Here is a 56,476-nt window from a genome sequence, read left to right as displayed (position 1 = left end):
AAGGAAGTCCTTTCTTTTAATGATTTAGACGAATCATTAACGTATAGCTACGCCAACTATCTTACCTGGCTGTTTGATGAACGTGTTGAACTGATTAAAGGGAAGATATTTAAGATGAGTCCCGAGCCTTCGAGGCTTCATCAGCAGGTTTCCATTTATATTTCTTCATCGCTCTTTAATTATTTAGGAAATAAACCCTGTAAAGTTTATACCGCTCCCTTTGACGTTCGTTTTCCAAAAGAGAGCAAAGATGATAAAGACATTTATACCGTATTGCAACCTGATATTTGTGTAATCTGTAATCCTGCTAAACTGGACGAACGGGGTTGTATCGGTGCTCCAGACATTGTAGTTGAAATACTATCGCCGGGAAATAATAAAAAAGAATTACTCTATAAATATCAGGTTTATGAAGAATTTGGTGTTAAAGAGTACTGGGTTGTTAGTCCTGCCGATAAGACATTCCTGAAATATACGCTCGATCAAAATGGAAGATTCAATCCTTCCAGGTTATTTACTTTAAGCGAAAAGGTGTCATCTGAAGTGCTACCCGGTTTTGAATTAAATCTGGATGAGGTTTTTGAGGATTAAGGAATAAGTGAAGACGTATTTATAGCATTAAAACTGGAGTTTCTGCTACTATCCGTTATCCTTCTTGTGCTTTTGAAGTAAGTCAATATCTCCCAAATCTTTATTTCTGCCTGTCGATTTTTTGTTTTGAATAAAATCCTGAATACTAATGAAAGGTATTTGTAACCCATCAAACTCCCCTTGTATCCTGTTTTTATAAGCCAGCTCAAATGTTACTCCTGAAATAGAATTAAGAATATCAATTCTCAGCGGAGGATAGCCTAACTGAGTTACGTAATTTTCTCTAATAAAGTCTTCTGCAATCAGCCCTAATGAACTAAAGCCAAAATCATTAATTACATTTACTACTTTTAGTGCATTGTCAGGCGCTGGCTTTATCCAGATATCTAAATCTCCCGTATGTCTTGGCCTGCCATGAAAAGCTAAGGCATGAGCGCCGACAATCAAATATTCAACCTGATGCTTATTCAATAATTCTATAAAATCAACAAAATCGGGTTCGAATATCATAATGGCCTTTTATTGGCTACTTTTTCTATTTTGGCAGGAAAGGAGCACTTGTGTGATGTGAAGTACATTTTGCGTAAACGATAAACTTCCTGAAGACGCTCAGATGCATTTTTATTCAGCCAGAATAAAAGGTCTAAATCGTCCTCTTCTTCCATCTTAACCTGGCTAACAACAATAGCAATTTTTTTTTTATTCTCCATTTTGATTATAATGTAATCAAAAATACTCAAAATTAGGGGTAAAATTGATAAGTTTCTTAATTGATATTAATAACCAATCTTATAATAGCACAAGTATATATGTATGTTCGAAAATAGTAGTGCACCGCAATATTGATACTATTTCTTTGCCTGCTCTCTTTAAATCTTCCGCCCCTATAACCTACAACACTCCAACTTTTTTTCAATTAACCGCTTGAAAATCAAAATTAAGTTTCTACTTTTGCATTCCTTTTTAGCATACACATTTTGTGTGCGAAAAAATATAGAATAAAAGCAAATAAATTAAATTAAAAAAACAGTAAATGCCTACTATTCAACAATTAGTTAGGAAAGGTAGAGTAGCTCTGGAGGATAAGAGTAAATCCCCGGCGTTGGACAGCTGTCCACAGCGAAGAGGCGTGTGTACCCGTGTATACACCACTACCCCTAAAAAACCAAACTCAGCGATGCGTAAAGTTGCCCGTGTACGTTTAACAAACGGAAAAGAGGTAAACGCTTACATTCCGGGTGAAGGACACAACTTGCAGGAGCACTCAATCGTATTGATCCGTGGTGGTCGTGTTAAGGATTTGCCAGGTGTACGTTACCACATCATTCGTGGTGCACTGGATACTTCCGGTGTTAACGGAAGAAATCAGCGTCGTTCTAAATATGGTACTAAACGCCCTAAACCAGGACAAGCGGCAGCGGCTCCTGCAAAAGGTAAAAAGAAATAAGTAAAGGAGGATAACAGAAATGAGAAAGTCGAAACCAAAAAAACGTATTATCCTGCCTGATCCGAAATTCAATGACGTGATGGTAACCCGTTTTGTAAATAACATGATGTACGACGGGAAAAAGTCTATTGCTTATTCAATTTTTTACGATGCAGTTGAGCTTGTAGAAAAAAGAACCAACGAAAGTGGGTTAGAAGCATGGAAAAAAGCGTTAAACAATGTTATGCCTGCTGTTGAGGTTAAATCTCGCCGTGTAGGTGGTGCTAACTTCCAGGTTCCAACAGAAGTTCGTCCTGAACGTAAAATTGCGCTGGGAATGAAATGGTTGATTTTATATGCCCGTCGTCGCGGAGAAAAAACCATGATGGAAAAGCTGGCTGGTGAAATTATCTCTGCTTCTAAAGGTGAAGGTGCAGCAGTGAAAAAGAAAGAAGATACCCACAAGATGGCAGAAGCTAACAAAGCCTTCTCGCACTTTAGATTTTAAACAATGACTGAATGATAGAATGACTGAATGAGTGAATATCAATCTTTCAATAATTCAATCTTTCAATAATTAAAAACATGGCAAGAGATTTAAAATATACAAGAAATATCGGGATTGCTGCTCACATTGATGCTGGTAAAACTACCACTACCGAGCGTATCCTGTATTATGCAGGTGTAAATCATAAAATTGGTGAGGTGCATGAAGGAGCTTCTACTATGGACTGGATGGTTCAGGAAGCAGAACGCGGAATCACCATCACTTCTGCAGCAACAACTGTATTCTGGAATTACAGAAATAACAAATACCAGGTAAACGTTATTGATACTCCCGGACACGTGGATTTTACCGTTGAGGTAAACCGTTCCCTTCGTGTGTTAGACGGACTGGTATTCTTATTTTCTGCGGTTGATGGTGTTGAGCCACAATCAGAAACTAACTGGCGCCTGGCTAACAATTACAATGTGCCTCGTATCGGTTTCGTTAATAAAATGGACCGATCTGGTGCTGACTTCCTAAAGGTTGTTAAGCAAGTTAGAGAAATGTTAGGCAGCCACGCTGTACCTCTTCAAATTCCTATCGGTGCTGAAGATCAGTTTAAAGGGGTTGTTGATTTAATTAACTTCCGCGGAATCGTATGGAATGAGCACGATAAAGGAATGACCTTTACAGAAGTTCCTATTCCTGATGATTTGATTGATGAAGCAAACGAATGGAGAGAAAAACTTCTTGAAGCTGTAGCAGAATACGATGAAACATTGATGGAGAAATTCTTTGATGATCCATCTACCATTACTGAGCGTGAAGTTCTTGACGCATTGCGCCAGGCTACTTTAGCTGGTAAAATCGTTCCGATGACCTGCGGTTCATCTTTCAAGAATAAAGGTGTGCAAACGATGCTTGATTATGTGATGGAATTACTTCCTTCACCGCTTGATCAGGAGGCGATCACAGGAACTAATCCTAACACTGGAGAAGAAGTTTCACGTAAACCAGATGTAAAAGAGCCTTTTGCAGCATTGGCATTCAAAATTGCTACCGATCCGTTTGTAGGTCGTCTTTGCTTTATTCGTGTTTACTCAGGTAATCTCGAAGCTGGTTCTTACGTTTACAATGCCCGTTCTGAAAATAAGGAGCGTATTTCACGTATTTTCCAGATGCATGCCAACAAGCAAAACCCTATCCCTAATGTAGGTGCGGGAGATATTGCTGCAGTAGTTGGTTTTAAGGATATCAAAACCGGAGATACGCTATGCGATGAAAAATCGCCTATCGTTCTTGAATCTATGCAGTTCCCTGAGCCTGTAATTGGTTTAGCTATTGAGCCAAAAACTCAGGCGGATATGGACAAATTAGGCCTTGCTCTTGGTAAATTAGCTGAAGAGGATCCTACGTTCCAGGTTAAAACAGACGAAGATACCGGCCAGACTGTTATTTCAGGAATGGGTGAGCTTCACCTGGATATTATTATGGACCGTCTAAAACGCGAGTTCAAAGTAGAAGTTAACCAGGGAGCGCCGCAGGTTGCTTATAAAGAGGCAATTACCGGAACAGTTCAGCATCGTGAAACTTACAAAAAACAAACTGGTGGTCGTGGTAAATTCGCGGATATTCAGGTAATCATCTCACCGGTGGATGAAGGAAAAACCGGACTTCAGTTTGTTAATGAGATTGTAGGTGGTGCTATCCCTCGTGAGTATATCCCTTCAGTTGAAAAAGGATTTGCAGCTTCTATGAGCAATGGTGTGTTAGCAGGTTTCCCTGTAACAGACATGAAGGTTCGTTTAGTTGACGGATCGTTCCACGCTGTCGATTCAGATTCACTGTCTTTCGAAATTGCGGCTCGTTCTGCATTCCGTGAAGCATTGCCAAAATGTAAGCCGGTATTGATGGAGCCCATCATGAAAATTGAGGTTCTTACTCCGGAAGAAAACATGGGGGATGTAATGGGAGACTTAAACCGTCGCCGGGGACAGTTACAGGGTATGGATACACGTGCCGGTTCTCAGGTGATCAAAGCTTTGGTTCCGCTTTCTGAAATGTTTGGTTATGTAACCCAGTTACGTACTATCACTTCAGGCCGTGCAACTTCAACTATGGAGTTTGACCACTACGAGCCAGCTCCTAAGAACGTTCAGGACGAAGTAATTGCTAAATCAAAAGGCAAGTCAGTTAATGCATAACGCATAATGCGAAGAACCGAGAGTATACTTTGCTCTCTGCTCTTCGCTTTTAAAATAAACACCTGTAATAATTAATAGCTCTTATTGCAGGAATAAAAAACAAAAACAAAAATGAGCCAAAGAATCAGAATTAAATTAAAGTCGTACGATTACAATCTGGTTGATAAATCAGCAGAAAAAATCGTAAAAACTGTAAAGCCTACAGGCGCCGTGGTAAGTGGTCCGATTCCGCTTCCAACTGAAAAGAAAGTTTTCACTGTTTTGCGTTCACCACACGTTAACAAAAAAGCTCGTGAGCAGTTTCAGTTATGCGCTTACAAAAGGCTTTTGGATATTTATAGCTCCAACTCTAAAACTGTAGATGCGTTGATGAAACTTGAACTTCCAAGTGGTGTTGAAGTAGAAATCAAGGTTTAATTACATACGATTTAAGAAGTAGAGACCGCTTTCGTAATTTGAAAGCGGTTTTTTTTGTTTCTGTATTTCTATAGTCATTATCGCTAATTCAAAATAACTTTATTTCCTAAACTACTATTTGTAATTATCTTAGCGGCATGATCATTGGAATCATCGGATTAGGAGATATCGGTTCACTGTGTGCTTTGCAATGGGCACAGCAGGGTTATGAGGTGTATGGTTCTGATTTACCTGAACGTTACCCAGAACTCGTAAAAAAATTTGAAAATACAACCGTTAAAATTCTTCCCGATTCTGTAAGTGTAGCCCGCCAGGCGGATTTTCTTTTATATTCTGTTGAAGCTGCTAAAATTAAAGAGGTGGTTATGGCTACCGCCGATTATGTAAAAGCAAATGCAATTGTAGGTGGTCAAACTTCTGTCAAGCATCCGGAAATAGATGCTTTTGAGAAATACCTGCCCGAAACAACTTCAATATGTACCTGCCATTCATTGCACGGGCCGGCTTTTTCTACCGCTGGGCAAAAACTGGTCGTGGTGCCTCACCGGGTTAAAAAGGAAATATATAATCAGGCTTTGGAGATTTACAAGGCGTTAGGATCTGAAATTATTGAAATTGAATCCTATCTGCTGCATGATCAAATAATGGCAGACACGCAGGCAGTAACCCACATGGGTTTCGAAAGCATGGGAACAGCCTGGAAAAATGCCGGCGTTTATCCCTGGGATCACGGAGCGTATTCAACCGGAATAGATAACGTAAAAATACTTACAACTCTTCGTATTTTCAGTTATAAAGCGCATGTTTATGCGGGTCTGGCGATTCTCAATCCGTTTGCCAAAAAGCAGGTAAGGCAGTATGCCAAATCGGAGTCTGAGCTTTTTAAGCTAATGATTTGTGAGAAGGAAGCAGAGTTCAGGAATAGAATTAAGACTGCGAGTGAGTTCGTTTTTCATGGTGAAAGGGATTTTATCACGTTAGACGATACTGTTATGGCTGATTTTCACATGAATGAAGAAATAGCCTCGCAGATCCCTAACTCGCATTTAAGTTTGCTGGCAATGGTTGATGCATGGCATCAGCTGAAGATAAATCCCTACGAAAATTTAATTTGCCAGACTCCGCCATTCCGGTTGCGTTTAGGAATAACAGAGTATCTTTTTAAAAATAACGGCCTTCTGGAAGAAACTATCCATACTGCTTTATATAATAAAAGCATTCGTGCCGACGATCTTGAATTTCATTCTGCTGTTCGCGAATGGGCTTCTATCATCGAATACGGCGACATGAATGGTTACCTGACTCACTTTAATCAGGTTCAGGACTTTTTTGCCGACAGATTACAGGAAGGAGCAAAACAAAGCTCCAGATTGATTCAGAAATTAAGTAAGTAAGCGTAGACAATAAAATTTTTCCTTAATAAAGGAATTCCATCCTTGACGAAGGAGTTTGAAATGCGCCCTGTTTACTACTGCTATCTTCTTATCAGGAAGTATATATTTTTTAAAAAATAACTTCCTAAGTATTTGAGAATTAATTAATCTTTTCTATCTTTGCCCTCCCTTTGAGGGGTTTACTATGCCTTGAACGAAGCCCTACTGCTTCGATGGGCGAAAAAGATTTAAAAGAAAATGTCAGGAATTATTGGAAAAAAAGTAGGAATGACCAGCATTTTTGATGCCGACGGAAGAAATATTCCGTGTACGGTTATCGAAGCTGGCCCTTGCGTTGTAACGCACCTTCGCACTGCTGACAAAGACGGATATGATGCCGTTCAGTTAGCGTTTGATGAAAAGAAGGAAAAAAACACCTCTGCAGCATTAAAAGGACATTTTTCAAAAGCAAACACAACTCCAAAGCGCAAGCTTGTGGAGTTTAAAACGTTTGAAGATGAAAAAAGTTTGGGCGATACTGTAACTGTAGAAATTTTTGCTGAAGGCGACTTCGTAGATGTGGTTGGTACTTCAAAAGGTAAAGGTTTTCAGGGTGTTGTTAAGCGTCATGGTTTTGGCGGGGTGGGTATGCAAACTCACGGTCAGCACAACAGGTTAAGAGCACCAGGTTCATTGGGAGCTTCATCCTGGCCATCACGCGTGTTTAAAGGAATGCGTATGGCAGGCCGTACTGGCGGAGCCCGCGTTAAAGTTCAGAACCTGCAGGTTTTGAAAATTTATCCAGAACAAAATTTATTAGTAGTTAGTGGTTCTGTTCCCGGAGCTAAAGGTTCTTATGTAATCGTGGATAAATAAGATGGAAGTTAAGGTAGTAAATATTTCAGGTAAAGAAACAGGTGCCAAGGTGCAACTTCCTGAAGCGGTTTTCGGTGTAGAGCCTAACGATCATGCAATTTACTTAGATGTGAAACAATACCTTGCAAATCAGCGTCAGGGTACTCATAAATCTAAGCAACGTAATGAAATTGCCGGGTCAACCCGTAAATTACATAAACAAAAAGGAACAGGCGGTGCACGTGCAGGTAATATCAAATCGCCGTTATTTAATGGTGGCGGTCGTGTATTTGGCCCTCAGCCGCGTGATTACAGCTTTAAGTTGAATAAGAAATTAAAGCAACTGGCTCGTAAATCAGCCTTATCATATAAAGCGAAAGATAATAATATCGTAGTTCTTGAAGATTTTACATTTGATACTGTAAAAACTAAAAACTATATAAAATTAGTAACAGATCTGAATGTTGCTACTGAAAAAACGCTTTTGGTTTTACCAGCTGCTAGTAACAACGTGTATTTATCAAGCAGAAATTTAAAGAAAGCAAAAGTAATCACTGCTGATCAGTTAAATACGTATGATGTATTGAACGCAGGCAAACTTTTGTTAACTACAGGTTCTGTTAAAACATTGGAGGAGGCACTGGCCAAGTAATATGGAAATTTTAAAGAAACCTATTTTAACAGAAAAGGCATCGATTTTAACTGAGAAGTTAAATAGGTATGCATTTAAAGTAGATCACAGAGCCAACAAATTGCAGATCAAGACGGCAATTGAGCAAATGTATGGTGTAAACGTTGAAGCGATTAACACCATCGTGGTATCTGGAAAAACAAAAAGCCGTTACACTAAAGCCGGTACAGTTACCGGTAAGGCAGCCAAATTTAAAAAGGCTATTGTAACGCTTAAAGATGGTGAAACTATTGACTTTTACAGCAATATTTAATTAGAACATGGCAGTTAGAAGATTTAAACCGGTTACCCCAGGTACTCGTTTCAGAGTAGGCGGAGACTATTCGGATGTTACAACCAACGTTCCTGAAAAATCGTTAGTTGTTGCAATCAAGAAGTCAGGTGGTAGAAATAATACCGGTAAAATGACTATGCGTTATCTCGGTGGGGGACATAAAAAGTCATACCGATTGATTGATTTTAAACGCGATAAAAAAGATATCCCCGCAACTGTTGCCACAATTGAGTACGATCCAAACCGTACCGCACGTATCGCCCTTGTAAATTATGCAGATGGCGAGAAGCGTTACATCATCGCTCCGGAAGGTTTACAAGTTGGCCAGACAATTATTTCTGGTGAGGCTGTTGCTCCGGAAGTAGGAAATGCGCTTCCATTAAAAAGTATTCCTCTTGGTTCAATCATTCATAACATTGAATTGAATCCTGGTCAGGGTGCGTCTATTGCAAGAAGTGCAGGTACATATGCCCAGCTTTCTGCAAGGGATGGTAAATATGCTATTATCAAATTGCCTTCAGGTGAAACCCGTATGATCCTTGCAACTTGTATGGCTACTATCGGTACTGTTTCTAACTCTGAAAAATCTAACGAGGTGTTAGGTAAAGCAGGTAGAAAACGCTGGTTAGGACGTCGTCCGAGAGTAAGAGGGGTTGCAATGAATCCGGTAGATCACCCTATGGGAGGTGGTGAAGGTAGAGCATCAGGAGGTCACCCTCGCTCAAGAACCGGTGTATTAGCAAAAGGCTACAAAACCCGTAATAAAAAGAAAACCTCAAATCGTTATATAATTGAAGGGAGGAAAAAATAATGGCTCGTTCGGTTAAAAAAGGCCCTTATATAGATCATAACTTAGAAGGTAAAGTACTTTCTCAGAATGAAAGCAACAAAAAATCAGTGATTAAAACATGGTCTCGCAGATCAATGATATCACCGGATTTTGTTGGACATACATTTGCTGTTCATAACGGAAATAAGTTTATCCCGGTGTATGTAACAGAAAACATGGTTGGTCACAAGTTGGGAGAATTTGCTCCAACCAGAACATTTAGAGGTCACGCTGAAAAGAAAAAATAAGCAATGGAAGCAGTAGCAAAATTAAATAATTGCCCTACCTCACCTCGTAAAATGAGACTGGTTGTTGACCTGATCCGCGGTGAGCGTGTAGAAAAAGCGTTATACATTTTAAAGTATACAAATAAAGAAGCTGCACAGAGAGTTGAGAAACTATTATTGTCGGCCATTAAAAATTGGGAAGCTAAAAACGAAGGTCAGCGCCCTGAAGACAGCGGATTGTTTGTGAAAACAGTATTCGTTGACGGCGGTCGTCAGTTAAAAAGACTCAGACCAGCACCGCAAGGCCGTGGATACAGAATACGTAAACGTTCTAACCACGTTACCCTTGTAGTAGATAGCAAGAATCTTGAAACACAAAACTAATTGAGTAGAAATGGGACAAAAAGCACATCCAATAGGTAACAGATTAGGAATCATCAAAGGTTGGGATTCTAATTGGTTCGGTGGCAACAACTACTCCGATAAATTAGTTGAAGATGAAAAGATTCGTAAATACTTATCAGTTCGTATTTCAAAAGGTGGCGTTGCAAAGTTAGTTATTGAGCGTACGTTAAAGCGTATTACCGTAACTATTCATACAGCACGTCCTGGAATCGTAATTGGTAAAGGTGGACAGGAAGTTGACAAGATCAAAGAAGAGTTAAAGAAGCTTACTAAAAAAGATGTTCAGATTAACATCTTTGAGATAAAACGTCCGGAATTAGATGCACAACTGGTGGCAGAAGGTATTGCAAAACAGTTGGAAGCTCGTATTTCTTTCCGTCGTGCAATGAAAACTGCAATCGCATCCACTATGCGTATGGGTGCAGAAGGAATTAAAGTAATGTGTTCCGGCCGTTTGGGAGGTGCAGAAATGGCACGTACCGAACAGTACAAGGAAGGAAGAATTCCATTGCATACATTCCGTGCGGATATTGATTACGCATTGGCAGAAGCACATACAACCTACGGTAAGATCGGTGTTAAAGTTTGGATTTGTAAAGGTGAGGTTTACGGAAAACGTGATCTTTCTCCAAACATCGGACAAACTTCAAACACAAGAGGAAGAGCAGAAGGTGCTGCTTCATTTGGTGGCGGTGAAAGACGTGGCGGTGGCAATGACAGACGCGGAGGTAATGACAGACGTGGTGGAGATAATCGCGGCGGACAGAATCGCGGAGGTCAGGGACAAAATCGTGGCGGGCAAAACCGTGGCGGAGGTCAGGGTGGCTTCAGAGGAAAGAAATAATTAATTAAAGACGTCGTTTCGATAAAAAAATAAGAACATGTTACAGCCAAAGAGAACGAAGTTCAGAAAGATGCAAAAAGGCAAAATGAAAGGTCTGGCCACTCGTGGGGCAGAGCTTGCATTCGGTTCTTTTGGAATAAAATCATTAGAACCAGCCTGGATAACCAGCCGTCAGATTGAAGCAGCACGTATTGCAGTTACCCGTTTTATGAAACGTGAAGGTCAGGTTTGGATACGTATTTTCCCTGACAAGCCGGTTACTAAAAAACCTGCAGAGGTACGTATGGGTAAAGGTAAAGGTGCACCTGAATATTGGGTGGCAGTTGTGCGTCCTGGAAGAATGATATTTGAAGCTGAAGGTGTGCCTTTAGAAGTAGCTAAAGAGGCATTACGTTTAGCCGCTCAAAAACTACCAGTTCAAACTAAATTTGTAATACGTAGAGATTACGTAGAAGCATAAACAAGTTATAAGATTAGGTTCTAAGTTATAAGTCAACACTTACAACCTGCAACTTAAAACTTACAACTTATAATATTATAAAAGAGATGAAAAACTCAGAAATTTTAGAGCTTTCAAGCGAAGAGATCGTTGCGAGGATCAGCGAAGAAAGAGCAAACCTTAGAAAATTAAAGTTTGCCCACGCGGTATCTGCAATTGAAAATCCTTCACGTATAGGTAAGATCAGAAAAGACATTGCTCGCTTAAACACAGAATTGACTAAACGTAAGGCGGTAACAGCTGCCGACACTCAGTCCGCTTCTGAAACTGAATAACTTTAGAGTCGAAATGGAAAGAAAATTAAGAAAAACTCGTATCGGGTTGGTGGTTAGCAACAAGATGGATAAATCTATCGTAGTTGCTGTTGAGCGGAAAGTGAAGCACCCGATTTATGGTAAGTTCGTGAAGAAAACTACCAAATTTATGGCTCATGACGAGGCTAACACATGTGGTATTGGTGATACTGTGTTAATCATGGAAACTCGTCCTCTGAGTAAGACAAAGAACTGGAGATTAGTTGAAATTTTAGAAAGGGCTAAGTAACATGGTACAACAGGAATCAAGACTGAATGTTGCTGACAACAGCGGAGCTAAAGAAGTTTTAGTGATCCGTGTTTTAGGCGGTACCGGAAAGCGTTATGCTTCTTTGGGTGACAAAATTGTTGTGACCGTAAAAAGTGCGCTTCCATCAGGTAACGTTAAAAAAGGAACTGTTTCTAAAGCAGTGGTTGTTAGAACCAAAAAAGAAGTAAGACGTAAAGACGGTTCTTACATCCGTTTCGACGATAACGCCGCAGTATTACTTAACAACCAGGACGAGCCGCGTGGAACACGTATTTTCGGTCCGGTAGCGAGAGAACTGCGTGAAAAACAATTCATGAAAATTGTATCATTAGCACCGGAGGTTTTGTAAAATGGAAAGAAAAAGTAATACACAACCTAAATTGAAAATCCGCAAAGGAGACCTGGTACAGGTTATTGCCGGAGATTCAAAAGGGAAACAGGGAAAAGTTTCGGAAGTACTGTTGAAAGAAAACAGAGCAATAGTGGAAGGTGCTAATTTGGTATCTAAACATACTAAGCCGAGTGCTGCAAATCCAAATGGCGGTATAATAAAACAAGAAGCTCCTATTCATATTTCTAACCTGATGGTTATTGACCCTAAATCAGGAAAACCAAGCCGTGTAGGTAAAAAGAAAAATGCTGAGGGTAAATCAGTTCGTATAGCAAAAAAATCTGGGGAGGAAATTAAGTAATGACTTACGTACCAAGATTAAAATCAAAATATAAAGATGAGATCCGCACCGCTCTGAAAGAGAAATTTCAGTATAAAAGCGTAATGCAGGTTCCTAAATTGCAAAAAATTGCGATTAACCAGGGCGTTGGTTCTGCCACAACTGACAAGAAGCAAATTGAAAATGCAATTAATGAGCTTAGCACCATTACAGGTCAGCAGGCTGTTTCATCAAAGTCCAAAAAGGATATTTCAAACTTCAAATTACGTAAAGGAATGCCGATCGGTGTTCGTGTAACTTTACGTGATAACCAGATGTATGAGTTTCTTGACCGTTTAATTGCAGTAGCATTGCCTCGTATCCGCGATTTTAAAGGAATCAACGATAAAGGATTTGATGGCCACGGAAATTATACTTTAGGTATATCTGAACAGATTATCTTCCCCGAAATCAATATTGATAAGATCAATAAGATAATGGGTATGGATATAACATTTGTAACTTCAGCAACTAATGATGTAGAAGCGTTGGAGTTATTAAAACAATTTGGTTTACCATTTAAAAATCAAAATACTACTACTAATGGCTAAAGAAGGTGTAAAAGCACGTGACGTTAAACGTGCACGGTTAGTTGCCAAATATGCAGAAAAACGTGCTGCTTTAAAAGCCGCAGGAGACTGGGTTGGATTAGATAAACTTCCAAAAAACTCTTCTCCGGTTCGTCAGCATAACCGTGATAAAATTACTGGCCGCCCCCGCGGATATATGCGTCAGTTTGGAATTTCCCGTGTTACTTTTCGTGACATGGCCTTAGCTGGAAAAATTCCCGGCGTAAAGAAAGCAAGCTGGTAAAAAGAGTTGTAAGTTTTTTGGTTTTAAGTTGTAAGTATTTCACTTATGCTTAAACTTATAACATACAACTTATAATATAAATATTAACCGGTAGAAGGTCCTCACTGGAAACCACTATCACAACAAATAAAAATGAATACAGATCCAATAGCAGATTATCTTACAAGAGTAAGGAATGCCATCAAGGCCAACCATCGGGTTGTAGAAATTCCTGCATCAAACCTCAAAAAAGAAATCACAAAAGTTCTTTTTGACAAAGGTTACATCGCGAACTATAAATTTGATGATAACAATACTCAGGGCATTATTAAAATAGCTTTGAAATATCATCCAATTACCAGAGTTCCTGCTATTCGCACCATTACACGTGTGAGTAAACCCGGTTTGAGAAAGTATGCAGGTGTTGGCGATATGCCACGTGTTTTAAATGGTTTAGGGATCGCTATCCTTTCCACTTCTAAAGGTGTAATGACTGATAAGGAAGCCCGGAATATGAACATCGGTGGCGAAGTTTTATGTTACGTTTATTAAATATAAGGAGCCTTAACGATGTCAAGAGTAGGAAAAGCCCCAATCGCAATCCCCGCTGGTGTAACAGTTACAGTATCTAACGATAATGTAGTAACAGTGAAGGGACCAAAAGGAGAATTAACTCAAAAAGTTGATTCAGATATAACTATCGCTCAGGAGGACGGACAGGTATTAGTACAGCGCCCTTCTGATCAGAAACGCCATAAAGCATTACATGGTTTATACCGTGCTTTAATAAATAATATGGTTAAAGGCGTTACCGAGGGATATAAACTGGAACAAGAATTAGTAGGTGTAGGTTACCGTGCAACAAATCAGGGAAATACCTTAGACTTAGTTCTTGGTTATTCTCACCATTATGTATTTGAGTTGCCAAAAGAAATTAAAGTAGCTACAACTGCAGAAAAAGGTAAAAACCCAACTATTATTTTAGAAAGTATAGATAAACAATTATTAGGACAAGTTGCTGCTAAAATACGCTCCTTACGTGCTCCTGAACCATACAAAGGAAAAGGTATTAAGTTTGTGGGTGAAGAGCTTAGAAGAAAAGCAGGTAAATCGGCATCTAAAAAATAATCATCATGGCAGGAATTAAATTATCTCGCAGAGAGCGAATTAAACAAGGCATTAGAAAGAGATTGTCCGGATCTGCTGAACGTCCACGCTTATCAGTGTACAGAAGCAATAAAGGTATTTATGCCCAAATTATTGATGATACAACAGGTAAAACTTTAGTTTCAGCGTCATCTTTATCAAAAGAATTTTCTGCTAACGGAACTAAAATTGACCAATCAAAAGCTGTTGGCAAACTGGTGGGTGAAAAGGCGGTAGCGGCTGGCATCAATCAGGTTGTTTTCGATAGAAACGGTTATTTGTATCATGGCCGTGTTAAGTCACTGGCCGAAGGTGCACGTGAAGCTGGTTTAAACTTTTAATCTCAGAAGAATGTCAACAATTAATATAAAAAGAGTAAAATCAAGCGAAATTGAATTAAAAGATCGCTTAGTAAGTATCCAGCGTGTAGCGAAAGTTACTAAGGGAGGGCGTACTTTCAGTTTTTCAGCAATTGTTGTTGTTGGAGATGAAAATGGTGTTGTAGGCTACGGTCTTGGTAAAGCAAAAGAGGTAACTGAAGCTATCGCTAAAGGTATTGATGATGCAAAAAAGAATTTGGTAAAAGTTCCCGTAATTAACGGAACAGTACCTCACGAACAATACGGAAAGTTTTCAGGCGGTTATGTTTTCATTAAACCGGCAGCAAACGGTACCGGTGTAATTGCCGGTGGTGCAATGCGTGCCGTATTGGAGAGTGCCGGTGTACATAACGTATTGGCAAAGTCAAAAGGATCATCTAACCCCCATAACGTGGTAAAAGCAACTGTTTCAGCATTATCGCAAATGCGTGATGCTTATACAGTAGCACAGCAACGTGGTGTGGATCTTAAAAAAGTTTTTAACGGATAATCATCATGGCGAAGATCAGAATAACTCAAATTAAAAGCGTTATCGACAGAAGCGAGCGCCAGAAACAAACTATGCAGGCATTGGGCTTGAAAAAGATCAACCAGGCTGTAGAAGTAGAAGCTACCCCGGCAATTATCGGGATGGTAAGGAAAGTTAATCATTTAGTAGCAGTAGAAAGTATTTAATCATGAACTTAAGTAACTTAAAACCTGCAGAAGGTTCAACCAAAAATAAAAAGCGTATAGGCCGTGGTACTGGTTCGGGCCGTGGAGGTACTTCAACACGTGGTCATAAAGGTGCGGGATCCCGTTCAGGTACTTCAACTAAAATTGGGTTTGAAGGCGGACAGATGCCTTTACAGCGCCGCTTGCCAAAGGTAGGCTTTAAAAATATCAATCGTGTGGAATACGTAGGTGTAAACCTGGATGTATTGCAGGGGTTGGCAGAAAAATTTAATTTAACTGCAATTGATTTTTCAACTTTAAGAGAGCATGGTCTTGTTTCTAAAAACGACAAAGTTAAAATCTTAGGTCGTGGAGAACTGACAAGCAAACTGGAAATTACAGCACATGCTTTTACCCAAACTGCTCAAAAAGCAATCGAGTCAGCTGGTGGAGCAATTGTAAAATTGTAGTAAATGAAAAAGTTAATCACAACTTTATCCAATATCTGGAAGATTGAAGATTTAAGAGTGCGTATTTTAAACACACTCTTATTTCTTTTAATTTATCGCATTGGTTCTTTTGTTGTACTTCCAGGAGTTGACGCCAATGTTATTCAAAATACACAGGCCAAGGAAGGACTTCTTGGGCTGCTTAACATGTTTGCGGGAGGGTCATTTTCAAGAGCATCTATATTTGCGATTGGCGTGATGCCTTACATTTCTGCCTCCATTGTTGTTCAGCTTCTCGGTATTGCTGTTCCTTACTTCCAGAAAATGCAAAAGGAGGGTGAAAGCGGACGTAAGAAAATCAATCAGATAACAAGATATTTAACTGTATTGATTGCTGCGGTACAAGCTACTGCTTATGTTCGTACCCAAATTGCACCTGAGGCTAAAATGATGGCTGAGCCTCTGTTTACTATTTCATCTATGGTTATTTTAACAGCCGGAACTATGTTTGTTATGTGGCTTGGTGAAAAAATAACTGATAAAGGAATTGGCAACGGTATCTCTCTTATCATCATGATCGGTATTATTGCCCAGTTGCCAAGCGGAATCATTCAGGAGTTTGCTTCTCGTATGGGCGGACAAGGGGGAATAATTCCTTTTCTTGTTGAGCTTGTAGCTCTTTTCTTCGTAGTGATTTTCACCATTCTTATTGTTCAGGGTACAAGAAAGGTACCTGTACAATATGCAAAGAAAATTGTTGGAAACAAGCAGTATGGTGGTGTAAGGCAGTATATTCCGTTAAAAGTAAATGCGGCAGGTGTAATGCCTATTATTTTTGCTCAGGCAATTATGTTTATTCCGGCTACAGTAGGGCAGTTCTTTCCTTCAATGCAGGGTTCGTTTTTAACTTCATTAAGCAATTATACTTCTGTTGCTTATAATGTTACTTTCGCCATCCTGATCATTGCTTTTACGTTTTTTTATACAGCAATTACAATAAATCCGGTTCAAATGTCTGACGATATGAAGAAGAACGGCGGATTTGTTCCTGGTGTTAAACCAGGTAAGGCTACGGGTGATTATATTGATGCGGTTATTTCAAAAATCACACTTCCGGGATCTATATTTTTAGCTATTATAGCGATATTGCCTGCATTTGCAACTTTATTGGGAGTAAATTCTCAATTCGCTCATTTCTATGGGGGAACTTCTTTACTGATTTTGGTAGGAGTAGTGCTGGATACATTGCAGCAGATTGAAAGCCATTTATTAATGCGTCATTATGACGGATTAATGAAAACCGGAAGAGTTAAAGGACGCACGGCGATTTCTACTGGTTCGGGTCCGGTGATATAACGTAAAGCCTCATGCCAAAGATAAATTATAAGTCTGCAGAGCAAGTAGAGGCTATAAGAAAAAGTTCTTTGCTTCTTTCTAAAACGAATGCTGAAATCGCTAAAGCAATTAAGCCTGGTGTCAAAACTATCGAACTTGATAAAATTGCCGAAGCGTATATTCGTGATAATGGTGGTATTCCGGCCTTCTTAAATCATAACGGATTCCCCGGGTCTCTTTGTATTTCTGTTAATGACCAGGTAGTTCACGGATTTCCGGGAACTTATGAGCTGAAAGACGGAGATATAATTTCTGTTGATTGTGGAGTAATCCTTGATAAGTATATATCAGATTCTGCCTATACATTTCCTGTAGGTGAAGTAACATCCGAAGTGAAAAAGCTATTACAGGTAACTCAGGAGTGTTTAAGCCTTGCCATTCAGAAAGCGGTAGTGGGGAATCGGATAGGAGATATTGGTTTTGCAGTTCAGGAGCATGCTGAGAAGAACGGATTCGGAGTTGTGAAGGAACTTGTTGGTCATGGTGTCGGATTGAAACTTCATGAGAAACCTGAAGTACCAAACTATGGTAAGCGAGGATCCGGAATAAAGCTTGAAGAAGGAATGGTGCTGGCTATAGAGCCGATGATTAATCTGGGTAGGGCAGGAGTGAAGTTCTGGAAGGATGGCTGGACAGTCAGTACCTCTGACGGAAAGCCTTCTGCACATTTTGAACATACTGTTGCTATTAAAAAGGGTAAAGCGGATGTATTAACCACATTCGAGTATATTGAAGAAGTTTTAGAACAAAAAAAGTAAAATATAAAATTTTTTATTTAATTTTGCGTCCCCGAAAGTTTGGGCTTAATTAAGTAAAAATCAATAAAATATGGCTAAACAAGCCTCTATTGAACAAGACGGTATAATAAAGGAAGCATTATCAAATGCAATGTTTCGCGTTGAACTGGAAAATGGTCATGAGATTATTGCTCATATATCCGGGAAAATGCGAATGCACTACATTAAAATTTTACCGGGTGATAAGGTAAAATTGGAAATGTCTCCTTACGACCTAACAAAAGGCAGGATAACGTATAGATATAAATAAGATGAAAGTTAGAGCATCAATAAAAAAACGCAGCGCTGATTGCAAGATTATTCGTCGTAAAGGAAAGCTTTACGTGATAAACAAGAAGAATCCTAAGTACAAACAGCGTCAGGGTTAATTATAATAGTAAACTATCAAGAAATAATAAATGGCAAGGATAGCAGGTATTGATTTACCAAGAAACAAAAGAGGAGAGATCGGACTTACTTACATTTATGGTATCGGCAGATCTACAGCTCAAAGCATTTTAGATCAGGCTGGTATTGGTTATGATGTAAAAGTACAAGAATGGACCGATGATCAATTAACAGCCATTCGTGGTATTATCAACGATCAGATAAAAGTAGAAGGTGCTTTACGCTCTGAAGTACAGTTAAATATCAAGCGTTTAATGGATATTGGCTGTTACAGAGGGTTACGCCATCGTAAAGGTTTACCTGTACGCGGACAGAGAACAAAGAATAACTCCCGTACACGTAAAGGAAAACGTAAAACAGTTGCTAACAAGAAAAAGGCTACTAAATAGAAAATAATAGATGAGAGATGGGCATCAGATGGCAACATCATGCTGTCAGATCTCTCGGAATAAAAAGATAAAAAAAGATATGGGGTACCGGAGCTGCGAGTTTAAATATTCCAGGTTTCATCATCTCAAATCTCAAATCTCAAAAAAATGGCTAAGACTAAAAAAGTAACCAAAAAGCGTATTGTTGTAGTAGAACCGGTAGGTCAGGCACACATTAACGCTACATTTAATAATATCATTGTAACCTTAACCAACAGCCAGGGCCAGGCAATTTCATGGTCATCTGCTGGTAAGATGGGTTTTAAAGGCTCTAAAAAGAATACTCCTTACGCTGCGTCACAAGCTGCTGCAGATTGTGGTAAAGTAGCGTTCGACTTAGGTTTACGCAAAGTTGAAGTTTTTGTAAAAGGCCCGGGGGCTGGTCGCGAGTCGGCTATACGTACTTTACAAACTGCGGGTATTGAAGTAACAACTATAAAGGATATTACTCCGTTGCCTCACAACGGCTGTCGTCCTCCTAAAAGAAGAAGAGTTTAATTAACAATAATTTTAAAGATAAGATTCTGCGGCTACAGGTTGCATGATACTTTAAAGAGAAAACAATGGCAAGATACACAGGTCCAAAATCCAAAATCGCCCGTAAATTCAGAGAGCCTATCTTTGGCCCTGATAAGGCATTAGAAAGAAAAAATTATCCTCCGGGAATGCATGGTGCTTCAAAGCGCAGAGGAAAACAATCCGAATATGCAATCCAGTTGATGGAGAAACAAAAAGTAAAGTATACTTATGGTGTTTTAGAGCGTCAGTTCGAAAACTTATTCCATACAGCTTCATCTAAAGAAGGGATCACAGGTGAAAATTTGTTGAAGCTTCTGGAAGCGCGTTTAGATAATACGGTTTATCGTCTTGGGATTGCACCAACTCGTTCTGCTGCCCGCCAGCTTGTAAGCCACAAACATATCACTGTAAATGGTGAAGTTGTAAACATTCCTTCATATTCTTTACGTGCAGGCGATGTAGTAGCTGTTCGCGAACGTTCTAAAGCTTTAGAAGCAGTTACAAATTCAGTAGCAGGAAGAAAAATAAATAAATACAATTGGTTAGAGTGGGATGCAACTAATTTTTCAGGTAAGTTCCTGAATTATCCAACCCGTGATGAGATTCCTGAAAATATTAAGGAAAACCTTATCGTCGAGTTATACTCTAAGTAATACAATATATCAGCTGCCTTAGAGGCAGCTTTATCCATTTTCAAACATTTAACACGAAATAAATGGCAATTTTAGCATTTCAGAAACCTGATAAAGTAATCATGCAGAAATCAACTGATTTCGACGGCACATTCGAATTTCGCCCGTTGGAACCTGGTTTCGGTGTTACTATTGGTAATGCTTTACGACGTATTTTGTTATCTTCATTAGAAGGATATGCAATTACCTCCGTTCGTTTTTCAGGTGTTTCTCATGAGTTTTCAACTATTAAAGGAGTTGTTGAAGACGTTACTGAGATCATCCTGAACTTAAAGCAAGTTCGTCTTAAAAAGACCGGCGAGTCTGGCGATTCTGAAAAAATATTTGTAATTATTAACGGCCAGGATAAATTTACTGCAGGTGATATTACTAAATTCTCTAGTAATTTCACTGTTTTAAATCCTGATCTGGTTATCTGTAACATGGAAACTTCAGTTACACTTGAAGTTGAACTTACGGTAAACAAAGGAAGAGGTTATATCCAGGCCGAAGAGAATAAGAATGCCGATGCACCTGTAGGTGTAATAGCAATTGATTCTATTTATACTCCTATTAAGAACGTTAAATATACTATTGAGAACTATCGTGTAGAGCAAAAAACTGACTACGAAAAGTTAGTTCTTGATATTAATACTGACGGTTCTATTCATCCGGAAGACGCTTTAAAAGAAGCCGCAAAAATTCTTATCCACCACTTCATGTTATTTTCTGATGAGAATATTATGCTTGAAGCGCAGGCTAAAGAAGAAACTAAGGAAGTTGATGAAGAAATCCTTCATATGCGTAAAATCCTTAAAACTGAACTGGTTGACCTTGATCTTTCTGTACGTGCGCTGAACTGTCTTAAAGCAGCAGATATTCGCACGCTTGCCGATCTTGTTTCCTACGATGTGGCAGATATGCTGAAGTTCAGAAACTTTGGTAAGAAATCGTTAACAGAAATTCAGGATTTGGTTAAGTCAAAAGGACTTTCTTTCGGAATGAATCTTTCTAAATATAAATTAGACGAAGAATAATTTAATAAAAAGCGACCTGTTGCATAATTCCTTCGCCTTTTTGCGAAACGGTATGCACGAAACACTAAGAAAATGAGACACGGAAAAAAACACAATCACTTAGGCCGCACCGATAGCCATCGTAAAGCAATGCTGGCTAACATGGCATCATCTTTAATCCTGCATAAAAGGATTCAAACAACATTGGCAAAAGCGAAAGAACTTCGCAAATACGTTGAGCCTTTAATTACTAAATCTAAGAACGATACTACACACTCTCGTCGTACTGTATTTAGTTACCTTCAAAACAAAGAGGTGGTTACTCTTCTATTTCGCGAAGTAGCTGAAAAAGTAGCTAATCGTCCCGGTGGTTATACCCGGATTTTAAAGTTAGCCAATCGTTTGGGAGATAATGCAGAAATGGCATTGATCGAACTGGTTGACTACAATGAAACGTTTAAAAATGACGGTGTTGCTCAGCCAGAGAAGAAAGCAACACGTCGTCGTAGTTCAGGTAAGGCTAAGAAATCGGATACCGCTGCAGCTGAAGCAGCTGTAGAAACTCCGGTTGTTGAAGAAGCACCTGAAGCTCCACAATCTGAAGATTCTGCAGAAGAAGCTAAATAATACTTATTACTATTATTTTAAGAGCGGCAATGAACCTAATCATTGCCGCTTTTAGTTTTATTCTGACAAGCTGTCATTTTTTAATTCGACAGCGTTTAATCTTAAATATCATTTGACTGTCACTTACCCAAATCAACTGACAATGTGAAATTGGCATAACCCTTGCTGTTTCCTTTCGGATTTACAATCTATCTGAATTAAAAATCTTAGAAAGGATATATTAAAATGTCAAAAATTATTGGTATCGACTTAGGAACAACAAACTCATGCGTAGCCGTTATGGAGGGTAATGAACCCGTTGTAATAGCTAACAGTGAGGGAAAACGCACTACGCCATCCATTGTGGCTTTTGTAGAAAACGGAGAACGTAAGGTAGGAGACCCTGCTAAACGTCAAGCTATTACTAACCCTAGAAAGACTATTTACTCAATAAAACGTTTTATGGGTAATAGTTATGATGAAGTAACAAAGGAAATACAGCGTGTGCCATATTCTGTGGTAAAGGGTGATAATAATACTCCACGTGTAGAAATAGACGACCGTAAATACACTCCTCAGGAAATTTCAGCTATGATTCTTCAGAAAATGAAGAAAACAGCAGAAGATTTTCTTGGACAGGAAGTTTCAGAAGCAGTAATTACAGTTCCTGCTTATTTTAATGATGCTCAGCGCCAGGCTACCAAGGAAGCCGGTGAAATTGCAGGCTTAAATGTTCGTCGTATAATTAATGAGCCTACTGCAGCTGCTCTTGCCTATGGGTTAGATAAAGCGCATAAGGATATGAAAATCGCGGTATTTGATTGCGGTGGTGGTACTCATGACGTTTCAGTTCTTGAATTGGGCGACGGGGTTTTTGAAGTAAAATCAACGGATGGTGATACCCATTTAGGTGGTGATGACTTTGATCAGGTAATTATCGACTGGCTGGCAGAAGAATTCCAGAATGAAAATGGAATGGATCTTCGCAAGGATGCTATGGCTTTACAACGTTTGAAAGAAGCTGCTGAAAAAGCTAAAATCGAGCTTTCAAGCTCTACTCAAACTGAAATTAATTTACCTTATATCACTGCCGATCAAACCGGGCCTAAACACCTTGTAAGAACATTGTCCCGGGCAAAATTTGAGCAGCTTGCAGATAGCCTTATTAAAAGGACTATTGAACCATGCCGTTCTGCCCTTAAGAATGCCGGATTATCAACAAGTGATATAGATGAAATTATCCTGGTTGGTGGTTCTACCCGTATTCCTGCGATTCAGGAAGCCGTGAAAAGCTTTTTTGGAAAAGAACCTTCAAAGGGTGTTAATCCCGATGAGGTGGTCGCAATCGGTGCGGCTATTCAGGGTGGTGTATTAACAGGCGAAGTTAAGGATGTGTTACTTCTTGACGTTACTCCGCTTTCTCTTGGTATTGAAACTATGGGTGGCGTAATGACTAAATTGATTGAAGCAAATACAACCATTCCAACAAAAAAATCAGAGACTTTCTCAACAGCTTCAGATAACCAGCCTTCTGTAGAAATTCATATTTTACAGGGAGAACGCCCAATGGCGAGAGATAACCGTACTATTGGCCGTTTCCATTTGGACGGAATTCCACCTGCACCTCGTGGTATCCCTCAAATTGAAGTAACATTTGATATAGATGCGAATGGTATTCTGCATGTTTCAGCAAAAGATAAAGCAACTAATAAAGAGCAGAAAATACGTATTGAAGCTTCTTCCGGCCTGACCGATGAAGAGATCAAAAAGATGCGTGAAGAAGCCGAAAGAAATGCAGAAGCAGACAGACAGGCGAAAGAAGAGGTTGATAAGTTAAATGCTGCTGATGCCTTGATATTCTCGACAGAGAAACAACTGAAAGAATATGGCGAAAAGATTTCTTCTGATAAAAAAGATCCGATAGAAAGTGCATTGAAACGCTTGAAAGATGCTCATGCTTCTAAAAACTTTGCAGAAATGGAAAGTGCACAGACCGAACTTCAAAATGCATGGAATGCAGCTTCTGAAGAGATGTATAAAGCAACTCAGGGAGCACCTGACCAGGCAGCAGGGGCAGATGCCTCAGCAAATCCTGGCGGAGCACCGGAAGATCATGTTACGGATGTAGATTTTGAAGAAGTAAAAGACGACAAAAAATAAGTCAGACCTTAAGTCGGTTATACATTAATTATGATAGGAAAGCTGCTCGTAGAGCAGCTTTTTCTGCTTTTAGATTATGTTATGTTATGTTATGTTATTAGAAGAGATAACTGTGATTTATTAGGAAATAAAAAAATCCCGCTTTGCGGGATCGGTCAAATGAATTTTTATGAGCTATTTTCTTAATCCCATAACTTTTCGGGATAAGTGCCGTTAGCCACTAAATCTGCCAAACTTTTTTGTACAATAGGCTTGTCCTCCTTATAAGTTACGCCAAACCATTTTGAAGAAGTAGGAATAACTTTAAAATTGGCAACTCCGGTTTTTACGAGTTCTTCAGCCATAAGCGGAATGAAAAATTCTGCTTTCGGATTGTTTTCATTTGCTTCAACAAAACGTTTGAATATGGCTTCAGTTTGTCCGAAAATTGCGGGTGTAAAACCCCAGAAGTTCATGGAAGCACGTGCATCTTCATCCAGAGGAGTTACTGTTCCGTCTTCGTCTTCATAAACAATCTGTCCATCTTTCATATAAACCTTGGTGCGCTCGTTAATTTGCTGCAAATTTCCTTCCGGAGAAACTTTGCAAATGCCCCGTGATACAGATCCATGCTCTGAAAGCGTTTTATCTACTTCATATCCCATAAGTGAATAAAGATCATCTCTTACTTCATTATTTAAGAAAGCAGCCATTTTCTCAAAAGCATCATATCCATAAAAATCATCTGCATTTATTACGCAGAAAGGTTCATTTATCTGGTTTCTTGCGGATAGTACTGCATGTCCTGTACCCCATGGCTTTTGTCTTTCAATAGTTTTATTGATGCCGAAAGGAGTGAGGTCGTAACTTTGAAATACATAGTCTATCTCAACACGGCCTTTTAGTTTAGGTTCGAATATAGATTTAAAGCTATCTAAAAATTCTTCACGTATAATAAAGGTAATTTTTCCAAAGCCTGCACGGATAGCGTCGTAAATAGAATAATCAATAATAGTTTCGTTATTTGGCCCAAATCCGTCGACTTGTTTCATACTTCCGTAGCGGCTGGCCATTCCGGCAGCTAAAATTAGTAAGGTTGGTTTCATTTTTTGTAGTTAAGGATTGCGATATTACTAAATATTTAAAGAAGAAAAACGTACTAATAAGCACTTTAAGCAGAAATTGTTTGACTGTATATGGAAAAAGGCAGCGAAATACCTATTTTTTCGCTGCCTTTTGGGGTTCCTATGAAATACTATAACGCATTCAGATACGGTTTATTCTGTATTAGCGGATATATCTGAAATCTTGCCCGTTTTCAATTAATAATAAAGACTCATAGATGAGGCGGATAACGTTGTCGACATCTTCTTTATGAATCATTTCAACGGTAGTGTGCATATAACGTAGCGGAAGAGATATAAGTGCAGAAACAACGCCATCGTTTGAGTAAGCAAATGCATCGGTGTCTGTTCCTGTCCAACGAGAAGATGCCTGCCTCTGGAAAGGAATTTTGTTTTCTTCAGCAGCCTTTACCAACACCTTATTTAAATTATTATGAACGGATGGTGCGTACGAAATAACCGGCCCTTTCCCACAGGCCAGGTCGCCCTGAACCACTTTATTTATCATGGGTGTTTGTGTGTCGTGCGTTACATCGGTAACTATTGCAATATTCGGTTTTATCCTGTTGGCAATCATTTCTGCACCGCGTAGTCCCACTTCTTCTTGTACAGAGTTAACTATGTATAAACCAAAAGGAAGCTGTTTATTATTTTCCTTTAATAAACGGGCTACTTCGGCAATCATAAAACCTCCTGCACGGTTATCTAATGCTCTTCCAACATAATAACGATCGTTCAGCACTGTAAATTCATCTTCGTAAGTGATCACGCAACCTACATGAATGCCCAAAGCTTCTACTTCTTCTTTAGAAGTGCAGCCGCAATCAAGAAAAATATTTTTGAGCGTAGGTGCTTCTTCTTTTTCACCACTGCGGGTATGAATTGCGGGCCAGCCGAAGACGGCTTTTACAATACCATTCTCGGTATGAATATTTACACGTTTTGACGGAGCAATCTGATGATCTGATCCGCCGTTGCGGATTACATAGATCAGTCCGTCTTTTGTAATGTAATTTACAAACCAGGAAATCTCATCGGCATGAGCTTCAATAACTACTTTGAAATCCGCTTGTGGGTTTATTACACCAACCGCTGTTCCATAATTATCAACATAATGTTCATCTATATACGGTTTTATATAGTCCAGCCATAAACGCTGCCCTTCCCACTCAAAACCGGTAGGAGACGGGTTATTGATATATTTTTCAAAAAACTTTAATGAATCGTCGTTAACAACTTTTACGTGATTGTTTTCTTCAGTTTCTTTGGCCATAGCTTTTTATTAAAAATGTAAATATACGTGCTGTAGGTTTTTAAATAGTTTTGCTAATATCATTAAAATAAAAATGATTAAGATTTGTTGCTTTAAAATTTCGTGCCTTATTTTGGCGAATGGTTAGCGCTTTTGAATCTTCGATAAATCAATTAATTGTACATTGGGTAGGAAATCCTTCTCTTGAAGAACATCTTGTAATTTCTGAGAATGAGATCCGGCTGGAAGATGAGAATCTGAAGGGATTGCTAACGTCGTATCTCCTGAAATCATTTCAGCAGGTGAATGAAGTTTACCGGTTACATCATTCGAGCGGAAATCTGGAATTGAATGAGATTTTTAATTTTGCAACTGCTGTTTTTGACGATCCTTCCGGATTTTTAACAACATCCGAATCTATTGCACGACATCTGCATCAGATAGCTAAACATCCAAAAATAAAAAGTGGTGAATTGTACATAGCGGTTTTCGAAAATCTTCAGATTGAAGGAGAGCAGCATAAGGCCATGGGCATATTCAAGTCTGAAAATAAAGAAACGTATCTAAAAGTGTTTCCTGAAAAGAATGGCTTTTCCATTGAGTACGAACCCCAGGCTATTAATATTAATAAATTGGATAAAGGTTGCCTGGTTTTTAATACTGATAAAAGTGAGGGGTATAAGGTTTGTGTTATTGATAATACCAATAAATCTACCGAAGCGCTTTACTGGACGGATGAATTCTTACAATTGAAGATCAGAGAGGATAACTTTCAGCATACGCAGAATTATTTATCCATGTATAAGCATTATGTAACCGAACAACTCGACCAGGAGTTTGATTTGAATAAAGCGGATAAAATAGACCTGCTGAATAAATCCATTAATTATTTTAAAGAGAAAGAGGCCTTTAACGAGGATGAGTTTACTGAAGTAGTTTTGGGAAATGAAGAGGCAAAGGCTTCATTTAAAAACTACAAACAACAGTTTGAAGAAAAATTTAACCTGGAACTAGCAGATAGCTTTGATATTTCTGCCCCTGCCGTAAAAAAGCAGGCGAGAGTATATAAGAGTGTTTTAAAGCTCGACAGGAACTTTCATATTTATATTCATGGTGACAGGGAATTAATAGAGAAAGGATTTGACGACGAAAAAGGAATGAATTATTACAAAGTATTTTATAAAGAGGAGAGTTAATTTTTTCTTTTTAAGATAGTAAAGAGAATCAGATTTACAACAATAAGAACAATACAGCCGGTTACTGTCCCGTGCCATTTGCCTAAATTCCATAACGCTAAACCGGCGGCAGACCCTAAAGCTGCCCCAATGAAGCTCGCCGTCATGAATACAGTATTTAAGCGGTTTCGTGATTCGGGTAAGCGGGAGTAAATACGAGTTTGGTTTGTAACGTGAACGGATTGCTGTGCAATATCAAGAATAATTATTGCCAGAATAAGAATCAGTACGGAATAATTGACAAAGTACATCAGGACAAAGCTGATAAGCTGTAAGAATAATCCGATTCTTACCACCGCCCGCGGTTCTTTTGAGTGGCTTAATTTGCCAATTAAGGGAGCAGCAAAGGCCCCGGCAACACCTGCCAGACCAAATAAACCTATCTGATCGCTTGAATATTCAAAAGGGGAGTTTGCCAGTAAAAGAACCATTATTGACCAGAAAGCACTAAAAACTGCAAACGAAAGTACATTTATAAGCGACGTTTCCCTTAGCAGAGGCTGGGTTCGGATAAGTGTTTTTAAAGAGGCCATTAGCTGCCCATAGCTTCCTTTGTATTCGGGTTTGCTTTTTGGAAAAGCGGCAGCAATAATAATAAGGATCAGGAGGCAAATTACCGAAGCAATGTAAAATACAGAGCGCCACCCTAACCAATGTGCTATAGCTCCGCTTAACGTTCGCGACAGCAGGATGCCGATTAATAATCCACCCATAATTGTTCCTACCGTTTGCCCGCGTTTTTCATCGCTTGTTAAATGGGCAGCTAATGGAAGGATAAGTTGGGGAACAATGGAACTGAAGCCGATTAGAAAAGAAGCAATTTCGAGTATAAGAAAAGAGGACGAAGAGGCTGCCAGCAACAGAGCGGCTATAGTTAAGGCTGTACATATCAGGATCTGTTTCTTTCTTTCAAACATATCCCCCAGAGGGACCAGGAAAAGAAGTCCCGAAGCATATCCGGCCTGGGTAAGATAATTTATTTTACCTGCAACATCTTCCTGTATATGAAATTCTTTGGCTATTAAAATAATAAGAGGCTGACAATAGTAAATATTAGCAACAATAAAAGCTGTACAAACAGCCATAAAGAGCACTTCGGTGCGGCGTAAAATCATTCGCCAAATATACTTTTGCGAGGATTAATTTTATAGAAGGATGAAATAACAAAAGAACTTTGTTATATCAGATCAAGTTCCAGTTCAATAAAGGATCCGTCCTGATTAGTGATGCGTTTGGTTTCGCGAAATTTGAACCGGCGGTAAAAAGAAGCTGCAGTATCGCAGGCATTGCAAGCCAGCTTTTTTATACCAAAAGAACGGCTGAAGTTAATCAGGTAATTTAAGAGTCGGGTTCCGTAACCCTTGTATTGTTTTTCTTCTACCGTTCCGAATTTTCTTAACCAGGCCTTTTCGCCATGTTTAAATAAAGATACAACACTCACGAGCTCATCATTTTCATACAGCCCAAAATGAACACCCTGCGAATCGTCTAAAGGTGTAACTTCAATGTATTCCTTTTGCGGGTCCAGAACTTTATAACGAACCGGTCAGGTTTGTTTAGGGGAAATGGGTCTGATAGTAACCATAGAGAGTTATTTTTTGTCTATGATAAACAATCTAAATCAGTTTCGGTTTCGGTAACAGCAAGGTATTAAAAAATAAAAAGGGTTAAATTTCTCTAACCCTTTTCCTGGTAACCATCTTTCTATTTATTGCTTCTGTAAAAGATTTTCGTATTTGTCTAACAGGTTTCGGTACTTATCTTTCCAATAATTGATATCCGGATTGATATTGCCTGAAGTCCTTGTTTCATTCATTGACGAACCGGACCTTGCAGGAATAAAAGTGTCCGAAAAGTCACGGTGAATAATTTTGCCTATTTCGTGCATCACATCTACACGTACATATTTTTTGTTAAACCAATAATACAAAGTCCTGCGGTTAACATTGAGTTTCTTTGCTAAGTCAGTAATGCTAACATCGCTGTTTCTAACGGCTTTTTCTAATAATGCACCTTTATGTTCCATAAAATTGATTTTAGTTCATAGATAAATTGCAGATGAACCAAAGGTCGGCCGGGAACATGAAATCAAGATGAATTTTGGAAAAAATTAAAAATTGTTTGCGTCAGACAATTTTCTCTTTATCCATATCCGGTTGATAATGTAATCCGGGAGTAAGCCAGTAAAGAAGAATTACTCTTGAATATCGGTAGTTAACCGGTGCAAGCAGTATAATGGCAATAAGCGTTACAATGATATACAAATAAGGATCTTCAGAATTGCCGGTAATAAAATAAGTCAATACTCCCACAGCCACTATTTCTGCCACGCTTAATCCATAACTTATAAACATGGAAACATAGAAATAGCCTGGTTCGCGTTCATAGCGTAAGCCACAATGAGGACAGGTATCATTCATTTTCTGAGGTTTTAATCCATACATGGAATTTGAAAACATGTTACCTCTCCTGCATCTCGGACACTTTGCTTTTAGGAATGCTGAAAACTCGGATGATTTTGCCATATATTATTTAAATAAATATTAATTTTTAATATTTAGTTCTTTTTTTCTGAATTCTTCGGGAGTGATTCCCGTCTGTTTCCTGAAAAATTTGGTAAAGTAAGAATTGTCTTTAAAATTGAGTTTAAACGCGATTTGTGAGATAGACAAATCGGCATTAATTAATAATCTTTTTGCTTCCAGGGCAATTCGGTTACGGATAAGTTCGCCTGCAGAAACTCCTAATATTTCATTACATAGTCCATTTAAGTGATTGGGAGTAATAAATAGTAATTCTGCATAGTTTTTAGGTAAGCGCAGATTATTGAAATTTAAATCAATGAGTTTCTGAAAATTTTTAAGAATAGTATAGTTATAGGAAGCGGCTGGGCTTTGTTTTGGTTTTGAAGCTATTTCATCAACAAGAATAAAAATATGAAGAATTAGTATCCTCAATTTATCCAGATCAGTTTTTTTAGAAACTGATGTTTCAACTATCAGATCTTCAAATAATTGCCTTGTCCTTTCTTGTAAAAAGGGCTGAACATCCAAAACGCACTCATCAGCAATACCGCTAAAAAAAGGAAACTTTTGTAGATAACCAGGCTTTAGCAGAAAGGATTGAAAAAAAGTGGCAGAAAAATTTATGATATAACCATCAACCTGGCCTTCAAAATTCCAGCTGTGAACCTGGCCTGGAATCATAAAATAAATTTGAAAAGGCTTTACAGGGAATTGCTTAAAATCAATGGTGTGATTACCCTTTCCGCTGGTGAAATAAACTACATGAAAAAAAGAATGCCGGTGAGGAAGAATTAATTTGGAATGATTTTCAAGATACGATGCAAAGCGGCTGATCAACAGATCTTCATGATGAATATTTTTAAGAGAACAAAGGTCATAAACAGGGATGTCTTGCTTCACCCTGCAAAATTACTAAGTTTACACAAGAGCCCATTGCTGCGTTTACTTCTTTTATGGTACTTTTTACCTTTTTATTTCCAATATTTATTATAAGGGGATATTCCCATGCTTTTTCCGTGGATTATTTACAACTTTATTCTCAAGCATTTTAAATGCTTTTATCAATTTTATACGAGTTTGTGCCGGCTCAATTATTTCATCAATAAAACCACGTTCGGCAGCACGATATGGATTTGCAAAAATTTCTGAATATTCTTTTTCCTTTTCGAGCCATTTCGCATTCGGGTTGGCCGACGAAGAAATTTCCCTTTTAAAAATTATTTCGGCAGCGCCTTTTGCTCCCATTACTGCAATTTCAGCTGAAGGCCAGGCAAAATTTATATCTGCTCCAATATGTTTCGAGTTCATTACATCATAGGCACCTCCGTAAGCTTTCCTGGTTATCACGGTAATACGCGGAACGGTGGCTTCGCAAAAAGCATATAACAATTTTGCTCCGTTAGTTATAATGGCGTTCCATTCCTGATCGGTGCCGGGCAGAAAGCCGGGAACATCTTCAAAAACGAGCAAGGGTATGTTAAAGCTGTCGCAAAACCGTACAAAACGGGCCGCCTTGGTCGAGGCATGTATATCAAGCACTCCCGCAAGGTAGGCAGGCTGATTAGCAACAATGCCGATACTTTTGCCGGCAAGTCTGCCAAAACCTATTACCATATTTTCGGCAAAGTCTTTATGCACTTCCAAAAAAGAACCGGGATCAATTACCGGAAGAATAATATCGCGGATATCATAGGGTTGCGAAATGTTTTCGGGAAGAAAAGTATTTAATTCAGGTCTTAACTCATCGCCAGCCTGATAAGGTATCGCCGGAGCTTTTTCTTCGCAGTTCTGCGGAAGGTAACTTAAAAGGCTTTTTATATGCCCGATAGCTTCAATTTCATTTCCACATGCAAAATGAGTAACGCCTGATTTGGTTGCGTGTGTAAAAGCTCCTCCCAGTTCTTCTGATGAAACCTGCTCGTGTGTAACCGTTTTTACTACGTTAGGGCCTGTTACAAACATATAGGAAGTATGTTCAACCATTAAAATAAAATCTGTTATAGCCGGAGAATAAACAGCACCGCCTGCACAGGGCCCCATAATGGCAGAAATTTGAGGAATCACACCTGAAGCCAGCGTATTTCGGTAAAAAATATCGGCATAACCACCAAGGGAAACAACACCTTCCTGTATCCTTGCTCCGCCAGAATCATTCAATCCAATTACAGGTGCACCGTTTTTCAAAGCAAGATCCATTATTTTGCAGATTTTTTCTGCATGGGTTTCTGAGAGAGAACCTCCGAAGATGGTAAAATCCTGAGAGTACACATAAACAAGTCGCCCGTTTATGGTGCCATAACCTGTTACCACGCCATCGCCATAGTATTTTTCTTTCTCAAGTCCGAAATCGGAAGAACGGTGTGTTACCAGCATTCCAATTTCTTCGAAGGAATTTTCGTCCAATAAGAAATGAAGCCTCTCCCTTGCTGTTAGTTTTCCTTTCTGATGCTGGCTTTCAATCCGTTTGGCGCCTCCTCCGGAAAGGGCCTTTTCCTGAGTCTTTTGCAACTGGTTTATTTTTTCCTGCATATGTGCCGTTGATGAATTCTATAAATTTAAAAATTAAAGAGACTAATCTGCGATTAAGCTTAAAATTGTAAAAATTACTTTACAACTCTCAGGACCCGTCATTTTATTTAACTTTGCGACCTGAAGGATTTACCTGTTAAAGAACCATGAGCAAAGGATTTGCAAAGAAAATTTTCTGCAGCATATTTCTCTTTATCTTCTTTGCAAAGATGGTTATTGCCATTGCTCCTTTCGTATTAGAGAATTTTGATCAGAAGTGTATCTATTCTGTAATTATGCAATTGGAGATTGAAAATGAGAAAGGTTCTGATGGTGCAAAAGAGAAAATAGGGAAAGAGCTATGTAATACTTCAAATTTTTCGTATTCTTTTTTTCCACCCTTGCTTGTTTTGTTTAAACCAGCAAGCATTCTTGAAGATTTCAATCATCGACGAAGTTTTTATCCTTCCATTCCTACCCCGCCTCCTAACGCTTAATTTAAAATTTACTCTTTATCCCGGATAATATTTCCGGGAAATAATTCATGTATCTTTTAAATTAAATAGCTTTATTATGGCAGCGTCTCATGAGTCTGCATCTCAATTTCATTTTATAAATAATCTTCGGAAAGACCTTCCATCCAGTATCGTTGTTTTTCTGGTTGCTCTGCCTCTTTGTTTAGGCATCGCCCTTGCTTCTGGTGCCCCTTTATTTTCCGGGCTCCTTACCGGTATAATCGGAGGGTTAGTAGTTGGGTCTTTAAGCGGATCGCAGTTAAGCGTGAGTGGCCCGGCAGCCGGACTAACAGTAATTGTTTTAGGCGCAATAACAAAATTAGGCGCTTTTGAAGTTTTTCTTTTGGCTGTTGTAATTGCAGGCATCTTACAGATTATTCTCGGCCTGCTGAAAGCAGGCACAATAGCAAGCTATTTTCCGGTGGCGGTAATTGAGGGAATGCTGGCCGCAATTGGAATAATACTGATTCTTAAGCAACTTCCTCATGCTGTGGGCTACGACGCCGATTATGAGGGGAATGAAAGCTTTTACAGCGAGTCTGGGAACACTTTTTCGGCAATTACTGCCGCACTCAGCAGGATTAATTATGGAGCAGTAATAATCAGTTCACTTTCAATTCTGATTATGATTTACTGGCCTAAAATAAAAAAGCTCAGTACTGTTCCGGCTGCACTGGTGGTTGTTATTGCTGGTGTTGTGTTGAGTGAAGCATTTAAAAATTCTGCTTTTGCTTTAGCGCCCAACCAATTGGTTATAATTCCTGTGGTAAATTCCTTTAATGAATTTACCGGCCTGTTTACTTTTCCTGATTTCTCGCAAATAACTAATAAGGAGGTATGGACCATTGCGGTTACCATAGCCATTGTAGCCAGCCTTGAATCTCTCTTAAGCCTGGAAGCAGTAGACAAGATAGCTCCAATGAAACGGGTTTCTCCAACCAACCGCGAGTTAGTGGCACAGGGTGCAGGTAATATTTGCAGTGGCTTGCTTGGCGGATTGCCCTTAACAGCTGTAATTGTTCGTTCATCAGCAAATGTAAATGCAGGAGGAAAAACAAAGAAAAGTGCAATAATGCATGGTTTATGGCTGTTGTTATCGGTGCTGCTTATTCCCGCTTTAATAAACAAGATCCCTTTATCCTGTCTGGCGGCAATTCTTCTCTTAACAGGATATAAACTGGCTAAGCTTTCCTTGTTCCAAAAAATGTGGAAACATGGCAAAGAGCAATTTATACCTTTTATAGTAACTGTTACCGCTGTAGTATTTACAGATCTCTTAACAGGAGTAGCTATTGGAATGGCTGTGGGCGTGTTTTTTATTTTGCGTACCAACCTTCGCAATCCTTATTTCTACGAAATGGAAGCAAACGGAGATAAAAAGGTAATGATTATCCGGCTTGCAGAGGAGGTTTCCTTTCTGAACAAGGCAGCTATACAACATACTCTAAATCAGTTGCCTTCCCAATCAGAAGTGATAATTGACGGAAGCAGGGCACGGTTTATTGATATGGATGTATTGGAAATTATTAAGGATTTCCGATGCAATGCAAAAACGAAAGAAATAAAAGTAAGCCTGAAAAATATTCGTGAAGAATATAAAGTTCCCAGCCTTAAAAAATCAGTCTATAAACCCGAAAAAATTTAATAACTATGCAATTCAATAATAAAAATACTCATTCAGATATGGCCGATGATTTAAAAATAAAGAAAAAGACGGCATACAATGAATTGCTTCAGGGTAACCGTGACTTTGTGAAAAGCCAGCTGGATAAAGACCCGGAATATTTTAAGAAATTGTCTTTAGGCCAGAATCCTGAAGTTTTATGGATAGGATGTTCTGATAGCAGAGTGCCGGCCAATCAGCTTACGAATACCAAACCCGGTGAAGTTTTTGTCCATCGTAATATTGCCAATGTGTGCGTGCATTCGGATATGAATATGCTGAGTGTGCTTGATTACGCGGTAAATGTGTTAAAAGTTAAGCATGTGATTGTTGCAGGACACTATGAATGCGGTGGAGTTGCTGCAGCAATCAGTTCAAAACAGTTTGGTTTAATTGATAATTGGCTGCGGCATATAAAAGATGTTTACCGCTTACATAGCAATGAGCTTGACCGGATTACCGATGAAAAGGCAAAAGTTAACCGGCTTGTTGAACTGAATGTTATCGAACAGGTATATAATCTTTGCAAGACAACCATAGTTCAAAATGCCTGGAAAGAGCGTGAAGATCTGGAAATACACGGATGGGTTATTGATATACACACAGGTTTGGTAAGAGATCTGGGTGTTTCTTGCAGTAATTCGCAGAATCTGGGCAAAGTATTCGCTTTAGACTAATAACAGAAAAGAGGCTGCAGATAAAAATGCCATTGCTTCGTTCCGTTGTAACGTTTCAATGTATGCAGCCTCTTTTAAAATCTTTACTGATCTTGCTGAAGAAAAGGATAGCGATAATCCTTTGGCGGATCAAAGGTCTCTTTAATTGTTCTTGGCGATACCCATCTCAACAGGTTTATCATGGATCCGGCTTTATCGTTTGTACCTGATCCTCTTGCTCCTCCAAAAGGCTGTTGGCCAACTACAGCGCCTGTACATTTATCATTTATATAAAAATTTCCGGCAGAGTTGCGCAAAGCGTATGTTGCTTTATCAATGGCGTACCTGTCTTGTGCTATTACAGCGCCTGTAAGAGCATAAACAGAAGTTTTATCAATGGTTTTCAGGACCTGATCAAACTGGTCGTCTTCGTAGATATGCAGCGTTAGCACAGGCCCGAAAAGTTCTTCGCACATAGTCACGTAGTACGGATCTTTTGTTACAATTACAGTAGGCTCTATAAAGTAACCTTTCGACTTATCAAAGTTTCCTCCTGCAATTACTTCCAGTCTGGAGTCATTTTTTGCAGCATCTATGTATTTTGTTATTTTATCAAATGATTTTTCGTCGATCACTGCATTGATAAAATTGCCAAAATCCTCAACAGGGCCCACTTTTATTGAGGAAAGGTCTTTGAGCATTAATTCTTTTATTTCCGGCCACACTGACCTAGCAATGTAAGCCCGGGAAGCTGCAGAACATTTTTGTCCCTGGTATTCAAAAGCGCCTCTTATTAAAGCGGTGTTTGCTGCTTTGGCATCGGCCGACCCGTGTACCAGTATAAAGTCTTTTCCTCCTGTTTCGCCCACTATGCGAGGATACGATTTGTACAAATGGATGTTGTTTCCTATTATCTGCCAGATGCTTTGAAATACTTTGGTTGATCCGGTAAAATGAATACCGGCAAAATCAGGATGACTGAATATTACATCCCCGGCCGCGGGGCCATCAACAAAAATCAGGTTAATAACTCCATCAGGCAATCCCGCCTCCCTGAAAACTTCCATCAGCACATGTGCTGAATAGATCTGAGTATTGGCAGGTTTCCACACAACTACATTTCCCATTAAGGCCGGAGCTGCTGGCAAATTCCCGGCAATAGCCGTAAAGTTAAAGGGAGTTATGGCAAAGACAAATCCCTCTAAAGGCCTTTGTTCTACCCGGTTCCAGCTTCCCTTGGGGGATACAGGAGGTTGCTGCATATAAATTTCTTCCATGTACTTAACATTAAAGCGAAGAAAGTCGATTATTTCGCAGGCGGAGTCAATCTCTGCCTGGTAGGCATTTTTTGACTGGCCCAGCATGGTAGCAGCGTTTAGTTTGTACCGGTAAGGGCCCGAGATAAGATCGGCAGCTTTCAAAAAAATTGCAGCACGTTGTTCCCATGGAAGCCTTTCCCAGTTATCCTTTGCCGCAAGCGCCGCACTAATTGCTTTGTCGGCATGGCTTCGGTCACCTTCATGGAAATAACCCAAAACATGCTGATGATTATGAGGGGGATGAATAGCGACTTTTGTACCGCTACGGACTTCTTTACCACCTATAAACATCGGTATATCCGCTTCCTGCTGATAAGCAGCCTCAATAGCTTCTTTTAACAAGGCTCTTTCCCTACTACCGGGAGCATAATTTAAGATAGGTTCGTTAACCGGTGCGGGTACATTAAAAAATCCTTTTAGCATAACTTATTAATTATTGAAGGTGTTGTGAAGGGATTTATTAAATAATCTCAAAAACCAAGATTGTTTTATAATTACAAAGTTGCAATAAAAAAAGAGCTGTTTGAACACAAACAGCTCTTTTTACCTTAAAATGTATTTAACCTCTTTGTGGTCTTCCAGATGAAGACCTTGCCGGTTGCGAAGGCCTGCTTTCCCGATCCTCGCGGCGGTTTTCGTTTTGTTTTTGCTCCTGTCTTGGAGGAGTGTTTTGCTGAATTCTTTCAGGTTGCGAAGGCCTGCGCTCCCGTTCAATACTGCGGTTTTCCTGAGGCTGCTGCTCCCTGCGCTCTCTTTCCCGCGAAACTCTTTCTGGTCTTGAAGTAACAGCGGGGCGAGTTTCTCTCTGTGAATTATCAACTTGCACGGGAGAGTTTCGATGGTTGTCTGTATTTCTTGAAGGTCTTTGTGCTCTGTTGTCGGCCGTATTTCTTTCGGTACGTTCGTTGCTATTCTTCAATTCAGGCCGGTCTGCAAGAGTCTCGTTTCGGCTGGTATTATTCCATACCCTGGCAGGCCTGGAATTATTCCTGTCATCCCGGTTAACTTCAGGTCTGTATATTTTAACCGAATTGTTGTTAACAACTACCCGTTGCGGCCGCGATGTTTCCTGTATGTTCCGTACTACAACCCTGCTACGTGTTGCATGTTCAATATCGCGGGGCCGTGGGCCATATACATACCTGCGATTATTACGCTCGTAATAATTATCGAGATAGTGTGTGTTGCGGTAAATGGTACGGATTCGTGTACGTGGAATACAGTAATCATATACACGATAATGTGTAATGTAACGGGAAGGGACAAAAATCCAGCGCACTAAAGGGATATTAACAGAGATGTGTATTCCCGATCTTGGAGGAAGAGGGGCCCATCCGTAATACTCCCCGCCCGAACGCCATGAAACCCATGCTGGTCCCCATTCGTAATCGGGAACCCAAAACCAGCCATAGTAATCGCTGTAGCTCCATCTTCCGTAATGGAAAGGCGCCCAGCCCCAGGGGTAATCAGAAATCCAGGTATTGCCGTAGTTTGTTACAACCCAATGCCCGCGGGTTACGTATGGATGAAAATCCGGTTCTGCGTCCGGGCTCCAGATGTAGCCGTACTCAGGGTCGTTAACCCACCGCCCGTAAGGTTCTAATTCATCATAAAAAGTCTGAAAAGAAACGCTGGCGCCGCTTTGGGCATTTGTTTGTATAGGATTTATAAGATTGAATACGATAAAGGCAGAAAGGAAAAATAATCGCGATTTAATTAGAAATTCCATATCGTTTAAATTTAAGTATAAGCAACCGCTTATATCTTTATGACGATGGGAAACAGGAATAGGTTTACTGCCGCGGAAAATATTTATGCTGCTAAATTCAAATCCTGGGAAGATGCTGCATTGCAAACCAGTTTAATGCAATAGGATTCTTATTTTTATGCCGTGAAATTACTAAGATTGCTATTATTCCCGTTTTCCCTGATTTATGCACTTGCTGTAATTGTTCGAAATTTTGCCTACGATAAAGGCTTTCTTCCTTCAAGGAGATTTGATTTTCCGGTAATAAGTGTGGGTAACCTTGCTGTTGGCGGAGCAGGGAAAAGCCCTATGACGGAATACATTATCCGCCTTCTTAAAGCGGATTATAAAATTGCAACTCTTAGCCGCGGCTACAGACGAACTTCAAAAGGCTTTTTATTGGTTAACGAAACATCAACAGTAGAGCAGGCCGGAGATGAACCGCTCCAGTTTAAAAGAAAGTTTCCCGAAATTACAGTGGCAGTTTGCGAAAGCAGGGTTGCCGGAATTGAGGCTTTAAAAGATAATCACGACCTCGTAATTCTGGATGATGCCTACCAGCACCGGGCAGCAAAACCGGGCTTCAGTCTCTTGCTCTTTGATTATAATCAATTGTTTAAGTGGCAGTGGTATCTGCCGACCGGTAATTTAAGGGAATCCTTAGCAGGAAGGGCAAGAGCGGATGTGATAGTAATAACAAAGACACCGGCGGAGCTGAAAAATGAGGAAAAAGAAAAGATAATTAAGCGTATTAAACCTCTTCCCGAACAGGAAATATTTTTTTCGTATGTAGATTATGGAAATCTGGAGCCGGCGGAAGCAAAAGAATCTCGTTCTTTAACTTCTCTTCGTGCAGGCACTACTGTTTTCCTGCTAACAGGCATCGCAAATGCAGATCCTTTAGTTAAAGAGCTGAAAAAATATACATCGGAGGTTCGCCATCATGAATATCCGGATCATCATCAGTTTACCAGGAAAAATATTCTTAAACTTGTACAGGCTTTTAAAGAGGACGCAGGCAACGACAAAATCATCGTTACAACCGAAAAAGATTATCAGCGTTTACGATTCGCCGGTGGCTTTGAACTTTTAGAAGGTTTACCGGTTTATTACCTGCCTGTAGTTTCTAAACTTCATCCGCCTTCACAGAAGCTTGACAATTTAATAAAAACGTATGTTGCAAAGCATTTACACAACTACTGAATACATAAAAAAAAGAATAGGAGAATTTGAACCCGAGTTTGGAATTATACTTGGCACCGGATTAGGCGGGCTTGTAAACGATATCGAGATTCAGCACAAGCTGATGTATTCAAACATACCTAATTTCCCTATCTCTACCCTTGAGTTTCACTCGGGAAGATTGATTTTCGGGTTGCTGAAAGGAAAGCGGGTAGTAGCAATGCAGGGCCGCTTGCATTATTATGAAGGTTACGATATGAAGCAGATTACCTTCCCCGTAAGGGTAATGAAAATGCTTGGAATTAAGCATCTGTTTGTATCAAATGCAAGCGGTTCTTTAAATCCCGAAATACGAAAAGGTGATCTGATGATTATTAATGATCATATCAATCTTCATCATGATAATCCCCTTAGAGGCAGAAATTTTGATGAATTGGGTCCACGGTTTCCGGATATGAGTCAGCCGTATGATAAAGACCTGATAAGGAAGGGTATGGAGATAGCGAAAAAAAATATGATATCCTGTCATCAGGGCGTTTATGTTTCAGTTCCCGGGCCAAATTTAGAAACCCGGGCAGAATACCAATATCTGCGTATAATTGGTGGAGATGCAGTAGGAATGAGTACCGTGCCGGAAGTAATTGTAGCAAATCATATGGGTCTTCCGGTATTTGCTGTTTCAGTTATAACAGACGAAGGTTTCCCTGAAGAACTTAAGCCGGTATCAGTGGAAGAAATAATACAGGTAGCCACGGAAGCGGAACCTAAAATGACATTAATTTTAAAAGAGTTACTGGACACTTTATAATGAACAAGCGCTACCTGATACTTTTTTATTTACTGCTTGTATTTTGCGGCACTGATTTATTTGCGCAGGTAAGGCCAAGAACAAACGGAAAGCCCGGGGCTTCTAAAAACGGCGATTTGCTTGATTCATTGCGCAAAAGAGAAGAAGGGGGACAGGATACCGTAATTTATACAGCCCGTTATATCCGCTACACTACTCTTGATTTACTTAAAGACAGTACCCGTGTTTTACCTATAGATACCACCGTAACTAATTTTCAGAATTTTAGCCCTATTAGCCAGCCAGATAATCCAACGGTTAACCTTGGCAGCGTAGGCTTACCTTACCGCGAAATGCTTTTCAATCCTTCAAAGTCCATAGGTTTTGATGCAGGATTTCACTCGCTGGATGCGTACCTGTTAACCCAGGATGATTTGCATTATTACCGTGCACGGGCGCCCTATACAGAATTATACTACGTTGCAGGCAGTAAAAACATACAGCTTTTTAAAGTTACCCATTCGCAAAATATAAAACCTAACTGGAATTTTGGTGCTAATTATTTCAGAAATGGATCTGAAGGACTTTATAAAAACCAGCAGGCCAATCATTTGAACGCGGCTATTTTTACCTGGTACGAATCAAAAAATAAGCGATATAACCTATTGGCAAATGGCCTTTTTAATACATTAAAAGCAAATGAGAACGGCTCAGTAGTGCGTGACGTATTTAACCTTCCGGATACAGTAACAACCATTGGTAAAGCAGGAGAAACAGTAAGATTGAATGGAACAGGAGGTAATACGCCCAGGCAGATCTGGAAGCAGAAAAACATTTTCATTAAACAATTTTACTACCTGGGGCGAATTGACAGTAGTTCAACAGATACTTCGCATACCAGCATACTGCCAACTCAACGTATTTCTCATTTATTAAGCTATAGCACAAAGAAATATCAGTTCTTTAAAAATGAGGAAGATCCTTATGGAGTTTTTCCTGGATTGCCCGGTATTTCAGATGCAGACGATGAAACCGCGAATCTTGCAAATGATTCTACCATAGTTAAAAATCTACGGAATGAATTTATGTATAGCTTCTACCTGCGAGGCAGGGCAGTAAAGTTTATCAAAAATGAGATGAAACTGGATGTAGGTTTGCAGCACGATTTATACTCGTACAACCAAATGGGATATAAAACTACATTTCAGAATATTACACTGAAAGCTTCTCCGGGTTACCGTTTCAGCAACAGGGTTTATATTGAAGGAGACCTTCAGCAAATTGTACAAGGGAGAAATGCGGGAGATTTTTTATACGAAGCAAACGCCAATTTTTTGTTAAGTAAGTCAGTAGGGCGAATAGTTTTGGGAGCATACTCTCAGAATAGATCTCCTGAGGAGATTTATGAGAGAATAAATTACCAATATCATAACTGGCCTTCGGACATAGAGGGAAAAAGCAGGTATAATTTTGACCGTACAAAAATTAATAATCTTTCTTTTTCTTACTTAAATCCTAAATTCAGAATGCAGGCAAAAGCCGAGTACTTCCTTGTGTCTGACTATTTATATTTAGATGAAGGCGCCTTGCCTCAATTTGTACAGCCACGACAGTTTGGAACCAATATCAATCTGCTGAAAATTACCTTAAAAAAGGATTTCAAGTTTGGTAAATTTAACCTGGATAATTACCTGGTTTATCAGAAAACAGATTTCCAGGATCTGCTTCGGACCCCTGAGTTTTATTCATACAATAGCTTTTATTTCAGTAATCGCTATTTCAAGGTACTGTATGCTGATATCGGGTTTGATGTGAGGTATAATACTTCGTTTCTTGCTCCTTCTTATGCCGTTAATATAAGTCAGTTTTATAACGGCACTGCTGCAACCTTTTCAAATTATCCGGTAGCTGACGTTTGGTTCCGCGGAACCTTAAACCGGGCCAATCTCTTCTTTAAATATAATTATGCTAACCAGGGCTTATTTTCAAAGGGATATTATACTGTAAATAAATATCCCATGCCGGATGCCCTGTTAACTTTTGGCGTAAGTTGGAAGTTCTATGATTGATTAAATTATGTACCGCTTAGAAGCTAATTGCACATTTTTCAATGCAATTTTTCTATGTCTTCTGCTTTTTCTTTTTAGCCGCCGGAAATAAAACATTATTTAAAATAAGTCGGTAACCGGTAGAATTAGGGTGTAAGCTTAACTCAGTCGGCGGATCGCCTACCGCATGCTGGTAATCTTCCGGATCGTGCCCGCCATAAAACGTCCATTGACCTTTCCCGAAGTCTCCGTGGATGTATCGTGCTTCATTTGCAGCTTTATTTTCCCCTAAAATCAGCACGTCGGGTTTGATCAGATCTTTCTTAAAAGCGGTAGTTTGTCCCATAAAGCCTTTTATTACCTTATCATGGTTTTGTGTAAGCATAGTTGGAACAATATCCCATTTTGCTGAAAAATCAAACAGGGTAAAAAAGTCATTCGACTGGTCAATAGTTCTTACAGGAGTTACGTCAATATCAGAAAACTCATAATTGTAAGGGTTCATGTCCAGCTTGAAATTCTGGAAAGCAAAAGTCTTTGAATAGTTCAGTTTTGATTGTGCATCCGGGTCAATCCCATCTCCGTCAAACATGCTCTGACAAATATCAATTCCTTCCGCAGCCAAAGCAATATCAAAACTGTCTGTTCCCGAGCACATGGCAAAAAGGAAACCTCCTCCTGCACAAAAATTCTGAATGTTTTTTGCAACTGCCAGTTTCATCTGCGAGACTTTTTTATAGCCCATTTTTTTTGCCGTCGCTTCCTGCAGTTTCACATCCTCAATATACCAGGAAGCATTTCTGAAACTCTGCCAGAAGCGGCCGTACTGCCCTGTAAAATCCTCGTGGTGAAGATGCAGCCAATCGTATTTCGGGAGCTCGCCTTTTAAAACCTCTTCATCGTAAACAATATCGTAGGGAATTTCTGCGTAAGATAAAACCAGAGTAACGGCATCATCCCAGGGTAATTTATTTTTAGGAGAATAAACTGCAATTTTAGGAACCTTCTCCAGCTTTACCAGGTCCATGTTTACCTGTGGGTCAGAAATTTCATTCAGTATAAGATTTACTTTTGCATCTGCCAGTACCTCATATGAAACACCCCTTATCTTACATTCATTTTCAACATCAGTTGAATATTTCATAAGGAAACTTCCTCCCCGGTAATTCAGCAGCCAGTCGGCTTCTTGTCCGTTTTTTAAAGTCCAGTAAGTAATGCCATACGCTTTCAGATGATTTTTCTGGTCCTCATCCATCGGAATCAGGATAGAAGCGCCCCGGCTTACAAGCGATATAAAAAGAAATACAATGCAGCAAAATCCTCTCAACATTCTGTTTCAACGTTAATAATCTTTTAAAGGTATAAAACCGTCTTCATTTTACATTATCAATATGATTTTATCCGTTTAAATTAAATACTAACTTTGCGGCTTATTCTAAAGCTATGAGCAAAGCGATAATAAAAACAGAAAAAGGCGACATGACCGTTCAGTTTTACGACAAAGATGCGCCAAACACAGTGGCTAACTTTTTAAAGCTGGCTAAAGAAGGATTTTATAATGGAGTTACTTTCCATCGTGTTATCCCCAATTTTGTTATTCAGGGCGGTGATCCTACAGGCACAGGTGCCGGCGGCCCGGGCTATAGAATTAAATGTGAGTTAGATGGTGAAAACCAATATCATGATAGGGGAGTATTGTCAATGGCACATGCCGGACGTGATACAGGAGGTTCCCAGTTCTTTATTTGCCACAGTCGCCAAAATACGGCACATCTTGACAGAAACCACACCTGCTTCGGTAAAGTGATTGAAAATGTGGATGTGGTTGATGATATCCGTCAGGGAGATAAAATTTTAGGAATAGAAGTTATTGAGGAATAGATGTGAGAATAGAGAGTGGAGATATGAGAAAGGAACATGACTCTTTAATCTCATATCTCTTTTCTTCAATCTATAAAATATGAATTTAAGAGGAATCGTAGCTGTATCCGGTAAACCGGGATTATTTAAAGTAATCGGACAAAATAAATCGGGATTTGTTTTAGAAAGCCTGGACGGACAGAAGCTAAAGCTGGTTGTAAATTTATCAACAGCCAAGTTAGCATCACTGGAAGATATCACCATTTTTGGTGAAGATGATGATTTGAAACTTCAGGACATTCTGGAGAAAATGAAAAGTACTTCTTCTATACCCGAGGCAAAAGCAGATGGAACGACATTGCGTAATTTCTTCCGTGAAGTTGCTCCGGACCATGATGAGGAAAAGGTGTACTCTTCTGACATTAAGAAAATTATTAATTGGTTTAATATAATTAAGGATCAGCCGTTTTTTACAGAAAACGCTGAAGAATCTGCTGAAGAGCCGGTAGCAGAAGTTCAGGAAACTGTTCCTGCTGAAGAAACTAAAACTCCTGCAAAAGCTAAAAGAAAGAAAAAGGCTGAGGAATAACTCAGTCTTTTTTAATTGTATAGATTAAAAGAAATAAATAATAGCGGCACCAATTGCCAGTGCAATTAATATCCACAGCCAGAAATTTTTTTGCTCCTGCCCCGGATTTATTCCCTTATACCGGTAATTTCTTTTTCCGAATTCCATATACTTAAAATTAACACAAGCAATATACTTTTGTTCCCCTAAAGTGAACTTTCAACCTTTAACTTTCAACATCCAACTTATTCATGATGATAGGGCTCTCCTTTTAAAATAGTAAATGCCCGGTATAATTGTTCGGTAAAAAATAATCGTACCATCTGATGCGAAAATGTCATTTTAGACAGGGATATTTTTTCATTTGCACGTTTGTAAAGTGTTTCATCAAATCCATAAGGGCCACCGATTATAAATACCAGGTTTTGCACTCCTCCCGTCATTTTCTTGTTTAGAAAATTTGAAAAATTTAAGGAAGTAAGTTCTACACCTTTTTCATCCAGCAAAATAACATAGTCTTGCAGATTAATATGTTTTAATAAGAGCTCAGCTTCCTTTATTTTCTGTTGGGCCGCAGTGAGATTTTTCGTGTTCTTTATCTCAGGCAGTTCAGCCAGTTTAAATGAAATGTAGTGCTGCAACCGTTTAAAATATTTCTCTATTCCTTCTTTTAGGTATTTTTCCTCTGTTTTTCCAACAGAAAGCAAGCTGATCTTCAATTTCTTTAATTTATATTATTTTCTTTAAAGGCAATAAAATAAATTTTCTTTCGAGTAATTGGAAAGAAATCTCCATTTTTATAAATATCAATTTTTAGAATTGATTAAACTAACTAAACTCGTCTATAAAATTAAAATCATTTATGAAACGTTTACGCCAATTAAACTTCTTTTATTCCCTGATACTGCTTTCGGGAGTACTCCTGCTAGCAGGATGGATTAGCAAAGAGAAAGAAGATCCGACCACAAAAAAAATTGACGATTTAATTGCGAAAATGACTTTTGAGGAAAAAGCAGGTCAGTTGAATTTTCGCGTAGCGGGTGTGGTAACGGGTCCAACGGCAACACCAATGGAAGCGAAAGTTTTAGAAGACCTGGTAAAACAGGGCAAGGTAGGCGGATTCTTTAATGGTTATGGTGCAGAATTTACCCGTAGGCTGCAGCAGACTGCAATGGAAAACTCGCGACTAAAAATTCCCTTGCTTTTTGGTGGTGATGTTGTACATGGGTTTAAAACAATATTCCCTATTCCCTTAGCGCAGGCGGCAAGCTGGGATATGGATGAAATAGAAAAGGCGGAAAGAATTGCCGCTATTGAAGCTTCTGCCGCCGGTATTAACTGGACTTTCGCTCCCATGGTTGACATCAGCAGAGATCCGCGTTGGGGGAGAATAGCGGAAGGTTCGGGAGAAGACGCGTATCTGGGTTCTAAAATAGCAATAGCAAGAGTTAAAGGATTCCAGGGAAATGATCTTAAATCTGCAAGTTCAATTTTGGCTTGTACGAAACATTTTGCCGCTTATGGTGCAGCAGAAGCGGGGCGTGACTATAATGTGGCTGACATGTCAGAACGGACCTTCAGAGACGTATATCTTCCTCCATACAAAGCTACGATTGACGCAGGAGTAGCCACTTTTATGGCAGCGTTTAATGAAGTTGAAGGTGTACCGGCTCATGGAAGTGATTATCTTCTCAATCAGATACTGAGAAAAGAATGGGGTTTTAAAGGCCTGGTAGTTTCAGATTATAACGGCATTAACGAAATGATTTCTCATGGAGTGGTTTCAGATCAACCAGAAGCTGTTGAACTGGCAATAGAAGCAGGGGTTGATATGGATATGCAGGGCGAAGCATATATTAACCAGCTACCCAAACTGGTTAAAGAAGGAAAAGTTAGTATGGCAACTTTAGATCAGGCTGTACGCAGAGTTCTTAAACTGAAATTTGATCTGGGATTATTCGAAAATCCTTATAAATACAGCAACGTTGCAAGAGAGCAGAATGAAATTTTAACTAAAGAGCATCTGGACGCAGCAAAAATACTGGCAGAAAAATCTATGGTATTGCTGAAAAATGCCAATAATCTTCTGCCTTTAAGTAAAGAAGTGAAAACACTGGCTGTAATCGGACCACTGGCAAATAATAAAAAAGATTTAAACGGAACATGGGCGTTCTTCGGTAATGCAAATGACCCTGTTTCAATTTTAGAAGGAATTAAGCAAAAGGTATCTAAAAATACAAAAGTGCTCTTTGCAGAAGGGGCTGACATAAAGGGAGAATCACGGGATAAATTTACAGAGGCCGTTAATGTTGCAAAACAAGCCGATGTAGTTGTTCTTTGTATCGGGGAAAATTCTGATATGAGTGGAGAGGCCGCATCAAGAAGCATGCTGGATTTGCCGGGAGTACAGCAGGAGTTCACCGACGAACTGGTTAAAACAGGTAAGCCCTTGGTTGTACTTTTAACCAGCGGCAGGCCTTTGACGATTGAAAAACTTGATAAAACCGTTCCGGCAATTCTGCAAACATGGTTTCTTGGTACACAAACCGGACCGGCGGTAGCAAGTGTGTTGTTCGGTGACTACAATCCTTCCGGGAAATTACCGGTGACTTTTCCAAGGAATGTCGGACAAATTCCCGTTTATTACAATCACAAAAATACCGGCAGGCCTTATGATGAAGCAAAAGATCCGCAGGGCAATGTGAAATATGCTTCTAAATATCTGGATGTTTTAAATTCTCCTTTATATCCGTTTGGATACGGGTTAAGCTATACCAGTTTTGATTACTCAGATATTAAATTAAGTAAAACTGAAATCAGTATGAACGAAAAACTGGAAGTGTCTGTGGAAGTAAAGAATTCAGGAAAAAGAGATGGGGAAGAAGTAGTTCAACTGTACGTTCAGGATTTGGTTGGAAGTGTAACCAGGCCGGTTAAGGAACTTAAGGGATTTAAGAAAATTAAATTAAAAGCGGGTGAATCAAAGGAGGTAACGTTTCAGCTAAGTTCAGATAATCTGGCATTTCATAAACGCGATATGAGTTTTGGAGCAGAGCCAGGAAAGTTTAAGGTGTTTGTTGGCACCAGTTCTGCAGATGTGAAAGAAGCAGGGTTTACATTAAAATAAAAGATCTCCAAAAGTTTAAAAACTTTGTAGATCTCTCCAATAAAAAGTCCTGCTTAAAATTAGTTAAGCAGGACTTTTTATTAAAAATTAACCTTAAACAGCTTGTTTCTGGCGAATAATATTTAAAGCTGCTCCTGCTTTAAACCATTCTATTTGCTGTTCATTATACGTATGATTTACCTGGAATGAGTCCTGAGAACCATCAGCATGATTAAGAACAACTGTTAACTGTTTTCCTGGTGCAAAACTTGTTAACCCTAATACATCAATCACATCATCCTCCTGAACTTTATTGTAATCAGCAGGGTCTGCAAAAGTAATTCCCAGCATACCTTGTTTTTTCAGATTTGTTTCGTGGATACGAGCAAAAGATTTAACAAGAATTACACGAACACCCAGATGACGCGGTTCCATGGCAGCATGTTCGCGTGAAGAACCTTCTCCGTAATTTTCATCTCCTACAACTACAGTTCCAATTCCGGCTGCTTTATAAGCACGCTGAGTTGCAGGTACAGGACCATAAACTCCTGTTAGCTGGTTTTTAACAGAATCAGCCGTGTCATTGAAATAGTTAATCGCACCGATCAGCATGTTGTTGGAAATATTATCCAAATGTCCGCGGAACTTTAACCAGGGGCCGGCCATAGAAATATGGTCAGTTGTACATTTTCCTTTGGCCTTAATAAGGAGTTTCAAACCTTTCAGGTCTGTTCCTTCCCATGCAGGAAATGGATCCAGCAACTGTAAACGGCTTGATTTTGGGTCTACCAGAACCTGAACCTGGCTTCCGTCGGTAGCAGGTGCCTGGTAACCGGCATCTTCAACTGCATATCCTTTAATCGGCATTTCCAAACCCTTAGGCTCGTCCAGTTTAACCGCTTGGCCTTCTTCGTTTATTAATGTATCTGTTAAAGGATTGAAGGTAAGATCACCGGCAATAGCTAAAGCAGTTGTGATTTCAGGCGAAGCTACAAACGCATGCGTATTTGGATTACCATCGTTCCTTTTTGCGAAGTTTCTGTTAAAAGAAGTTACTATGGAGTTAGCTTTACTCGGATCGTCTGTGTGACGAGCCCATTGCCCGATACATGGTCCGCAGGCATTTGCTAATACAACACCTCCGATTTGCTCAAAAGTATCAAGATAGCCATCTCGTTCAACAGTATAACGAACAAGTTCAGAGCCAGGTGTAACAGTATATTCTGATCTTACTTTTAATTTTTTATCAATAGCCTGCTGTGCAAGAGATGCTGCACGGGTAATGTCTTCATAAGATGAGTTTGTGCAGGAGCCAATTAATCCTACATCTAATTTTGCAGGCCAGTTATGTTCTTTAACAGCGGTAGCAAATTTGGAAATAGGCCATGCAAGGTCCGGAGTAAATGGTCCGTTTACATGAGGTTCCAGTTCAGAAAGATTTATTTCAATTACCTGATCAAAATATTGTTCGGGATTTGAATAAACTTCTTCATCTCCTGTTAAATCCTGTTTTATTTGATTCGCAAGATCGGCGATGTCAGAACGGTTAGTACCTCTTAAATAAGATTCAGATTTTTCATCGTAACCAAAAATAGAAGTGGTAGCGCCAATTTCAGCACCCATATTACAAATAGTAGCCTTTCCGGTAGCTGAAAGTGATCTTGCCCCTTCGCCGAAGTATTCAACAATACAACCGGTTCCTCCCTTTACGGTCAGAATTCCTGCAACTTTTAGGATCACATCTTTTGCTGCAGCCCATCCCGATAGTTTACCTGTAAGTTTTACACCTATAAGTTTTGGAAATTTTAATTCCCAGGCGAAGCCAGCCATCACATCACATGCATCTGCACCACCTACTCCAATAGCAACCATTCCCAAGCCGCCGGCATTCGGTGTGTGCGAATCGGTTCCGATCATCATACCGCCGGGGAAGGCATAATTTTCCAGTACAACCTGGTGTATAATTCCTGCTCCTGGTTTCCAGAAACCAATTCCGTATTTGTTGGAAACAGATGCAAGGAAATCGTAAACTTCTTTGTTTGTATTATTTGCGGTACTCAAATCTTCAGAAGCCCCAACTTTTGCCTGAATAAGGTGGTCGCAGTGAACGGTAGAAGGCACAGCTACCTGCGGCCTGCCAGCCTGCATAAATTGCAATAAGGCCATTTGTGCTGTGGCATCCTGCATAGCAACCCGGTCTGGCGCAAAATCAACGTAAGAAACTCCACGCTCATACGCTTTATCTGCTTCTCCTCCCCATAAGTGAGAGTATAGTATTTTTTCAGTTAATGTTAAAGGTTTACCTACGACTTTCCTGGCAGCATTAATTCTGCTGCTCATTCTGTTGTAAACCTCCTGGATCATGTCTAAGTCAAATGCCATGTTAATGTTTGATCTTTAAGATTATAAGAGAAATGGAAACACGCAAAGTTATAAAAAATTGATGAAGAGCGGTTAAAGATCCGAGCAAATATTATTGAAAAATATTTAGAAAAAATTTCTGGACAGGTGTATCTTTTTGAGGAATGGTAAAGTGGATTTAATTGTTAAGAAAACCTTTTATGTAAACTTTCGTAAAAGTTTTAGTAAAATTGAAACTGTGAAAAAAGTGTGAAAGGATAGGTGGGGAAAATTGGGGCAAAAAATCCACTCAGTAAAATCGAAATCATAGCTTAAACATTGATTGGCTGCGTGGAATAGAAATTGCCTTATTGCGCGTGTGTATTATTTTTCGCACTCTGCAGATTTGCAGCTTGTTCATTTACGCTTTAATTACGATGGCTCCATTACATATATTCCAGATTGATAAAATTAAGAAAACGCTTCCCGTTTTGTTAATTTGTTTATTTGGGTTCTTTCAGTTTGCTCAGGCGCAATTCCCGTACGGAGAAACATATAAACGATCTACAGCCCCAGGTACTGTTTACGGTCAGAGTGCAGCTTTAACCGGTGGTACAATTGATCCCGGGACAGATGGGTATCTGCGTCTAACAAGCAATGCTGGTTATCAGAAGGGATATGCCTACAGTGATGCTAAATTCCCTTCCGCTCATGGTATAAAGGCTAATTTTGAGTACTTTACTTATGGGGGAACGGGAGCTGATGGTTTTACGTTTTTCCTGTTTGATGCAAGTATAACTGCTTTTGACCAGGGAGCATATGGAGGAAGCTTAGGATATGCACAAAGTAGTAATCCGCCCACATTGGGAATGAATGGTGGTTTTCTCGGGGTAGGTTTTGATGAGTATGGTAATTATGGAGTAGGAACAGAAGGAAAGGGAGCCGGTTCTAATAGCTTTAGTACAACCACTGGAACGGTTGCTAATTCCATTGTAATTAGGGGGCAGGACGATGGCTCTCGAGGGGGCTATCCCTTTATTGCCGGAGTTCATACCAGTAGTGGAACTTATACTCCTAGGCTCGCAAGTGCTGATCGATTCCCTATTTCCGGAGGAACTGCACGTGTAACAAATCCTACTCAAGCTGGTTATCGAAAAGTATATGTTGATATTGTACCTAACAGCATTCCCAATCCAACCTCATTTACTATTACAGTCCAGGTTTATGTTGGAGAACTTGGAAGGATTATTACAGTTATAAATGGGGCAACGTATGCTCCAACCTCAATACCGACCTATTTAAAAGCGGGTTTTGCTGCTTCAACGGGGGGCTCAACGAATTATCACGAAATCCGGGGGATGGATGTCAATTACTCCGATGGGACAGGGCTCACTAATCCAACGGCGACTAACGATGACGTAATTGTTTTCAAGGATATCACAGCAATAATCGATGTTTTTAATAATGATGTTCTCTCTAATGAGCCGAAAGACTATAACCGGAGTTCAATAGATTTGGATCCGGGTACAGCCGGACAACAAACTTCTTTGCTTGTTCCTGGAAAAGGAACTTTTTCCGTTAGTTCCGACTTCTATTCCGACGGAAAGGTGACTTTCGTGCCGGTCAGCGGATTTACCGGCACTGCTTCTGTTTCTTATAATTACAAAGATAATTACGGTTTTCAGTCAAACACCGCCACTTTGACGGTTACTGTTGATACAGGAACAGCACCTGATATGAGCATTACTGCCCCGGCAACAACTTCTTTTTGTGCCGGCAACGGAAACCCTGCAGCAATTACCGGTAATTCTGTTACAGGGTATACCTTACAATGGCAAAGTTCTACCGACGGAACAACATTTACTAATATTTCAGGTGCAACATCCGCTAACTACAATCCCGGCACCTTAACTTCAACTACATACTATCGTCGTGTTGCCACTTCTACCACAGCGGGAGGGACAATATATTACAGTAATACGGTAGCCGTTACGGTACAGCCCACCATTACGACTAATACACTAAAATCATTCGATGATGTGGCTACCGGTACTGCACCTGTTTCCATAACGGTTCGTACGGGAAGTACTCCTGGTGCACTCGGCACAAATGTTTTGACAGGTACTACTGCTCAAAAAGCAGGGTATACTTATCAATGGCAATATTTTACCAACGCCGGAGTAGTTACGCCTACAGAGGCTATGTGGCAAAATATTACTTCTGCTTATGGTACTACCAATTCCACAGGCGAATATTTGTATCCGGCTTCACAAACAACAGCGCAGTATATATACTATAGAAGAATAGTAAATGCAGGTACTTGTGCTGATGCAAGTACTAATTATATCAGGATTCGATTCCTGAATAGCAACAGAACTAATGTCATTGGTACAGATGCAGTTTATTGTACAGGTTCAGATCCTGTGACATTAACTAATATCGCCAATAGTGCTGGAACGACATATGAATGGCAGAGGTCGACCGATAACATTAATTGGACAACCGGGATTGGAACTGGTCAAACATTTAATCCGCCGGTAATAACTGCCACCACTTACTATCGTAGAAAAATAGAGTCGACTCCCGAGTCTTATAGTAATGTTGTTACTTTATGGGTAGCACAACTTCCAACAGTTACATCTCAGCCTTCCAACCAGGCAATTTGTTCAGGGAGTAATACTACTTTTAGTGTAACAGCTTCTGCTACCGACGATCCACCATTCAGCTACCAATGGCAAGTTTCAACTGACGGCGGTAGCACATTTAGTGATATAGCCAACGGAGGAGTGTATTCTACTGCTACTACTTCTACATTAACTATTACAGGTGCTACTGTTGGTATGAATACTTATCAGTATCGTTGCGTGGTTTCAGTAAAAAGTGGAACAACCGCCTGTACTTCCAGCGCTTCCAATGCTGCTACCTTAACAGTTAACACGGGCGCAACTCTGAATTCATCTCCGTCAAATACTTCTGTTTGTCCGGCAACTACCGCAACTTTTACAGTGGGAGCAAGTGGCTTGGGTGTAAGCTATCAATGGCAATACAGAACAAGTTCTTCGGGTACCTGGGCTGATTTAAGTAATGATGCTACATACAGTGGTGTTACAACAAGTTCTCTTAAAGTCGTTGCCTCCGCCGCCATATCGGGTTATCAGTACCGTGCGTTAATTGCTAACCAATGTACTCCTTCCACAGCAAGTAGTGTCGCAACTTTAACGGTTTATGCCGCAATTGGCAATAATATAATAACAACCGCAGCTGCTTCTTATAATTGTGCAGGTACTCCTTTCTTTATAAATGCAGGTTATCCTACAGGCGGACCTTCTGGTACTTATACTTTTCAATGGCAAAGTTCAACAGACAATGTTACCTGGTCTAACATTTCCGGAGCAACCTCACAGGGATATGGACCGCCAGAATTTTCTGCCACTACTTATTTTAGAAGAATAGTTTATTCGGGAACATGTAGTGATGTTAGCAGTCCGGTTACATTTACTATAAATACAACAGGTATTACAAATAATACTATTTCAGCTACTGGGTCTGTAACCTCATGCGCCAGTTTCAATCCGGGACAACTTCAGGGAACTTATCCGGCGGGCAGCGGTTCATCTACATATAGCTTTCAATGGCAAATATCTACAGACAACGTTACTTTTACTAATATAGGTGGTGCTACCGCACAGAATTATTCTCCCGGAACTGTTACTGCAACAAGATATTTCAGAAGGTTAGTAACATCCGGAGGCTGTTCAAATTACAGTAATGTTTTAACTATTACGGTAGGTTCTGTTCCAAGCTCTGCTTTGGCAATTACAGGCAGCAATCTGGTGTGCGCACCTTCTACCGGGCAGGCCTATTCCATAAGTGCAATAACGGGTGCAACTTCTTATTCGTGGTCTTATAGTGGTACCGGAGCAACAATTACCGGAGGAACAACCAGATCGATAACTGTCAATTTCAGTTCTACAGCTACTTCAGGAAATTTAGTCGTAACAGTTAACAGTTCCTGCGGTACATCAACTAACTCTTTAGCCCTTACAGTTAATCCGGTTCCGGCTTTAACAAGCGGCTTAACTCCTTCAGCAATATGCAGTGAATCTGCTTTTGCTTATACACCTACAAGTAATGCTACCAGTTCAACTAATCTAGCACTAAATAAATTTGCAACTGCCTCTTCCTATGAAAATATAACTACGATGCCTGCATCTTATGCAATAGATGGTAATAGCACAGGCACTCGTTGGTCCAGCGCCTTTTCTGATCCTCAATATATCACAGTAGATTTAGGAGCAAGCTATAATGTAAATCAGGTTAAAATTACCTGGGAGAATGCTTATGGTAAAGATTTTAAAATCCAAGTTTCTGATGACAACCTAACATGGACTGATTTAAAAGTAGTAACAGGAAATACTCTTTTAGCGAACGACTACACGGGATTGTCAGGCTCTGGTAGGTATGTTAGAATGTATGGAACTGCCCGAGGAACGGGATATGGATTTTCAATGTATGAATTCGAGGTTTATGGTACTCCTGTTGTAACTTATTCATGGAGTCGTGCTGCAGTAACAGGTATTAGTAATTCGGCAGTTACCGGTACTGGCAGTGTAAATGAAACTCTTACAAATACGACAACTTCTCCGGTAAATGTTGTTTATGCGTATACAATAACTGCCAATGGTTGTAGTAATACCCAAAATGTAACTGTTACAGTAAATCCAAAACCAAATGTATCAAATCAAACAGCGGCCACTTGTAGTGGAGCAGCATTTACCGTTACTCCAACCGGAGTGCCGGCGGGAACAACTTATACTTGGTCTGCTCCTGTAGTAACAGGAGGATTAACCGGAGGAAGTGCCCAGGCAACAGGAGTAACTTCGATTAGCCAAACTCTTACTAATCCAACAACATCAGTTCAGACAGCAACCTATACAGTAACTCCCACATCGGGAAGTTGTGTTGGAAATACGTTTACAGTTACGATAACGGTAAATCCTAAACCGAGTGTAACCAGTCAAACCGCTACTATTTGTAGTGGATCATCCTTTACAGTTACTCCGTCAGGAGTTCCGGCAGGAACGACTTATACCTGGTCCGCGCCTTTAGTAACGGGAGGGTTAACCGGAGGAAGCGCTCAGGCAACAGGGGTATCTTCTATTAGCCAGACTCTTACTAACCCAACTACATCGGTTCAGACTGCGACATATACAGTAACTCCTGCAGCAGGCGGTTGTACAGGAAATACCTTTACAGTTACAGTAACGGTAAATCCAAGTGCTGTAATTACTTTGACCTCAGCCGCGGGAACCACTGCACAAACATTATGTATTAATACACCAATTACACCAATTACTTATTCAGTAACAGGTGGAGGAACCGGAGCAGGTGTAACCGGCTTGCCGGCAGGTGTAACAGGAAATTTCAGTGGAGGTGTATTTTCTATCAGTGGAACACCTACCACGTCAGGTACTTTTAATTATACGGTAACTACTACAGGAACCTGTACTCAGACAACCGCAACTGGAACCATTATAGTTAATCCTTTGCCTGTTATTACTACACAACCATCAGACATTACAGTTTGTGAGGGAGGTAATGGGTCCTCTACAGTTTCAGCAACAGGTACGGGTCTTACTTACCAGTGGCAGGCATTCAGTGGAGGTAGCTGGATTAATGTTCCGGCGATGACTGGAGTTTCAGGAGCTACAAGTTCTACTATTTCAGGATCTAATGTTCCGTTAGCCTACAATGGATATCAGTTTCGTGTAATTGTTACATCAAACGGGTGTTCTGTTGTATCAAATGCTGTTACGTTAAACGTCAATCAAACTCCAACTATCGCAAATGCTGGCTCTGATCAGGCTATCAATAAATCAACAGCAACTGCAACAGTTACACTAAATGCCAACAGTCCAACTGTTGGCACCGGTATCTGGGCAAAAATATCAGGACCTGCAAGCTTTACTATTACAAATGCGACCTTGAACAATACTACAGTTACCGGACTTACATCTGGGACCTATGTCTTCCAATGGTCAATAAGCAACGGAAGTTGTACTTCAAGTATTGACCAGGTTCAGATTTCTATTAATACAATCCCTGTAGCTACCCCTCAAAGCATCACCACCGCAGAAGATACTCCTAAGAGCGGCAGCTTATCAGGAACGGATGCCGAGGGCAGCACTTTGACATATGCCAAAGGCACCGATCCTGCACACGGAAGCGTAACAATCAATGCCACTACAGGAGCCTATACCTATACT

63 protein-coding genes (1 of these 63 cut by a window edge) are annotated in these 56,476 nt (G+C 39.7%); 47 read left to right on the top strand and 16 right to left on the bottom strand.

Annotated features, from left to right (window positions below; genetic code table 11):
* On the top strand, positions 1–591 hold the 3' portion of the coding sequence (locus ACLCDL_RS13605) for a Uma2 family endonuclease (RefSeq protein WP_423148887.1). It extends 30 nt beyond the left edge of the window; only the last 591 of its 621 coding nucleotides appear in the window; its start codon lies off the left edge, out of view; it ends in the stop codon at positions 589–591.
* A 48-nt stretch (positions 592–639) separates the two neighbouring features.
* Here the strand turns inward: ACLCDL_RS13605 and ACLCDL_RS13600 are convergent, their stop codons facing one another.
* Both ACLCDL_RS13600 and ACLCDL_RS13595 read right to left on the bottom strand, forming a co-directional pair.
* Positions 640–1,101, bottom strand: coding sequence for a DUF6036 family nucleotidyltransferase (locus tag ACLCDL_RS13600; protein ID WP_423148886.1), 462 nt, complete (start codon positions 1,099–1,101; stop codon positions 640–642).
* Complete coding sequence (locus tag ACLCDL_RS13595; RefSeq protein WP_423148885.1) at positions 1,098–1,301, bottom strand: hypothetical protein; 204 nt, start codon at positions 1,299–1,301, stop codon at positions 1,098–1,100. The genes ACLCDL_RS13600 and ACLCDL_RS13595 overlap by 4 nt, the downstream gene beginning before the upstream one ends.
* Positions 1,302–1,624: 323 nt before the next feature.
* On the opposite strand from ACLCDL_RS13595, the gene rpsL reads away from it, so the two are divergent.
* The 35 genes from rpsL to dnaK all read left to right on the top strand — a co-directional run bounded on the left by rpsL (position 1,625) and on the right by dnaK (position 23,796).
* Entirely contained in the window at positions 1,625–2,038 is a 414-nt protein-coding gene (gene rpsL / locus ACLCDL_RS13590) for a 30S ribosomal protein S12 (RefSeq protein WP_128769576.1), read from the top strand.
* Between the two features lie 19 nt (positions 2,039–2,057).
* A complete protein-coding gene (rpsG, locus tag ACLCDL_RS13585; protein WP_423148884.1) occupies positions 2,058–2,525 on the top strand; it encodes a 30S ribosomal protein S7 in 468 nt (155 codons plus the stop codon).
* 77 nt (positions 2,526–2,602) lie between these two features.
* On the top strand, positions 2,603–4,708 hold the full coding sequence (gene fusA, locus ACLCDL_RS13580; RefSeq protein ID WP_423148883.1) for an elongation factor G: 2,106 nt from the start codon (positions 2,603–2,605) through the stop codon (positions 4,706–4,708).
* A 111-nt stretch (positions 4,709–4,819) separates the two neighbouring features.
* Positions 4,820–5,125, top strand: a complete 306-nt coding sequence (gene rpsJ, locus ACLCDL_RS13575; protein WP_084237698.1) for a 30S ribosomal protein S10 — start codon at positions 4,820–4,822, stop codon at positions 5,123–5,125.
* A gap of 137 nt (positions 5,126–5,262) precedes the next feature.
* Positions 5,263–6,519, top strand: coding sequence for an NAD(P)-binding domain-containing protein (locus ACLCDL_RS13570; protein ID WP_423148882.1), 1,257 nt, complete (start codon positions 5,263–5,265; stop codon positions 6,517–6,519).
* A gap of 237 nt (positions 6,520–6,756) precedes the next feature.
* Positions 6,757–7,374 carry a 50S ribosomal protein L3 gene (gene rplC, locus ACLCDL_RS13565; protein ID WP_423148881.1) on the top strand — a complete coding sequence of 206 codons (618 nt, stop codon included), beginning with the start codon at positions 6,757–6,759 and terminating at the stop codon, positions 7,372–7,374.
* Between the two features lies 1 nt (position 7,375).
* Positions 7,376–8,005 (top strand): 50S ribosomal protein L4, encoded by a 630-nt coding sequence (rplD, locus tag ACLCDL_RS13560; RefSeq protein WP_423148879.1) that lies wholly within the window; start codon positions 7,376–7,378, stop codon positions 8,003–8,005.
* Between the two features lies 1 nt (position 8,006).
* The gene (gene rplW, locus ACLCDL_RS13555) at positions 8,007–8,297 is read left to right on the top strand and encodes a 50S ribosomal protein L23 (protein ID WP_423148878.1); all 291 of its coding nucleotides are present in this window, start codon (positions 8,007–8,009) and stop codon (positions 8,295–8,297) included.
* Between the two features lie 7 nt (positions 8,298–8,304).
* Positions 8,305–9,129, top strand: a complete 825-nt coding sequence (rplB, locus tag ACLCDL_RS13550) for a 50S ribosomal protein L2 (protein WP_423148877.1) — start codon at positions 8,305–8,307, stop codon at positions 9,127–9,129.
* Positions 9,129–9,395, top strand: coding sequence for a 30S ribosomal protein S19 (gene rpsS, locus ACLCDL_RS13545; RefSeq protein WP_423148876.1), 267 nt, complete (start codon positions 9,129–9,131; stop codon positions 9,393–9,395). Before rplB ends, rpsS begins: the two co-directional genes overlap by 1 nt.
* Positions 9,396–9,398: 3 nt before the next feature.
* Entirely contained in the window at positions 9,399–9,758 is a 360-nt protein-coding gene (gene rplV, locus ACLCDL_RS13540) for a 50S ribosomal protein L22 (protein ID WP_423148875.1), read from the top strand.
* Positions 9,759–9,768: 10 nt separating this feature from the next.
* Entirely contained in the window at positions 9,769–10,623 is an 855-nt protein-coding gene (gene rpsC, locus ACLCDL_RS13535) for a 30S ribosomal protein S3 (RefSeq protein WP_423148874.1), read from the top strand.
* 37 nt (positions 10,624–10,660) lie between these two features.
* Positions 10,661–11,083: a 50S ribosomal protein L16 gene (gene rplP, locus ACLCDL_RS13530; RefSeq protein ID WP_423148872.1), complete on the top strand. Its 423-nt coding sequence runs from the start codon at positions 10,661–10,663 to the stop codon at positions 11,081–11,083.
* A gap of 86 nt (positions 11,084–11,169) precedes the next feature.
* Positions 11,170–11,397, top strand: coding sequence for a 50S ribosomal protein L29 (gene rpmC, locus ACLCDL_RS13525; RefSeq protein WP_423148871.1), 228 nt, complete (start codon positions 11,170–11,172; stop codon positions 11,395–11,397).
* Between the two features lie 13 nt (positions 11,398–11,410).
* Positions 11,411–11,665, top strand: coding sequence for a 30S ribosomal protein S17 (gene rpsQ, locus ACLCDL_RS13520; protein WP_423148870.1), 255 nt, complete (start codon positions 11,411–11,413; stop codon positions 11,663–11,665).
* Between the two features lies 1 nt (position 11,666).
* Entirely contained in the window at positions 11,667–12,035 is a 369-nt protein-coding gene (gene rplN / locus ACLCDL_RS13515) for a 50S ribosomal protein L14 (RefSeq protein ID WP_423148869.1), read from the top strand.
* Between the two features lies 1 nt (position 12,036).
* On the top strand, positions 12,037–12,378 hold the full coding sequence (gene rplX, locus ACLCDL_RS13510) for a 50S ribosomal protein L24 (protein ID WP_423148868.1): 342 nt from the start codon (positions 12,037–12,039) through the stop codon (positions 12,376–12,378).
* Complete coding sequence (gene rplE, locus ACLCDL_RS13505) at positions 12,378–12,947, top strand: 50S ribosomal protein L5 (RefSeq protein ID WP_423148867.1); 570 nt, start codon at positions 12,378–12,380, stop codon at positions 12,945–12,947. The genes rplX and rplE overlap by 1 nt, the downstream gene beginning before the upstream one ends.
* Positions 12,940–13,209, top strand: coding sequence for a 30S ribosomal protein S14 (gene rpsN, locus ACLCDL_RS13500; RefSeq protein ID WP_423148866.1), 270 nt, complete (start codon positions 12,940–12,942; stop codon positions 13,207–13,209). Before rplE ends, rpsN begins: the two co-directional genes overlap by 8 nt.
* Positions 13,210–13,341: 132 nt before the next feature.
* Positions 13,342–13,740, top strand: coding sequence for a 30S ribosomal protein S8 (rpsH, locus tag ACLCDL_RS13495; RefSeq protein ID WP_423148865.1), 399 nt, complete (start codon positions 13,342–13,344; stop codon positions 13,738–13,740).
* Positions 13,741–13,758: 18 nt separating this feature from the next.
* The gene (gene rplF, locus ACLCDL_RS13490; protein ID WP_423148864.1) at positions 13,759–14,316 is read left to right on the top strand and encodes a 50S ribosomal protein L6; all 558 of its coding nucleotides are present in this window, start codon (positions 13,759–13,761) and stop codon (positions 14,314–14,316) included.
* Positions 14,317–14,321: 5 nt separating this feature from the next.
* On the top strand, positions 14,322–14,675 hold the full coding sequence (gene rplR, locus ACLCDL_RS13485) for a 50S ribosomal protein L18 (protein ID WP_479725327.1): 354 nt from the start codon (positions 14,322–14,324) through the stop codon (positions 14,673–14,675).
* 10 nt (positions 14,676–14,685) lie between these two features.
* Entirely contained in the window at positions 14,686–15,204 is a 519-nt protein-coding gene (rpsE, locus tag ACLCDL_RS13480; RefSeq protein WP_479725326.1) for a 30S ribosomal protein S5, read from the top strand.
* Positions 15,205–15,209: 5 nt separating this feature from the next.
* Complete coding sequence (gene rpmD, locus ACLCDL_RS13475; RefSeq protein ID WP_423148863.1) at positions 15,210–15,389, top strand: 50S ribosomal protein L30; 180 nt, start codon at positions 15,210–15,212, stop codon at positions 15,387–15,389.
* Positions 15,390–15,391: 2 nt separating this feature from the next.
* Positions 15,392–15,838: a 50S ribosomal protein L15 gene (gene rplO / locus ACLCDL_RS13470; RefSeq protein WP_423148862.1), complete on the top strand. Its 447-nt coding sequence runs from the start codon at positions 15,392–15,394 to the stop codon at positions 15,836–15,838.
* 3 nt (positions 15,839–15,841) lie between these two features.
* The gene (gene secY, locus ACLCDL_RS13465; RefSeq protein WP_423148861.1) at positions 15,842–17,173 is read left to right on the top strand and encodes a preprotein translocase subunit SecY; all 1,332 of its coding nucleotides are present in this window, start codon (positions 15,842–15,844) and stop codon (positions 17,171–17,173) included.
* Between the two features lie 11 nt (positions 17,174–17,184).
* The gene (gene map / locus ACLCDL_RS13460; protein WP_423148860.1) at positions 17,185–17,970 is read left to right on the top strand and encodes a type I methionyl aminopeptidase; all 786 of its coding nucleotides are present in this window, start codon (positions 17,185–17,187) and stop codon (positions 17,968–17,970) included.
* Positions 17,971–18,040: 70 nt separating this feature from the next.
* Positions 18,041–18,259 carry a translation initiation factor IF-1 gene (gene infA, locus ACLCDL_RS13455; protein ID WP_021071231.1) on the top strand — a complete coding sequence of 73 codons (219 nt, stop codon included), beginning with the start codon at positions 18,041–18,043 and terminating at the stop codon, positions 18,257–18,259.
* Position 18,260: 1 nt separating this feature from the next.
* Entirely contained in the window at positions 18,261–18,377 is a 117-nt protein-coding gene (gene rpmJ, locus ACLCDL_RS13450) for a 50S ribosomal protein L36 (protein ID WP_008506259.1), read from the top strand.
* A gap of 30 nt (positions 18,378–18,407) precedes the next feature.
* The gene (gene rpsM / locus ACLCDL_RS13445; protein ID WP_423148858.1) at positions 18,408–18,785 is read left to right on the top strand and encodes a 30S ribosomal protein S13; all 378 of its coding nucleotides are present in this window, start codon (positions 18,408–18,410) and stop codon (positions 18,783–18,785) included.
* 147 nt (positions 18,786–18,932) lie between these two features.
* Positions 18,933–19,322 (top strand): 30S ribosomal protein S11, encoded by a 390-nt coding sequence (rpsK, locus tag ACLCDL_RS13440; RefSeq protein ID WP_423148857.1) that lies wholly within the window; start codon positions 18,933–18,935, stop codon positions 19,320–19,322.
* Between the two features lie 65 nt (positions 19,323–19,387).
* A complete protein-coding gene (gene rpsD / locus ACLCDL_RS13435) occupies positions 19,388–19,996 on the top strand; it encodes a 30S ribosomal protein S4 (RefSeq protein WP_423148855.1) in 609 nt (202 codons plus the stop codon).
* A gap of 62 nt (positions 19,997–20,058) precedes the next feature.
* Entirely contained in the window at positions 20,059–21,051 is a 993-nt protein-coding gene (locus tag ACLCDL_RS13430) for a DNA-directed RNA polymerase subunit alpha (protein ID WP_423148854.1), read from the top strand.
* Positions 21,052–21,123: 72 nt separating this feature from the next.
* Complete coding sequence (rplQ, locus tag ACLCDL_RS13425; RefSeq protein ID WP_423148853.1) at positions 21,124–21,657, top strand: 50S ribosomal protein L17; 534 nt, start codon at positions 21,124–21,126, stop codon at positions 21,655–21,657.
* A gap of 225 nt (positions 21,658–21,882) precedes the next feature.
* Positions 21,883–23,796 carry a molecular chaperone DnaK gene (dnaK, locus tag ACLCDL_RS13420; RefSeq protein ID WP_423148852.1) on the top strand — a complete coding sequence of 638 codons (1,914 nt, stop codon included), beginning with the start codon at positions 21,883–21,885 and terminating at the stop codon, positions 23,794–23,796.
* Between the two features lie 182 nt (positions 23,797–23,978).
* Here the strand turns inward: dnaK and ACLCDL_RS13415 are convergent, their stop codons facing one another.
* Positions 23,979–24,881, bottom strand: coding sequence for a nucleotidyltransferase family protein (locus tag ACLCDL_RS13415; RefSeq protein WP_423148850.1), 903 nt, complete (start codon positions 24,879–24,881; stop codon positions 23,979–23,981).
* A gap of 181 nt (positions 24,882–25,062) precedes the next feature.
* Positions 25,063–26,172 (bottom strand): M42 family metallopeptidase, encoded by a 1,110-nt coding sequence (locus tag ACLCDL_RS13410; RefSeq protein ID WP_423148849.1) that lies wholly within the window; start codon positions 26,170–26,172, stop codon positions 25,063–25,065.
* 119 nt (positions 26,173–26,291) lie between these two features.
* Here ACLCDL_RS13410 and ACLCDL_RS13405 point away from each other — a divergent pair, with 119 nt between their 5' ends.
* Positions 26,292–27,347, top strand: coding sequence for a nucleoid-associated protein (locus ACLCDL_RS13405; protein WP_423148848.1), 1,056 nt, complete (start codon positions 26,292–26,294; stop codon positions 27,345–27,347).
* On the opposite strand, the gene ACLCDL_RS13400 is transcribed toward ACLCDL_RS13405, so the two are convergent.
* From ACLCDL_RS13400 to ACLCDL_RS13375, 6 genes are all read right to left on the bottom strand, one after another.
* Positions 27,344–28,501 (bottom strand): MFS transporter, encoded by a 1,158-nt coding sequence (locus ACLCDL_RS13400; protein ID WP_423148846.1) that lies wholly within the window; start codon positions 28,499–28,501, stop codon positions 27,344–27,346. The two genes, ACLCDL_RS13405 and ACLCDL_RS13400, sit on opposite strands and share 4 nt — an antisense overlap.
* Before the next feature lie 62 nt (positions 28,502–28,563).
* Positions 28,564–28,893 carry a GNAT family N-acetyltransferase gene (locus tag ACLCDL_RS13395; protein WP_423148968.1) on the bottom strand — a complete coding sequence of 110 codons (330 nt, stop codon included), beginning with the start codon at positions 28,891–28,893 and terminating at the stop codon, positions 28,564–28,566.
* Positions 28,894–29,094: 201 nt separating this feature from the next.
* Positions 29,095–29,412 (bottom strand): hypothetical protein, encoded by a 318-nt coding sequence (locus tag ACLCDL_RS13390; protein ID WP_423148845.1) that lies wholly within the window; start codon positions 29,410–29,412, stop codon positions 29,095–29,097.
* A 100-nt stretch (positions 29,413–29,512) separates the two neighbouring features.
* Complete coding sequence (locus ACLCDL_RS13385) at positions 29,513–29,911, bottom strand: DUF983 domain-containing protein (RefSeq protein ID WP_423148844.1); 399 nt, start codon at positions 29,909–29,911, stop codon at positions 29,513–29,515.
* An 18-nt stretch (positions 29,912–29,929) separates the two neighbouring features.
* Positions 29,930–30,811 (bottom strand): AraC family transcriptional regulator, encoded by an 882-nt coding sequence (locus ACLCDL_RS13380; protein WP_423148843.1) that lies wholly within the window; start codon positions 30,809–30,811, stop codon positions 29,930–29,932.
* A gap of 87 nt (positions 30,812–30,898) precedes the next feature.
* A complete protein-coding gene (locus tag ACLCDL_RS13375; RefSeq protein ID WP_423148841.1) occupies positions 30,899–32,440 on the bottom strand; it encodes an acyl-CoA carboxylase subunit beta in 1,542 nt (513 codons plus the stop codon).
* A 146-nt stretch (positions 32,441–32,586) separates the two neighbouring features.
* Here ACLCDL_RS13375 and ACLCDL_RS13370 point away from each other — a divergent pair, with 146 nt between their 5' ends.
* The 3 genes from ACLCDL_RS13370 (at position 32,587) to can (ending at position 35,274) form a co-directional block, all read left to right on the top strand.
* Complete coding sequence (locus ACLCDL_RS13370; protein ID WP_423148839.1) at positions 32,587–32,916, top strand: hypothetical protein; 330 nt, start codon at positions 32,587–32,589, stop codon at positions 32,914–32,916.
* Between the two features lie 76 nt (positions 32,917–32,992).
* Positions 32,993–34,579 carry a SulP family inorganic anion transporter gene (locus tag ACLCDL_RS13365; protein ID WP_423148838.1) on the top strand — a complete coding sequence of 529 codons (1,587 nt, stop codon included), beginning with the start codon at positions 32,993–32,995 and terminating at the stop codon, positions 34,577–34,579.
* Positions 34,580–34,617: 38 nt separating this feature from the next.
* Positions 34,618–35,274, top strand: a complete 657-nt coding sequence (gene can / locus ACLCDL_RS13360; protein ID WP_423148967.1) for a carbonate dehydratase — start codon at positions 34,618–34,620, stop codon at positions 35,272–35,274.
* A gap of 83 nt (positions 35,275–35,357) precedes the next feature.
* Here the strand turns inward: can and pruA are convergent, their stop codons facing one another.
* Both pruA and ACLCDL_RS13350 read right to left on the bottom strand, forming a co-directional pair.
* Positions 35,358–36,995 carry an L-glutamate gamma-semialdehyde dehydrogenase gene (gene pruA / locus ACLCDL_RS13355; RefSeq protein ID WP_423148836.1) on the bottom strand — a complete coding sequence of 546 codons (1,638 nt, stop codon included), beginning with the start codon at positions 36,993–36,995 and terminating at the stop codon, positions 35,358–35,360.
* A gap of 136 nt (positions 36,996–37,131) precedes the next feature.
* Positions 37,132–38,301, bottom strand: a complete 1,170-nt coding sequence (locus ACLCDL_RS13350) for a DUF6600 domain-containing protein (protein ID WP_423148835.1) — start codon at positions 38,299–38,301, stop codon at positions 37,132–37,134.
* Between the two features lie 162 nt (positions 38,302–38,463).
* On the opposite strand from ACLCDL_RS13350, the gene lpxK reads away from it, so the two are divergent.
* The 3 genes from lpxK to ACLCDL_RS13335 are packed head-to-tail and all read left to right on the top strand — an operon-like array spanning position 38,464 to position 42,357.
* Positions 38,464–39,522 (top strand): tetraacyldisaccharide 4'-kinase, encoded by a 1,059-nt coding sequence (gene lpxK / locus ACLCDL_RS13345; protein WP_423148834.1) that lies wholly within the window; start codon positions 38,464–38,466, stop codon positions 39,520–39,522.
* Positions 39,494–40,309: a purine-nucleoside phosphorylase gene (locus ACLCDL_RS13340; RefSeq protein ID WP_423148832.1), complete on the top strand. Its 816-nt coding sequence runs from the start codon at positions 39,494–39,496 to the stop codon at positions 40,307–40,309. Before lpxK ends, ACLCDL_RS13340 begins: the two co-directional genes overlap by 29 nt.
* Positions 40,309–42,357 carry a putative porin gene (locus ACLCDL_RS13335; protein WP_423148830.1) on the top strand — a complete coding sequence of 683 codons (2,049 nt, stop codon included), beginning with the start codon at positions 40,309–40,311 and terminating at the stop codon, positions 42,355–42,357. The genes ACLCDL_RS13340 and ACLCDL_RS13335 overlap by 1 nt, the downstream gene beginning before the upstream one ends.
* Before the next feature lie 52 nt (positions 42,358–42,409).
* Here ACLCDL_RS13335 and ACLCDL_RS13330 read toward each other — a convergent pair whose 3' ends face one another.
* Positions 42,410–43,591, bottom strand: a complete 1,182-nt coding sequence (locus ACLCDL_RS13330) for an asparagine synthetase B (RefSeq protein WP_423148966.1) — start codon at positions 43,589–43,591, stop codon at positions 42,410–42,412.
* Between the two features lie 188 nt (positions 43,592–43,779).
* Between ACLCDL_RS13330 and ACLCDL_RS13325 the strand changes: the two genes are divergently transcribed.
* Together ACLCDL_RS13325 and ACLCDL_RS13320 are read left to right on the top strand one after the other, a co-directional pair.
* Positions 43,780–44,217, top strand: a complete 438-nt coding sequence (locus ACLCDL_RS13325) for a peptidylprolyl isomerase (protein ID WP_423148829.1) — start codon at positions 43,780–43,782, stop codon at positions 44,215–44,217.
* A 79-nt stretch (positions 44,218–44,296) separates the two neighbouring features.
* Complete coding sequence (locus ACLCDL_RS13320; RefSeq protein WP_423148828.1) at positions 44,297–44,785, top strand: DUF5606 family protein; 489 nt, start codon at positions 44,297–44,299, stop codon at positions 44,783–44,785.
* Between the two features lie 24 nt (positions 44,786–44,809).
* On the opposite strand, the gene ACLCDL_RS13315 is transcribed toward ACLCDL_RS13320, so the two are convergent.
* Both ACLCDL_RS13315 and rlmH read right to left on the bottom strand, forming a co-directional pair.
* On the bottom strand, positions 44,810–44,932 hold the full coding sequence (locus ACLCDL_RS13315; RefSeq protein WP_423148827.1) for a hypothetical protein: 123 nt from the start codon (positions 44,930–44,932) through the stop codon (positions 44,810–44,812).
* Positions 44,933–45,009: 77 nt separating this feature from the next.
* The gene (rlmH, locus tag ACLCDL_RS13310; protein ID WP_423148825.1) at positions 45,010–45,483 is read right to left on the bottom strand and encodes a 23S rRNA (pseudouridine(1915)-N(3))-methyltransferase RlmH; all 474 of its coding nucleotides are present in this window, start codon (positions 45,481–45,483) and stop codon (positions 45,010–45,012) included.
* A gap of 143 nt (positions 45,484–45,626) precedes the next feature.
* Between rlmH and bglX the strand changes: the two genes are divergently transcribed.
* Entirely contained in the window at positions 45,627–47,891 is a 2,265-nt protein-coding gene (bglX, locus tag ACLCDL_RS13305) for a beta-glucosidase BglX (RefSeq protein ID WP_423148824.1), read from the top strand.
* Between the two features lie 93 nt (positions 47,892–47,984).
* Here the strand turns inward: bglX and ACLCDL_RS13300 are convergent, their stop codons facing one another.
* A complete protein-coding gene (locus ACLCDL_RS13300; RefSeq protein WP_423148823.1) occupies positions 47,985–50,252 on the bottom strand; it encodes an aconitate hydratase in 2,268 nt (755 codons plus the stop codon).
* A 395-nt stretch (positions 50,253–50,647) separates the two neighbouring features.
* Between ACLCDL_RS13300 and ACLCDL_RS13295 the strand changes: the two genes are divergently transcribed.
* The coding region (locus tag ACLCDL_RS13295; RefSeq protein WP_423148821.1) for a discoidin domain-containing protein at positions 50,648–56,476 on the top strand (5,829 nt) is incomplete at its 3' end.

Origin of the sequence: Rubrilithobacter danxiaensis, from assembly GCF_047272945.1 — a bacterium.
In the GTDB taxonomy this organism is placed as follows: Bacteria; Bacteroidota; Bacteroidia; order Sphingobacteriales; family Sphingobacteriaceae; genus Rubrolithibacter; species Rubrolithibacter danxiaensis.
Note: the sequence above shows the minus strand (reverse complement) of the source record. Positions and strands in the feature narration are given on the sequence as shown.

Coding starts and splice junctions, on each gene's coding strand:
- rpsN (WP_423148866.1), top strand. CDS start 12,940: ATGGCTAAAGAAGGTGTAAAAGCACGTGACGTTAAACGTGCACGGTTA.
- rplQ (WP_423148853.1), top strand. CDS start 21,124: ATGAGACACGGAAAAAAACACAATCACTTAGGCCGCACCGATAGCCAT.
- dnaK (WP_423148852.1), top strand. CDS start 21,883: ATGTCAAAAATTATTGGTATCGACTTAGGAACAACAAACTCATGCGTA.
- ACLCDL_RS13400 (WP_423148846.1), bottom strand. CDS start 28,501: ATGATTTTACGCCGCACCGAAGTGCTCTTTATGGCTGTTTGTACAGCT.
- ACLCDL_RS13365 (WP_423148838.1), top strand. CDS start 32,993: ATGGCAGCGTCTCATGAGTCTGCATCTCAATTTCATTTTATAAATAAT.
- ACLCDL_RS13405 (WP_423148848.1), top strand. CDS start 26,292: ATGGTTAGCGCTTTTGAATCTTCGATAAATCAATTAATTGTACATTGG.
- rpsD (WP_423148855.1), top strand. CDS start 19,388: ATGGCAAGATACACAGGTCCAAAATCCAAAATCGCCCGTAAATTCAGA.
- fusA (WP_423148883.1), top strand. CDS start 2,603: ATGGCAAGAGATTTAAAATATACAAGAAATATCGGGATTGCTGCTCAC.
- rpsJ (WP_084237698.1), top strand. CDS start 4,820: ATGAGCCAAAGAATCAGAATTAAATTAAAGTCGTACGATTACAATCTG.
- rpsM (WP_423148858.1), top strand. CDS start 18,408: ATGGCAAGGATAGCAGGTATTGATTTACCAAGAAACAAAAGAGGAGAG.
- rpmC (WP_423148871.1), top strand. CDS start 11,170: ATGAAAAACTCAGAAATTTTAGAGCTTTCAAGCGAAGAGATCGTTGCG.
- rpsL (WP_128769576.1), top strand. CDS start 1,625: ATGCCTACTATTCAACAATTAGTTAGGAAAGGTAGAGTAGCTCTGGAG.
- rplE (WP_423148867.1), top strand. CDS start 12,378: ATGACTTACGTACCAAGATTAAAATCAAAATATAAAGATGAGATCCGC.
- pruA (WP_423148836.1), bottom strand. CDS start 36,995: ATGCTAAAAGGATTTTTTAATGTACCCGCACCGGTTAACGAACCTATC.
- rplN (WP_423148869.1), top strand. CDS start 11,667: ATGGTACAACAGGAATCAAGACTGAATGTTGCTGACAACAGCGGAGCT.
- ACLCDL_RS13430 (WP_423148854.1), top strand. CDS start 20,059: ATGGCAATTTTAGCATTTCAGAAACCTGATAAAGTAATCATGCAGAAA.
- map (WP_423148860.1), top strand. CDS start 17,185: ATGCCAAAGATAAATTATAAGTCTGCAGAGCAAGTAGAGGCTATAAGA.
- rplW (WP_423148878.1), top strand. CDS start 8,007: ATGGAAATTTTAAAGAAACCTATTTTAACAGAAAAGGCATCGATTTTA.
- ACLCDL_RS13315 (WP_423148827.1), bottom strand. CDS start 44,932: ATGGAATTCGGAAAAAGAAATTACCGGTATAAGGGAATAAATCCGGGG.
- rplV (WP_423148875.1), top strand. CDS start 9,399: ATGGAAGCAGTAGCAAAATTAAATAATTGCCCTACCTCACCTCGTAAA.
- rpsC (WP_423148874.1), top strand. CDS start 9,769: ATGGGACAAAAAGCACATCCAATAGGTAACAGATTAGGAATCATCAAA.
- can (WP_423148967.1), top strand. CDS start 34,618: ATGGCCGATGATTTAAAAATAAAGAAAAAGACGGCATACAATGAATTG.
- ACLCDL_RS13385 (WP_423148844.1), bottom strand. CDS start 29,911: ATGGCAAAATCATCCGAGTTTTCAGCATTCCTAAAAGCAAAGTGTCCG.
- ACLCDL_RS13600 (WP_423148886.1), bottom strand. CDS start 1,101: ATGATATTCGAACCCGATTTTGTTGATTTTATAGAATTATTGAATAAG.
- rpsS (WP_423148876.1), top strand. CDS start 9,129: ATGGCTCGTTCGGTTAAAAAAGGCCCTTATATAGATCATAACTTAGAA.
- ACLCDL_RS13390 (WP_423148845.1), bottom strand. CDS start 29,412: ATGGAACATAAAGGTGCATTATTAGAAAAAGCCGTTAGAAACAGCGAT.
- ACLCDL_RS13300 (WP_423148823.1), bottom strand. CDS start 50,252: ATGGCATTTGACTTAGACATGATCCAGGAGGTTTACAACAGAATGAGC.
- infA (WP_021071231.1), top strand. CDS start 18,041: ATGGCTAAACAAGCCTCTATTGAACAAGACGGTATAATAAAGGAAGCA.
- rpsH (WP_423148865.1), top strand. CDS start 13,342: ATGAATACAGATCCAATAGCAGATTATCTTACAAGAGTAAGGAATGCC.
- ACLCDL_RS13340 (WP_423148832.1), top strand. CDS start 39,494: ATGTTGCAAAGCATTTACACAACTACTGAATACATAAAAAAAAGAATA.
- rplB (WP_423148877.1), top strand. CDS start 8,305: ATGGCAGTTAGAAGATTTAAACCGGTTACCCCAGGTACTCGTTTCAGA.
- rplP (WP_423148872.1), top strand. CDS start 10,661: ATGTTACAGCCAAAGAGAACGAAGTTCAGAAAGATGCAAAAAGGCAAA.
- secY (WP_423148861.1), top strand. CDS start 15,842: ATGAAAAAGTTAATCACAACTTTATCCAATATCTGGAAGATTGAAGAT.
- ACLCDL_RS13330 (WP_423148966.1), bottom strand. CDS start 43,591: ATGGATGAGGACCAGAAAAATCATCTGAAAGCGTATGGCATTACTTAC.
- ACLCDL_RS13350 (WP_423148835.1), bottom strand. CDS start 38,301: ATGGAATTTCTAATTAAATCGCGATTATTTTTCCTTTCTGCCTTTATC.
- rpsK (WP_423148857.1), top strand. CDS start 18,933: ATGGCTAAGACTAAAAAAGTAACCAAAAAGCGTATTGTTGTAGTAGAA.
- ACLCDL_RS13570 (WP_423148882.1), top strand. CDS start 5,263: ATGATCATTGGAATCATCGGATTAGGAGATATCGGTTCACTGTGTGCT.
- ACLCDL_RS13375 (WP_423148841.1), bottom strand. CDS start 32,440: ATGCAGGAAAAAATAAACCAGTTGCAAAAGACTCAGGAAAAGGCCCTT.
- ACLCDL_RS13335 (WP_423148830.1), top strand. CDS start 40,309: ATGAACAAGCGCTACCTGATACTTTTTTATTTACTGCTTGTATTTTGC.
- rpmD (WP_423148863.1), top strand. CDS start 15,210: ATGGCGAAGATCAGAATAACTCAAATTAAAAGCGTTATCGACAGAAGC.
- rplC (WP_423148881.1), top strand. CDS start 6,757: ATGTCAGGAATTATTGGAAAAAAAGTAGGAATGACCAGCATTTTTGAT.
- rplO (WP_423148862.1), top strand. CDS start 15,392: ATGAACTTAAGTAACTTAAAACCTGCAGAAGGTTCAACCAAAAATAAA.
- bglX (WP_423148824.1), top strand. CDS start 45,627: ATGAAACGTTTACGCCAATTAAACTTCTTTTATTCCCTGATACTGCTT.
- ACLCDL_RS13325 (WP_423148829.1), top strand. CDS start 43,780: ATGAGCAAAGCGATAATAAAAACAGAAAAAGGCGACATGACCGTTCAG.
- rpsQ (WP_423148870.1), top strand. CDS start 11,411: ATGGAAAGAAAATTAAGAAAAACTCGTATCGGGTTGGTGGTTAGCAAC.
- rplX (WP_423148868.1), top strand. CDS start 12,037: ATGGAAAGAAAAAGTAATACACAACCTAAATTGAAAATCCGCAAAGGA.
- ACLCDL_RS13370 (WP_423148839.1), top strand. CDS start 32,587: ATGAGCAAAGGATTTGCAAAGAAAATTTTCTGCAGCATATTTCTCTTT.
- ACLCDL_RS13595 (WP_423148885.1), bottom strand. CDS start 1,301: ATGGAGAATAAAAAAAAAATTGCTATTGTTGTTAGCCAGGTTAAGATG.
- rpmJ (WP_008506259.1), top strand. CDS start 18,261: ATGAAAGTTAGAGCATCAATAAAAAAACGCAGCGCTGATTGCAAGATT.
- rplR (WP_479725327.1), top strand. CDS start 14,322: ATGGCAGGAATTAAATTATCTCGCAGAGAGCGAATTAAACAAGGCATT.
- rpsG (WP_423148884.1), top strand. CDS start 2,058: ATGAGAAAGTCGAAACCAAAAAAACGTATTATCCTGCCTGATCCGAAA.
- ACLCDL_RS13415 (WP_423148850.1), bottom strand. CDS start 24,881: ATGAAACCAACCTTACTAATTTTAGCTGCCGGAATGGCCAGCCGCTAC.
- rplF (WP_423148864.1), top strand. CDS start 13,759: ATGTCAAGAGTAGGAAAAGCCCCAATCGCAATCCCCGCTGGTGTAACA.
- ACLCDL_RS13320 (WP_423148828.1), top strand. CDS start 44,297: ATGAATTTAAGAGGAATCGTAGCTGTATCCGGTAAACCGGGATTATTT.
- rpsE (WP_479725326.1), top strand. CDS start 14,686: ATGTCAACAATTAATATAAAAAGAGTAAAATCAAGCGAAATTGAATTA.
- rplD (WP_423148879.1), top strand. CDS start 7,376: ATGGAAGTTAAGGTAGTAAATATTTCAGGTAAAGAAACAGGTGCCAAG.
- ACLCDL_RS13410 (WP_423148849.1), bottom strand. CDS start 26,172: ATGGCCAAAGAAACTGAAGAAAACAATCACGTAAAAGTTGTTAACGAC.